Genomic DNA, 56,724 nt, shown 5'->3' with positions numbered 1-56,724 from the left:
GATGTCCTCGTCGCGAAAGTGGATCTGCCCCGAGACCACGCGCGCCGGCGGCATCGGATTGAGTTGCAGAAGGCTGCGCGCCAGCACCGATTTGCCGCAGCCGGTCTCGCCGACAATGCCGAGCGTCTCGCCAGCGGACAGCGTCAGGTCGATGCCGTCCAGCACCTGCGCGGTGCCGTCGAAGGTGTCGAAGGCGAGGCGATAGTCGCGGATCTCGAGCAAGGCGCTCATCCGCGATTGCTCCGCGGGTCGAGGATGTCGCGCAGCCCGTCGCCCAGCAGGTTGAAGCCGAGCACGGCGAGGTAGATGAACACCCCCGGCGCCACGGCGTACCACCACCAATCGGGCATGTAGCCGCGGGCGATGGAGATCATCGCGCCCCATTCGGGTGTCGGCGGCTTGGCGCCGAGGCCGATGAAGCCGAGCGAGGCGACGGCGAGGATCGCCTGGCCGATGTCCATGCTCATCTTCACGATCAGCGGCGAGATGCTGTTGGGCAGCACGTGGCGACGCAGGATGCGCGCACGGGAGGCGCCGGCGACGCGGGCGGCTTCGATATAGGCTTCGTCACGGATCGACAGCGCCTTGGCTTCCGCCAGCCGCACATAGCCGGGCCACCAGACGAGGATCAGTGCGATCATGGCGTTGACAATGCCGGGGCCGAGGGCGGCGACCAGCGCGATGGCCAGCACCAGGCCGGGGACGGAGAGGAACAGATCGGTGAAGCGCATAATCACTTCGCGTAGGCGCCCGCCGGCGAGGCCGGCGAGGATGCCAAGCGGCACGCCGATGATTGCGGCGGCGACGGTGATGCCGATGCCCACCAGCAGCGAGATGCGCGCGCCGATGATGACGCGGGTGAGGATGTCGTTGCCGACTTCGTCCGTGCCGAGCCAATGGGCGAAGGATGGCGGCTGCAGCTTGTTGGCGAGATTGATGCCGCCCTGCACGTCGTCGGGATAGGGCACGATCCAGGGGCCGAGCAGCGCCAGCGCGACGATCGCCGTCACCAGGAACAGGCCGAGCATGGAGGAGAAGGAGCGCGTGAGCAGCCAGAGGGCGAGACGCAGGCGGCGGCGTGGCGGGGCGGCGACAGTTTCCTCGGCGATGGCGGACATCACGCCCGCCGCAGGCGTGGGTCGAGCACGCCGTAGAGGAGATCAACGATCAGGTTCGCCACCATGAAGTTGAGGCCGACGATCAGCGTCACGCCCATCACCGGCTTGAAGTCACCGGCGATGGCGGAGGAGACAGCGTAGAGGCCGATGCCCGGCCAGTCGAACACCGTTTCGACCAGCACGGTGCTGCTCATCATCCAGCCCCAGCGCAGGCCGATGATGGCGAGGGTGGGCAGCATCGCGTTCTTCAGCGCATGCACCATGACGATGCGCCAGGGTGTCACACCATGCGCGCGAGCGGCGACGACGTAGTCCATGCGCAGCGCCTCGACCATCTCGGAACGGTTCACGCGCAGAATGGAGGCGAGACAGGGCAACGACAGCACGATCGCCGGCAGGATGATGTAGGACAGCGCCTCGCGAAACAGTGGCCATTGGCCGCGCAGGGTGTTGTCGAGCAGCAGCAGGCCGGTGATCGGGTCGGGCGGTTCGGTGAAGACGGAGATGCGACCGCTGGTCGGCAGCAGCCCCAGCCAGGTCGCGAAGGCGAGTTGCAGCAGCAGGCCGAACCAGAAGGGCGGCAGCGCGATGCCGGAGACGGCGAAGATGCGCGTCACATGATCGACCGGGCCATCCTTGCGCAGGGCGGAGACCACGCCGAGCGGCACGCCAAGCAAGACGCCCAGCAGCATGGCCAGGATCACCAATTCCAGCGTCGCGGGGAAGTAGCGCGCGAGGTCGGTGCCGACCGAGCGGCCCGTCGCGATGGAGCGGCCAAAATTGCCCTGCGCCAGGTCGGTGACGTAGCGCAGGAATTGTTCGGGCAGCGGCTTGTCGAGACCGTATTCGCGGCGCGCCTGTTCGATCTGCGACCGGCCCGCATCCGGGCCGGCCGCGAGCGCCGCCGGGTCCGACGGCGCCACATTGGCGATGACGAAGGTCAGGCAGACCAGCCCGAACAGCATCAGCCCCGCAAGGCCGATGCGGCGAAGGATGTAGCCCGCCACCCGGGATTCAGCCCGCCACCCAGAGCGGGTAGAGGTCGATCTCGCCGGTGAAGCGCACCGGGGAGAAGCTGAAACCGTTCACATAGTCGCGCCGCGCCCAGATGCGGTTGGCCACCATGCCGAAGATCTCCGGCTGGTCGGCGACGATCTGCGTCTGGATACGCGCGTACAGCGCCATGCGCTTGGCGTTGTCAGTCTCGGCGCGCGCCTCGTCGATCCAGCGTGAGACCTCGGGGTTGTCGTAATGGGCGGTGCCGTAATAGAGGCCCCAGGAGGCGCGGTGGTATTGGTAGGCGACGGTGTCGGGGTCGGTGCCGACGGGCGTGACATAGATCGACATCATGTTGGGCGCGGTGTCGGGCTTCGAGCCGCGGCTGGTCATCGTCGTCCAAGGCTGGCCGACGATGTTCACCTTGATGTCCAATGCGCGCAGGCTGTCGAGCAGCACGAGGCCGACCCGCCGCGCCTCTTCGAGCCCCTGGACATGGACGTATTCCAGCTCGAGCCCGCCATTCGGCGTGCCGGATCGCTTGAGGAAGTCGCGCGCCTTGTCGACGTCCTTGCGCGGGATGCCGGGGACATCGATGTGGCCGGCCATCGAGGCCGGGAAAGGGCTCGTCATCAGCGCGGCAAAGCCGTTGGTGATGGCGAGCAGCGCGTCATAGTCGAAGGCGTAGGCGATCGCCTTGCGCAGGTTGATGTCGGCGGTCGGCCCCTGCTGGCAGTTGAACTTGATGCCGAAGGTGGTCGAGCCCTTGTGATTTTCGATCGCGACGCCGGGCACACGGGCGAGTTGTTCGATATCGTCCGGCGTGATGTTAGTGATGATGTCGGCCTCGCGCCGCTGCAGCGCGGCCTTGCGCGGCGCCGCCTCGCGGATGATGCGGTAGATGATGCCGGACGGACGCGCCGCCTCCGCCATCGGCCAGCCCTTCCAATAGTCGGGCACGTTCTCCAGATGCATCAGCGTATTGGCGTCGAAGCGGCGCAACTTGAACGGACCGGAGCCGGCGTCGTTCTCGGTCATCCACTTGCGGCCGAGGTCGTCGCCTTCCTGGTTCGCCATCACCTGCTTCGGGTTCACGATGTACCACCAGGGCACGTAGGAAATGAACGGCGCGAAGGGGCGTTCCAGCGTGAAGGTGACGGTGCGCGGGTCGACCGCGACGATCTTCTCGGGCTTGAGGAAGTCCTTCAGCATCCAGGCGATGCCGGCATTCAGCTTCAGGCCGCGCTCGAAGGAAAAGCGCACGGCTTCCGCATCGACAGGGTCGCCATTGTGGAACTTCGCGTTGCCGACGAGGTGGAAGGTGTAGGTCAGGCCGTTGGGCGAGACTTCATGCCGCTCCGCCAGCCAGGGCACGATGCGTGGCGGGTCGCCCTCATACTTCAGCAGCGCGTCGTACACGCCTTGCTGGATCATGCGCGTCGACCAGTCGTAGCGGATATGCGGGTCGAGCACCGGCACCGCCTGGTTGCCCGAGAAGACGAGCACCTTGCGGTTGCCGTCGCGTTCGAAGGCCCAGGAGACGCCAGGCGCGCTCGCCGCGAGGAGTGCGGCGCCGCCCAGCAGGCCGCGTCGAGAAAGTTGATCGTTCATGTTGAACCCCCGGTCGTTGCCGCCATGTCCCTGTCCGCGCCGTCTTGCTGTGCAGCCCGTCGCCGCGCGGTCGCGACGGGGTCGATGCGTCCATCGGCCCCGAGCACGACACCATAGTCCCGCGCGGCACCGTCAGGGGTGATGTAATCGTCGTCGATGTCGGCCTGCACCGCTTCGATCGGGCGCGCCCAGGGCTCGCCGAAGCCGGAGCCGCCGGCGATGCGGCCTTCGATCTCGGTGGCCGGATCGAACAGGGCGACCATTTCGCCGGTGCCGACATCGCGCGGCGTCGCGTCATCGGGCCCTTTCACCGCGCCGCGCCCCGGCGCGCCGGGCCGGCCGCCGAACAGGCCCTCCGGCTTCAGGCCAACGCCTTCGGGATAGAGGCCGACCATGATCGGCTCCGTGCCGCCCAGCAGACGCCGCGCGCGCATGCGCTGGCCCAGGCCGCCACGCTGGCGCCCGGGCCCGCCGGTATCGGCGACCAGGCCCTTTTCCATGACCAGCACGGGCATGCGGGATTCCAGCAATTCGACGGGCGTATTCGCCGCGCTGGTGGGGAACAGCAGCCCGGACTTGCCATCGGCTTTCGACGAAGCACCCTGCCCGCCGCCCATGAAGAAGTGGTCGGAGGCGACGCGACCCTGCTTGTTGCGGCCGTAGAAGCCGAAGGATTTCGGCAGGCCGGTGAAGGCCTGCACCTTGTCGGGAATGGCCGGCGCCAGGGCGCGATAGAGGTTCGGCCCGATGAACCAGGACAGCCGCGTGCGATAGGCCACCGCGGCCGGTGGCTGGCAGTTCAGCGCGGAGCCTTCCGGCGCCACCACGCTGATCGGCGCGTAGCAGCCGGCATTGCCGCGCACGCTCGGCGTCAGCATGCATTTCAGCGGGTAAGAGGAATGCGCGGCCGTGACATTCATCGTGCAGTTGAGACCGCCGCGCGGCAGGGTCGGCGGCGCCTCCACATGTTCGACATGGATGGTCTCGCCCTGCTTGTAGACGCGCACGCGGTAGCGCAGCGTTTCGCCGAGCGGGCGGTTCTCGATCTCGCTTTCATAGACGCCATCGGGCACGGCGCGGATCGCGGCACGCGTCGCGGCTTCGCTGCGGCCCTGCACCACGGCGGCCAGGGCGGCGAGGTCCTGCAGCCCGTATTCCTCCATGAAGGCGACGAGGCGCTGCGCGCCGAGCGCATTGGCCGTCACCATGGATTCGACGTCGCCCAGCACCTGGTCACTGTTGCGGATGTTCTGCGCCATCAGGCGAAACAGCGAGCGGTCCGGCACGCCCGCCGCGTAGAGCTTCATCGGCGGGATCTGGAAGCCTTCGTCGTAGATCTCGCGCGCCGCCAGCGGGTCCTTCACGCCGCCGATGTCGCTGACATGGCCGACCGTGCCCATCAGCGCAACGACGCGGCCCTCGTGGAACACCGGCGTGACCAGCGCGATATCGAACAGGTGGCCCGCGCAGAGCCAGGGGTCGTTGGTGACCAGCACATCGCCCGGCTTCAGCGTCTCGGCCGGGAAGTGCTCCAGCAGCGCCTTCACGCAGCGCGTCAGGGTCAGGTTGAACAGCGGCATGGCGCGCGGTGAATGCGCCAGCGGGTTGCCTTGCGGGTCGAGGATTTCGTTCGCGAAATCCTGCGCCTCGGCGATGATCAGCGAATAGGCGGTGCGGCAGACGGTCTGCCACATCTCCTCGACGATGGAGATCAGGCGCGACCACATGATCTCGAGCCCGATCGGGTCGGCCTCGATGCGCGCCTTGGCGACGTCGAGCGCCATGCCGGGGGTGACCAGCGCCTCGGCCTTGGCGGTGGCACCGACGGTGATGCGCAGGTTCATCACCGCATCGACGGCGAGCGTGTCGCCCGGCGCGATGATAGTGGTGGCCTCGCGTTCCTCGATGATGGCGGGGCCTGGCACGCTGTCGCCAGGCTTGAGGCGGTAGCGGTCATAGACCGGCGCGTCATGGAAAGCGCCGTCGAACCAGGCGCGGCGGCTGCCCTTCAAGGCTTCGCCCTCGCCCACCGCGGTGCCGACGGCGCCGGAGACGGTGATGGAAGGTTCGGGACCGAGCACGCGGACGCGCAGGGAGAGCAGCTCGATCTCGGCGCCTTCGACGACGCGGGTGTAGAGGCGCTGGTAGGTTTCGACGAAGGCGGCGCGGATCTCCGGCAGGCGCGCGGCGTCGATGCTGCCGTCGGGCAGCGGCACGGTGATCTGGTGGAGCTGGCCGATCAGGCGCATCTCGGCGCTGCGTTCGACGCGCATCGCGGTATCGGCGACGCCGGCCTTGCGCAGGGTTGCGCGTGCTTCGGCTTCCAGGCTCGCCAGCGATGCGGCGATGGCGGCGAAATCAGCGTCGGCGCCGAGCGGCGCGATCAGGCTGCGCGAGATTTCGAAAGCGAGTGGCGCGGCCAGGAAGCCCAGCGCCGAGGCCGCGCCCGAGGCGGGCGGCACCAGCACCTCGCGGATGCCGAGGATGCGCGCGACGCGCACCGCATGCGCCGGGCCTGCGCCGCCGAAGGCGACCATGGCGTAGCGGCGCGGGTCGCGGCCCTTCTCGACCAGATGCACGCGCGCGGCACCGGCCATCGCTTCGCAGACCACCGCATGCACACCCCAGGCGGCGTCCATCGCCGTCAGGCCGAGTTGCGCGCCGAGCCGGCCGAGCGCGGCTTCCGCGGCCGGCAGGTCCAGCGACATGGCGCCGCCGAGGAAGAAGCCGGGATCGTAGTAGCCGAGCAGGAGGTTGGCGTCGGTGACCGTCGCCTTCTGGCCGCCGCGGCCGTAGCAGGCGGGGCCGGGATCGGCGCCGGCGGAATGCGGGCCGACCTTGATCAACCCGGTCTCGTCGACGCCGGCGATGGAGCCGCCGCCGGCGCCGATCTCGATCATGTCGACGACCGGCGCGCGGATCGGCAGGCCGGAGCCGCGCTTGAAGCGGTGCACGCGCGCGGCTTCCATCATGGGCGCGACTTCGGCGCGGCCATTCTCGATCAGGCAGGCCTTGGCGGTGGTGCCGCCCATGTCGAAGGCGAGCGCATCGGGCAGCCCCGCCGCGCGGGCGAACAGCACCGTCGCCAGCGCGCCGCCGGCCGGGCCAGATTCCAGCAGGCGGATCGGCAGGGCGCGCGCCACCTCGGGCGCGCAGAGGCCGCCATCGGATTGCATCAGCCGCAGGGTGCCGGTGAAGCCCAATGCATCGAATTCGTGCAGCAGCTTGCCGAGATAGCGGTCCATCAGCGGTTGGACGAAGGCATTGGCGCAGGTGGTGACGCTGCGTTCGTATTCGCGGATTTCGGGGGCGACTTCGCTCGACAGGCTGATGGCGAGTTGCGGAAAGGCCTCGCGCAGCACGGCGGCCGCGGCCTGTTCATGGGCGGGGTTGGCATAGGCATGCAGGAAGCAGATGGCGATGGCGGTGCAGCCTTCGGCCAGCAGCTTGGCGCCGGCGGCACGCACTTCCGCGAGGTCGAGCGGGGCGACGACCTGGCCATCATGCGTCACGCGTTCGGTGACCTCAATGCGGCGGCGGCGCGGTACGATCGGGTCGGGGAATTTCAGGAACAGGTCGTAGATATCGTAGCGCTGCTCGATGCCGAGCTCGAGCACGTCGCGGAAGCCGTGCGTCGTCAACAGACCGGTCGTCGCCCCGCGTCGTTCGATCAGCGCGTTGGTGACGAGCGTCGTGCCATGCAGCACTTCCGACAAATCGGCCACCGCGATGCCGGCCTGTTCGGTGATGGCGCGGATGCCGGTGAGCGCGCCTTCCGCCGGATCGGCCGGCGTGGTCAGGCATTTGTACAGCGTGATGCCGCCGGTCGCGGCGTCCAGCAGCACGAAATCGGTGAAGGTGCCGCCGATGTCGAAACCGAGCCGGTAGCGAGCGGATGAAAGCGCCACGATGAAACCCCGCTGCGATGCTGCGTGCGGAGGCTATCGGCGCTGTCGCCATGCAGCAAGTCCGGCGCGGGCGCCCGCGAAGAAGGCAGGTATTGCCCGCGCCGGGTGCGGGTCATGCATCAATGCGCCACCGGGCCGATGCCAGCGGTGGACATGCGCGCGCGGGCGCATGTCCAACCAGGGTTCAGGCCGGCGGCATGCTCTGCGCCATCGGCGGCATCGCCACCACGCGCTCATACCACGCCGCAAGCTTCGGGTGGCCCGGACGCCAGGGTTCATGCGGGTAGCGGAAATCGAGGTAGCCGAGCGCGCAGGCCACGGTGATGTCGCCGATCGTCTCGAGGTCGCCGAGGGTCTCGGCTTCAAGCGCGGCCAGGGCGCGGGTAACCTTGCCCTGCTGCGTCGCGATGTATTCCTTGCGGCCATCGTCCTGCGGCAGCGCGACTTCGCGCCGACGCGGCTGCGTCGCGTCCAGGATGCCGTCGCCGAGCGCTTCGAGCGTCAGCGCCTTCCACCGCGCCGGGCTGGCGGGCGGGATGCAAGGCGGCGCATCGCCCAGGCTGTCGATGTATTCGCAGATCACCGGGCTGTCGTAGAGCACCTGGCCTTCATCGGTGACGAAGGTCGGGATCTTCGACAGCGGGTTCACCGCGGCGAGCTCGGGAGCGGTGGTGCCCACCTTCCACAGCTCGATGCGACTGTCCACGCCACGCTTGATGGCGAGCGCCCAGCATTTGCGGACATAGGGGCTGGCGGGCGAATAGGCGAGCTTCATGCGGCATTCCCTCCGTGGCGGATGGCCGACTGTCCCCCGCCCATCGCCATTCGTCCAGACGGGGGCTAGCCTGCCGGCACAACGCGGCGGGGGAACGACCATGATCGAGAGCATCGAGGACATCGCGACGCGCGACGGCGCGATGGAGACCTTCATCGTCCGGCCCGAACGCGGCGGCCCCTGTCCCGCCGTGCTGATGCTGATGGACGCGCCGGGCATCCGCGAGGAGTTGCATGACATGGCCCGGCGCCTCGCGACCGTCGGCTACTGCGTGCTGTTGCCGAACCTGTATTACCGCGCCGGGCGGAACACCACGTTCGGCCCCGGCGTGCTGGTGATGGGCGACCCGGAACGCGACCGCATGCGCGCCATCCGCACGAAGATGACCATCCCGCCGGTGATGGGCGATGTCGCCGACATGATCGCGTATCTCGACCGCAGCGGCATCGCCGCGCCCGGCCCGATCGGCGTGCACGGGTACTGCATGAGCGGGCCCTTCGCGCTGGCCGCCGCGGCGCGGTATCCGGGGCGCGTTGCCGCCGCGGCGTCGTTCTACGGCACCTGGCTGGTCAGCGAGGCCGAGGAAAGCCCGCATCTGACGCTCGGCCAGGGCCATGCCGAGCTGTACATTTCCTGCGCCGAACATGACGAGCTTGCACCGTTGCCGATGGTCGCCGAATTGCGCGCGTTGTTCGAGGCCTCGGGCGCGGCGGGCGAGTTGGAAATCCACCCGGCGGTGCATCACGGCTTCGCCTTCCCGCAGCGGCATTGCTACGATAAGCCGGCCGCCGAACGGCATTGGGAACGACTTATCTCGCTGTATCGGCGTCGGCTGGACGGGGGCTGAGGCACGATCGTGCCGACACTGCCCTGGGCGCTGCTCGCGGCCGCCTGCCTTGGCATGTTCGCCGCGTCGTCCTCGGGCACCACGCGCGCGCCGTTCCTCATCGAGATGGCGCGCGACCTGTCGGCCAGCCTGCCGATGGTGGCGAACCTGATGGCGGCGACGTCGATCTCCTGGGGCGTGTCATCGGTCTTCGCCGGCACGGCGTCGGATCGCTGGGGGCGGCGGCCCTTCCTGGTCGGCGGGCCGCTCGGGCTGGCGGCCTGCCTCGTCTGCCTGTCGCTGGCGCAGAGCTTTCTTGGCGTGGCGTTCTGGGCGACGGTGGCGGGTGCCTTTGCCGGCGGCTTCACCGGCGTGATCATGACCGAAGCCTCGGCGCGCACGGCCGATCGTCAGCGCGGGCGGGCGCTCGGTTGGGTGATGGCGGGGCAGTCGCTCGCCCTGCTGGTCGGCGTGCCGCTGGCGGCCTGGATCGGGTCCTCCATTGGCTGGCGCGGCGTCAACCGCGTGGTGGCCAGCGTCGCGGTGCTCGCCGCGATCGGGTTGTTCGTGACCACGCTGCGGCCGCCGGCGGGCAGCGCCTCGGGGGCACAGCCCGCGCGGCCCAGCATGCGCAGCGCTATGACGGGGCCGGTGCTGCGGCTTCTCTCGATGGGTGTGGCGGAACGTGTCTGCTACGGCCTTACCGTGGTCTATTTCGCGACCTTCCTGCAGGCGACCTATGGGCTGACGCCGGCGGGGGTGGCGATCCCGCTGGGGTTGGTGGCGCTGGGGAATATCCTCGGCACCATCATCGGCGGCCAGGCGGCGGATCGCTTCGCGGACCGGTCGCACACCTTCGCCATGGCGATGATCGGCTCGGGCGGCGCGGCGCTGGTGCTGTTCAGCTGGACGCCGGGCCTCGCCGGCACGGTGGCGCTCGGCTTCGCCTACGCCACCTTCAGCGCGATGTCGCGGCCGAGCCTCATGGCAGCCCTCGCCAATGTGCCCGACGAGGTGCGCGGCACGGTTCTGGGGCTGAATGTGACAGCGGCGAGTCTCGGCTGGCTTGGGGCCGCCACGCTGGGCGGCTGGATCATGGCCGAGATCGGTTTCATCGGCTTCGGCCCCTTCGCCATGGCCGTGGCGCTGCTCGGCGCCGTATTGGCGCTGACGGGGCGCAACCATCGCGCGGGCTGACGCGTCTTACGGCACAGGGGCACGACGTTGCCCGCCGTAATGGCAGAGACGTCGGGCCGACATGGATGGACAGCCAAAATTCCGGTTGAGCCGCTGGCCCTGTGATACGGTGACCGGGTCACTAGCCGATGCGCCTTGACGATGGGTGTCCATCTCCCGGCCAATGACCACGAAGGATCTTTCATGCATATCAGTGCCGGCTGCCAGATCATCTACGACTGTCCGCAGCCGACGCCTATGCTGCTGACCATCAGCCCGCATCCGTCGCGGCTGCCTGACCTGATCGGGCCGCATCGGATCAGCTTCGATCCGCCGCTGCCGTTCCTCGACTACACGGACGGCTTCGGCAATCGCTGCACGCGCATCGTGGCACCGCTCGGGCGGACGACCATTTCCACGAAGCTGGTGGTGCAGGATTCCGGCCAGCCGGACCGGCTGGTGCCGACGGCCTGGCAGCGCCCGGTCGAGCAATTACCCGATGAGATCCTCGTCTACCTTCTCGGCAGCCGGTATTGCGATACCGACAAGCTGACCGAGGTCGCCTGGCAGATGTTCGGCCACGGCCCGACCGGCTGGGCGCGGGTGCAGGCGATCTGCGACTTCGTCCACAACCACATTGAGTTCGGCTACGAACATGCCAGCGCAACGCGGTCGGCCTCGGAGGCCTTCGCGGTTCGCCGCGGCGTCTGCCGCGACTACGCGCATCTGGCAATCACGCTGTGCCGCTGTGTCAATATCCCTGCGCGATACTGCACCGGGTATCTCGGCGATATCGGCATGCCGCCGCCCTATGGCGTGATGGATTTCGCCGCCTGGTTCGAAGTGTATCTTGACGATCGCTGGCATATCTTCGATGCGCGCAACAACGAACCGCGCATCGGGCGCATCCTGATGGCGCGTGGGCGCGACGCGACGGATGTGGCGATCGTGACGACGTTCGGGCCATGCACGCTGGCGGGATTCACGGTGTTTACGGATGAGCTGGTGGGGTGACCCGGACGGAGAGGGGCCCTGCCCCTCTCCGAACCTCACCCCGCCAAGGGCCTTAGGGACCATCCGAGAAGAGGTTGAATCTGTTGAATCGGATGTGATTCGCTGTCGCTACGTTCGATTCGCGGGGGCGGGCTGACATGGACAGCGGAACATCGACGAGCAGCGGACCGGCGCGGGCTGCGCTAGCCATCTGACCTGACCGACGACAATGGGCGTTGGTGGAGCCGCTGATCCGCCCTGCGAAGCGCGGTGGCAGGCGGCGTAGCTTGGATGTGCGCGAGGTGCTGAACGCGATGTTCTATGTGCTCTCCACCGGCTGCCAGTGGCAGGCGCTGCCCAAGGACCTGCCGCCGAAGAGTACGGCGTGGGGCTATTTTTCCTGACGGGAATGGGAAGGAACCATCGAACGCATCCATCATGTCCTCTATGTCCAGTGCGCGAGCAAGCGGGACGTGAGGCGAGCCCGACAACGGCCATCATCGACAGTCAGACGGCGAAGGGTGCGCAAAAGGGGGGCTCTACGCTTGACCCGTCGGGCTACGACGCAGGCAAGATGGTCGTCGGGCGCAAGCGCCATCTCCTGACCGACACCATCGGGATGCTGCTCGCTGTCATCGTGCATCCCGCCAGCGTGCAGGATTGCGGCGGGGCTGAACCGCTAGTGCGTCAGGCGCGCAGGCTGTTCCCCTTGGTCAAGCGCATCATCGGCGATGCCGGCTATCAGGGCCCGAAGATGGCGGCCTGTGCCGCACGCACCGGCACATGGAAGATCGAGATCGTGCGCCGTTGCGACCGCCATCGCTTCGTCGTGCTGCCCAAGCGCTGGATCGTCGAGCGCACCATCGGCCTCGAAGCAGTGTTTCGAGCAACCGAAACCGCTGCCTCGCGCGGGACTTCGAGCGACACTGCCGCATCGCTGCAGCGTTCGTCCGCTTGGCCATGATCCGCATCATGCTCCGCCGTCTCGCAGCAATCCCTCAGCATGAAGTAGAACTTCACGGAGGGGCTCGAAGATTCGATCCTGCCCTATTCACGAAGCACAGGCCCGCCCGAAGCGTAATCTCTGGCATCAATATTGTTTATAATGAACGACTACATAGATTTAATATTTCCGCGTGTCTCCTGTATCATGCTCTGTCCTATTTTCTGCAATGCTGACTTATGAATTCGGATGACCGTCACCGTTTCGAGCACATCGCGACTCTGCGTGTTGCAACGCCAGGAATCGCAATACCCATGTTTCGTACTCTTCCGCGAATATATTGGGGGGGGCAAGAGCCGCACGCATGATGGGAGCTGCCGTGTCAGACGGATCGCGCATAAGCCCCGCAGCGTGTGCGGAGTTGTCCGGCCTTGAAGGATGCGTGTTTGGTCTATAATTACCCTAGGTATTGACTTCACGACGCTGATGGCGACGACTGACGGCTGTATTGAGCGTTCGGCATCATCTCAGCAGTCGCCAGCCAGGAACCACCTTCTCAGCGTCGCGCCGTTGCGGCGCCAGGAACAGCGCCAACCTGCGCCAGAGAATCGCTTCGCAAACCATGAGGACCCATGTCCGACATTGATCGCGTCTTCTCCCGATTTGGCGGGAAGAAGCCTGAGTCGAGCGACAAGCGTGAATTGCTGAACATCCCCCGGAAGGGTAGCGCCATGGGAAGCCGTGTCGTCGAGGTCGTGCATGTGCGATCAGGCGGCATGTCATCCAGCAAAGGGCAGCCGCGGCGATTGACCTTGAGCGACCGTTCCGAGACTTGGGAACAGGGCTTTCCCGCAAGGCCGCCGGTCTTGCTTCCCGCCCCTGCCGAAGCGGAATCGCCGGCCGTCGCGAAACCGGTCACCCATGTCATGCCAATGTGGGAGCCGACGGCCATTTCGGTTGATGCACCGACTACGTCAGTCGAAGACCCGCCCCCCGTGGCAAGCCGTGCCGCCGATTCGCCACACCACGTGTCGAAGCGCAAACCGGCCAGACGCGTCGCTGACCCGTTTGACGCTGACGACGATGCCGCGAACTGCATGCGCTGTGGCTATGCCGTCGAGTCGGCAAGAGACAAGCGCGGGCTGATGACCTGCGCGGCGTGCGGATAGGGCTGGCCTGTCACGGCCCTTTGATGCCGGGAACTTCGCGGCTGTATGATCGCGGCCCGACGACCGCACAGACAACTGCGATGACGACGCCCACGCTGACGGAGCAATGCCGCGCAGGCTGTCCATCGGCGCGACGCAACCCTGTCTCCCTTGCGACCGCGGGCTCCGGTGGCGCGCAGATGTCACTGACATCGGGGTCTCGAATCGCATACCAGAGCAGCCCGCCCAATCGGATCCAGGCCACCCCCGCCTTAGATGCGCCGGAGCCTCTGAGCAGCCTCACCTTCTTTCTTCAATATTGAGGCGATGAGCAGCTCGGCATCCGAGGCATAGCCACCCGGCGTGACCTTGACCTGAACCGCGTACCGTTTCCGGAAGGCTCCAGCGATGCCTTCGGGGGCCCGGCCGACTGGGCAGAGCCCCACGCCAGACAGCAGCCCGCGAACCTGGCCCGTCGAGAAGGGTATAAATCGCACCATCAATGCTCTCTCTTCACGCATTTTGCCGACATTTGCCTCATTCACAGTGGCCTCATGGCATGTTGAGCTATTTTTTGTGCATTTCCTTTGTTGCTACCATGCCTCCTTCGGCTACGCTGCGGTGCAACAAGCTTTGCGAGGAACACGTCCGACACGCCGGCCCATTCCGCCGGTTCGCCGCGCAAGGAGCTGCCATGATGAAGCGTTTGACCTTCTGTCTGGGCGCCGTCGCCGTGCTTGCCACCGTCTCCACGCCGCCGGCTCTCGCACAGCCCGAAACCGTGTTGCGCGTTGCGATGACCGCCGGCGACATCCCGCTGACCGCCGGCATGCCTGACCAAGGCTTCGAAGGCTGGCGCTTCGTCGGCTACAATCTCTATGACTCTCTGGTGTTGTGGGACCTGTCGCGCGACGACCGGATTGCCGACATCAAGCCCGGTCTCGCGACATCCTGGACGATCGACCCGAACAACACCCGGCGCTGGATCTTCAATATCCGCCAGGGCGTCACCTTCCATGACGGCTCGCCGCTCACCGCCGCCGACATCGCCTGGAATTTCGAGCGGCTGACCCGCGAAGGCGCACCGCAATTCAATGCGCGGCAATTCGCCTTCGCCCGTGCCTATCTCGGCAATTTCGACTCGCTCGAAGTGGTGGACGACCACACCGTCGCCTTCATCACCAAGCAGCCCGACAGCCTGTTCCCCTACAGCCTCAGCTTCCTGATGATGGTCAGCCCGCGCCGCTCGGCCGAGGTGAACAACGACGCCGACGCCTTCGCGCGCAATCCGTCGGGCACCGGCCCCTATCGCTTCTCGCGCATGGTGCCTGGCGAGCGTCTCGAGCTGGTGCGCAACCCCACCTATTGGGACACGGCGCGGGTGCCCAAGCATGACCGCCTGGTCCTGTTGCCGATGCCCGAGGCCTCGACCCGCACCGCCGCGCTGCTGTCCGGCCAGGTGGACTGGATCGAGGCGCCGGCACCCGATGCCATCCCGCGGCTGCGCTCCTCGCGCATGCAGATCGTCACCAACCCCTATCCGCACAACTGGGCCTACCAGCTCAACTTCGTCGATGGTCCGTTCGCCGACGTCCGGGTCCGCCGCGCCGCCAACTACGCGCTGAACCGCCCGGACTTCCGCGAGATGCTCGGCGGCGTCGCGCTCGAATCCTACGCCAACATGCCGCCGTCGAGCCCGTATTACGGCAACCCGGTGCGCTACGAGTACGATCCTGCCCGCGCTCGCGCCCTGCTGCGGGAAGCCAACTGCCTGCCCTGCCGCGTCACCTTCGCCATCTCCACTTCAGGCTCGGGGCAGATGCAGCCGCTGCCGATGAACGAGCTGGTGAAGTCGCAGCTCGAAGCCGCCGGCTTCCAGGTCACCTTCCAGGTGATGGACTGGAACGCGCTGCTGCAAGTCGGCCGCGAAGGACGCGAACGGCACCAGGACGTGCACGGCATCAACATCAGCCGCGCGTTGCAGGACCCGTTCAACGCCCTGATGCGCTTCACCTGGACGCCGCAATTCACGCCGCGCGGTTCCAACTGGGGCCATTATTCGAGCCCCCAGATGGATGCGCTGATCGACCGCGCGCTGGCGACCTTCGACCCGGCTGAACGGCTGACGGTCCTGACCCAGATGCACGAGAGGATGAGTGAGGACGCCGTCATGCTCTGGGTGGTGCATGACCTGAACCCACGCGCCCTGTCGCCCCGCGTGCGCGGCTTCGTGCAGGCGCAGAGCTGGTTCCAGGATCTCACGCCGATCACCATCGCGCCGCGCTGAAGCGAGGCCGCGATGTTCGGCTATGTGGTGCGCCGGCTGCTGTCGGCGGTCCCGATCGCCCTCGGCGTCTCGATGGTCTGCTTTGCGCTGGTCTATCTGGCGCCGGGCGACCCGGTGCAGACCTTGCTGCCACCCGACGCGGATGCCGAGACGGTTGACCGGCTGAAGGCGCTCTACGGCCTCGATCGCCCACTGCCGATCCAGTATCTCGACTGGCTGTGGCGGGTGGCGCATGGCGATCTCGGCCGTTCGATCGCGACCGGACGCGAAGTCTCCAACGAGATCGCCCGCTCGCTCGGCAACACCGTGCTGCTGGCAGCGCTCTCGGTGTTGATCGCCTTCTCCATTGCCTTCGTGATGGGCACCATCGCCGGCCGGCGCGTCGGCACCGTGGTGGATCGGCTGGTGACCGGCGTCGCGGTGCTTGGCGTCTCGATCCCGAACTACTGGCTGGGCATCGTGCTCGTCATCATCTTCGCCGTGGAGCTGATGGCGCTGCCCGCCTCCGGCATGGCCAGCGACCACTTCGATCCCACCAGCTGGGATCACCTGCAATACCTGGTGCTGCCCGTCTTCACCCTGTCAATGATCCCGGTCGGCATCATCGCGCGCACCACGCGCGCCGCGGTGTCGGAGATGATGAACCAGGAATTCATCGTCACGCTGCGGGCCAATGGCGTGCCGGAATGGCGCGTCCTGCGCCACGCGCTGAAGAACGCGCTGCCGCCGATCCTGGCGGTGATGGGGCTGCAGTTCGGCACGCTGATGGGCGGCTCGATCCTGGTCGAGACGGTCTTCAGCTGGCCCGGCAGCGGCTATCTGCTGAGCAAGGCGATCCTGACCCGCGACATCCCCGTCCTGCAGGGCACCATCCTGGTGCTCGCGTTGATCTTCGTCGCGACCAACCTGCTCGTCGATCTTCTGCAATCCTCGCTCGACCCGCGCATCCGGCGCGCGTGAGGCAGAACGCCATGTCCACCACCACCGCCACCGCCTCACCCCCCGCCACCATCAACGCGACGCCACCCAGGCAGCGTGGCTATTGGGGCAATGTCGGCTACCGGTTGCGCTATGACCCGGTAACGCTGCTCTTCGGGACAGTGCTGCTGCTGATCATCCTGTGTGCGATCTTCGCACCGCTGATCGCGCCCTTCGATCCGTATCAGGAAAGCATCATCCGCCGTCTCAAGCCTCCGGGCTACCGCGGCCACATTCTCGGCACCGACGAGCTGGGACGCGACGTGCTCTCGCGCATCCTGTTCGGCGGGCGGATCACCCTCACCATGGGTATCCTGCCGGTGATGGTCGCGACGCTGATCGGCGGCGGCCTCGGCGTGCTGGCGGGTTTCGCCGGCGGGCTCATCAATGCGCTGATCATGCGCGTGATGGATGTGTTCTACGCCTTTCCCTCCGTGCTGCTGGCGGTCGCCATCTCCGGCGCGATGGGCGGCGGTGCCGTCAATGGCATGATCGCGCTGACCCTGGTGTTCATCCCACCGCTCTGCCGCGTCGCCGAGACGGCGACGACGCAGGTGCGCAACCTAGACTTCGTCGATGCTGCAAAGGCGACCGGCGCACCGCTGCGCCTCGTGCTCTGGCACCATGTGTTGGGCAATATCCTCGGGCCGGTGCTCATCTATGCGTCCAGCCTGGTGTCCGTCAGCATCATCCTCGCTTCGGGCCTGTCCTTCCTCGGCCTCGGCGTCACGCCGCCCGAACCGGATTGGGGGTTGATGCTCAATGCACTGCGCCAGGCGATCTATATCAGCCCCCTGGTCGCAGCCATGCCGGGTATCGCGATCCTCATCACCTCGATCAGCATGAACATGGTGAGTGACGGCCTGCGCTCGGCCATGGACGTCAGGAGCTGATGCCGATGGATACCAGCACCACCCTCGCGCCCATCGATGCGCGCGACCGCGGCGGCCCGCGCCAGCCGCTGCTCATCGTGCGCAACCTGCGCAAGCATTTCCCGATCCGCAGCGGCGTGCTGGGGCGCGTCTCCGCCCATGTCCGCGCCGTCGACGGCGTCTCCTTCACCGTGATGAAGGGGGAGACGCTCGGCATCGTCGGTGAATCCGGCTGCGGCAAATCCACCGTCGCCCGGCTTCTGATGCGGCTGCTCAAGCCCGATGGTGGCGAGCACATCTTCGACGGTGAGGCGGTCGGCGAGGCCGGCGGTATCAGCGTCGCCGAGATGCGCCGGCAGGTGCAGATGGTGTTCCAGGATTCCGCCTCCTCGCTCAATCCGCGCATGCCGGTGCAGGGTTCGGTGGCCTTCGGGCCGATCGCCTTCGGCACGCCGCGCGACCGGGCCTTGGCGCAGGCGCGTCAGTTGCTCGCCAAGGTCGGGCTCGACCCGGTGTTGTATGGCGGGCGATATCCGCACGAACTCTCCGGCGGGCAGAAGCAGCGGGTGAATGTCGCCCGCGCCCTGGCGCTCGACCCGCGCATGGTGATCCTGGACGAAGCGGTCTCGGCACTCGACAAAAGCATCGAGGCCCAGGTGCTGAACCTGTTGCAGGCGCTGCGGCGCGAATTGCAGCTCACCTACGTCTTCATCAGCCACGACCTCAGCGTGGTGCGCTGGATCAGCGACCGGGTGATGGTGATGTATCTCGGCGAGGTGGTGGAGATCGGGCCCTCGAACGCTATCTACGAGACCCCGAAGCACCCCTACACGCGCGCCCTGCTGGCGTCGCGCCCCGCCCTCGACCCCGACAACCGGCGATTGGAAGCGCCAGTCAGCGGCGACCCGCCGAGCCCGATCAACCCGCCCTCCGGCTGCCGCTTCCACACCCGTTGCCCCTTTGCCGAACCGGTCTGCAGCGCCCGGGCGCCGGCCCTGGGGGAGGGTGATGTCATGGCGCATCTGGCCGCCTGCCACATGCAGGATGCGGCCTCCGGCCACAGCAAGGCCGTGCGGGAGATCCGGCATTGAACGCATCCGGCAAGACCGGCCCGCTGGTCGAGGTCGAGGATCTCTCGGTCAACTTCGTGACCCGCGAGAGCAATGTGCGCGCCGTCAACGGCGTCACCTTCACCATGATGCCCGGCGAGGTGCTGTGCGTGCTCGGCGAGAGCGGCAGCGGCAAGAGCGTGACGATGCGCGCGCTGATGCGCCTGCTGCCGCCGAAACGCAGTGTCATCACCGGCAAGATCCGCGTGGCCGGGGAAGATGTGCTGGCGATGAGCGAAGCCGCGCTGCGGCGCATGCGCGGCGCCACCGTCTCGATGATCTTCCAGGAGCCGATGACCGCCTTCGACCCGGTGACGCGCGTCGGCGACCAGATCACCGAGGTGATCCGCCTGCATCGCGGCGTCAACCAGGCCGCGGCCCGCCAGCGTGCACTCGACCTGTTCGAGCTGGTGCGCATCCCCTCCGCGCAGCAGCGCCTCGACGCCTATCCGCATGAATTGTCGGGCGGCTTGCGGCAACGCGCGATGATCGCCCTGGCGTTGTCCTGCGAACCAAAGCTGTTGCTGGCCGACGAGCCCACCACCGCGCTCGATGCGACGGTGCAGATCCAGGTACTGATCCTGCTGCGGCGCCTGCAACAGGAACTCGGCATGTCGGTGATCTTCGTGACGCACGACCTCGGCGTGGCCGCCGAGATCGCCGACCGCGTCGCCGTCATGTATGCCGGTCGCGTGGTCGAAAGCGGCCCGGTGCGGGACGTGCTGCGCTCCCCACTGCATCCCTATACCGCCGGCCTGCTCGCTTCGACCGTGCATGACCAGCCACCCGGGCGCGACCTGGAAACCATCCCCGGCGCGCCACCCGACATGCGCAACCTGCCTCCGGGATGCAGCTTCGCCCCGCGCTGCAGCCTGGCCGGCGACGATTGTCGCACGACCACACCGCCGGCGATCGAAGCGGCACCGGGACGGATCGCGCGCTGCCTGCGCGTGCATGCGCCCGAGGCGGCGCTGGTCTGATGGCGCATCGCGTCAACATTCCCGACAGCGTCGTCGAACGCGTCGTGCGGCGCTGCGGCACCGCGCATCCCTTCGCGCGGCTCGATGCCGCACGCACCGCGCTCGTCGTCATCGACATGCAGAACGGGTACATGCGCGCTGATGTCGGGCATTCCTGCGTGCCGACCGCGTCGCTCATCGTCCCGACCATCAACCGCCTGGCAACGAGCCTGCGCGACGCCGGCGGGTCGGTGTTCTGGGTGCAGAACGCCTCCGATGAACGCTCGCGCGAGGAGTGGTCTGTGCTCGAGGAACAGGCGAGCCCCGCTCGGCGCGCCGCGCGCATCCGATCGATGACGCCTGGCAGCCCCGGCCATGCCTTCTGGCCGGAACTCGATATCCGCGATGGCGACGCCATCGTCCCGAAGCATCGCTACAGCGCCTTCATCGCCGGCGCATCGGACCTCGAGGCGCGGCTCCGGGCGCAGGGGATCGACACTGTGCTGATCGCCGGCACGCTGACGAATGTCTGCTGCGAATCCTCGGCGCGCGACGCGATGATGCTGAACTTCCGCACCGTGATGGTCGCCGATGCGAATGCCGCGATGACGGATGCCGAGCACAATGCCTCGCTGATCAACTTCTACCTCTCCTTTGGCGATGTCCTCGACACCGCCGAGATCGAAGCGGGTCTCGTGCCCCAGGCACCCACCCGCGCGCCCTGAACTGACAGGAACTGCCATGAACGACGAACAAGAACCCGAACTCGACCTGGTGCTGAAGCGCGCCGGAATCACGCTGCCGCCGGGCCGTCGCCGCGGAATGCTTGCGACCTATCGCGACCTGCAAGCAATGCTGCCGGTGCTGCGCGGCCCGCGCACCGCCGCCGCCGAGCCGGCTGGAACCTATGTAATCGACACCATCACGCGGGAGCGCACGTCGTGACGGCGCTGGACGAACTCCCGATCGCCGAGGCGGGCCGCCGGCTGCGCGACGGCAGCCTGACGTCGACGGCGTTGACGCAACACAGCCTCGAGCGCATCGCCGCACTCGATAGCGCGCTGCACAGCTTCGTCCTGGTCACCGAGGCTCGCGCGCTGGCCGACGCCGCGCGCGCCGATGCCGAACTGGCGGCCGGGCACGACCGCGGGCCGATGCACGGGATCCCCTATGCCCTGAAGGACATCTACGACACTGCCGGCATCCGCACGACCTGCCACTCGAAGCTGCGGATCGACAACGTTCCGGAATTCGACAGCGTCGTCGCGCGCAAGTTCACGGCCGCTGGCGGTGTGCTGCTCGGCAAGCTCGCGACGCATGAATTCGCGCTGGGTGGTCCGAGCTTCGACCTCCCATTTCCCCCGGCGCGCAACCCGTGGAACCTCGACCATGTGACGGGCGGCTCCTCCTCCGGTTCGGGCGCAGCTGTCGCGGCGGGGTTGGTGCGGACCGCGATGGGCTCCGATACGGGCGGTTCCATCCGCGGACCCGCCGCCTATTGCGGCACGGTGGGGCTGAAGCCGACCTATGGGCTGGTGAGCCGGCGGGGCGTCTTCCCGCTTTCCTACACGCTCGACCATTGCGGCCCTCTGTCGGCCAGCGTGGAGGACGCTGCGATCACCACGCAGGTCATCGCCGGCTACGATCCCAACGACCCGGCCAGCGCCGATCGGGCCGCGCCGGACCTGCTCTCCGGGCTTGAAGGCGGTGTGGCCGGGCTGCGCGTCGGCCTGCCGCGCAATCTCTGGCGCGATGCCACGGGGCTGACTGAGGAGACGGCAGCGGCCCTCGATCGCCTGGCCGATGCGCTGCGCGATGCCGGCGCCATCGTCGAGGACGTCACGTTGCCCGACTACGAACTCTTCAACGCCTGCGGCCGCGTCATCCTGCTCGCGGAGGCCTTCGCGATCCACGAGGCTGACCTGCGCAGCCGCCCGCAGGATTATGGCGAGCTGTTCTTCATGCGCGTCTCCGTCGCGGCATCGATCAGCGCGGCGGACTACATGCAAGCGCAGCGCCTGCGCCGCGAATTGGCGGAGGCGGTGAATCGCGATGCGCTCTCCCGCTACGATGTGCTGCTGACGGCCTGCGCGCTCGGCCCGGCGCCGCCCTTCTCGGCCTTCCCGTCGGACATGCCGGGGCCGATGCACATCCAGACGATGCCCTTCAACGTCACCGGCAATCCCGCACTGTCCATGCCGGCGGGGCTCAGCGCCACCGGCCTGCCGCTTTCCGCCCAACTCGTGGGCCGCCCGTTCGACGAAGCCCTGCTGCTGCGGGTCGGTCGCGAGGTGGAGAAGATCGCCGCCGCCTGGGGCGACCCGCTGCGCCCCGCCATGGCTGCCCGCTAGATGGGCCGGTTGCGCGCCTGCGTGGCGCCTGCAATTTGGCGCTTGGCGGATCACGGAATTCAGCGCCATGATCACGACGGAGCGAACGTCCCTGCACGTCGTGAAGCATGCGGGAGAGATTAATGAGATTGCATCGCCGTTCCGTGCTGTCCGCCACCGCGGCTGCCCTCGGGTCATTCGCGATCGGCCGCCTGGCCAATGCCGCAGATCCCGTCTTCGTCGGCGTCAGCGGTCCGCTGACCGGCCCGAATGCACAATACGGCGCGCAGTGGAAGGACAGTTTCGACCTCGCGCTCGATGAGCTGAACCCGACGGCGGCGCACCCCGTTCGCTACATCTTCGAGGACAGCCAGTCGGATCCGCGGCAATCCGTCGCCATCGCGCAGAAATTCGTCAACGATCCGCGTATCATCATGGAACTTGGCGACTTCTCCTCCCCGGCCTCGATGGCCGCATCGCCGATCTATCAACGGGCACGGCTCGTGCAGTTCGGCTTCACCAATTCGCACCCGGACTTCACCAAGGGCGGCGACTACATGTGGAGCAGCTCGATCAGCCAGGCGGAGGAACAGCCGCAACTCGCCGAATACGCCATCACTGGGCTCGGCAAGCGACGACTCGGTGTGATTCACCTCAATACCGACTGGGGCGTGACCAGCAAGAATCTATTCGTCGCAGCGGCGCAGGCCAAAGGTGCCGCGGTTACCGCAGCAGAAGGCTTCCTGCCGAACGAACGCGACTTCCGCTCCACCCTGGTGCGTATTCGCGACAGCAACCCCGATTGCATCGTCCTCATCGCGTACTACGCCGATGCGGCCACCATCGTGCGGCAGATCCGCACCATGGCCTTGCCGCAGGCGATCGTGGCAGTCAGCTCCGTCTACTCGCCGAAGCTGATTGAGCTTGGCGGCGAGGCGGTGAACGGCGTGCATTGCAGCACCACCTTCTTCCCCGGCGAACAACGCGCCGAGGTGCAGCGCTTCGTCACCGCCTTCAAGGCGAAATTCAATCGCGACCCCGACACCTTCAACGCCACCGCCTATGACACGATGGTGCTGGTCTCCACCCTGGTGAACCGCTACGGCACGACGCGCCCTGCAATCCGCCAGGGCATCGCCGAGGTGCGTGGCGTGCCGAGCGTGATCTTCGGCACCATCCAGTTCGATCCCGAGACACGCCGCGTCGCCGGCGCCCGCTACAAGCGGCTGGTGGTGCGCGACGGGCAGTTCCAGTTGTTCGAGGGCGGGACGCCATCCTGAGCCGGCCGGTGATCGGAATGCGCCGCGCGTGAACGCCTGGTTCGACTACACCGTCAACGGCTTCGTCATCGGCAACATCTACGCGCTCCTCGCTGTGGGTCTCGCGCTGATCTACGGCGTCGCCAATCTGGTGAATTTCGCGCACGGCTCGGTCTATGTGGTCGGCGCCTATGTGGGGTGGGCGGCGATCACCTATCTCGGCACGCCGCTGCCGCTGACCATCCTGTGCGTCGTGATCGTCTCGGCGCTCGTTGGCGTCGGGATCGAACGCATCGGGCTGCGGCCGCTGCATGGTTCCTCGCGAATCGCGCCGCTGCTCGCCACCATCGGCATCACACTGGTGCTCGACCAGATCGTGCAACTGATCTTCTCGCCGGATCCGCGGGCGGTGCCGATGCAGGTGCCGGAATGGCGCATCCCGCTCGGCGGCGGCACGATCGGCGCACTCGACCTGCTGATCGCCGGCATCGGGCTCGTCTCGGCGGTGGTGCTGTATGGCTTCCTGCGCTTCACCAAACTGGGCTGGGCGGTGCGCGCGACGGCGCAGGATTCCGACGCGGCGCTGCAGATGGGCGTCGACATCAACAAGGTGAACATGGCGGTCTTCGCCATCGCCTCGGCGCTCGGCGGCCTCAGTGGGTTGCTGGTCGGGATGTACTACAACCAGATCAGCCCGGCGATGAGCTTCGAGGCCACGCTCAAGGGCATCGTCGCGTTGATCATCGGCGGGCTCGGCAATGTGCCCGGCGCGATCGCCGGTTCGCTGATCCTCGGCCTGACCGAAAGCTACGGCATCGCGCTGTTCGGCACCTCCTACCGCAACCTGTTCGCCTTCGTGGTGCTGATCGCGATGCTGGTGTGGCGGCCGAACGGCCTGTTCGCCGGGCGCCGTTCGCTGCCGCCGGAGCCGATGACCGGCACCTTCATCACCCGCTCGCGGCCACTCAAGGTGCCGCGTTGGGCAGTGGTGGCGATCATCGTCGTGGCAGCGCTTCTGCCCCTCACCGGGCATCCCTACCTGCTGCAGATCGGCGCGAATTCACTGCTCTACGCGATGTTGGCGCTGAGCCTGACACTCGTCGCCGGAACGGTGGGGCAGATCTCCCTCGGCCATGCGGCGCTGCTGGCGATCGGCGGCTATGCCTCGGGCCTGCTGGCGCTCGATGGCGGCTGGCCGGTCGCGCTGGCGATGCCGGCCGCCGGGCTGATCACCGCCGCCCTCGGCACGGCGCTGGTCTTCCCGGCCTTCCGGCTGACCGGACATTACGTCTCGATCGCCACGCTGGGGATCGGCGAGATCGTCTCTCTCGTCATCCTCAACTGGACCGGGCTGACGCATGGCGCCATCGGCCTCGGCGGCATCCCGCCGCTGGAGATCTTCGGCTACGATTTCGGCTCGGTGGAGAGCACTTATTGGTTGTCACTCGTCGTGCTGGTGCTGCTCGCGCTGCTGCAGGTTCGTTTGCTGAACTCGCATCTCGGGCGCAGCTGGCGCGCCATCCGCGACGACAGCGTCGCGGCGCGCTCCTATGGCGTGGTCGGCGACCGCTACAAGGCGCTGGCCTTCGGCTATGGTGGCTTCGCCGCCGGCATCAGCGGCGCCATCACCGCCCACATCTATTCCTACATCAATCACGAGACCTTCAGCGCCTCGATCTCCATCCTGGCGCTGACCATGGTGATCCTCGGCGGGCTGGGGAATGTGCTCGGCGCCGTGCTCGGCGCGACGCTGCTGATCGCGCTGCCGGAGGCGTTCCGCGACCTCGCAGAATACCGCATCCTGATCTACGGCGTCGTGCTGTTGCTGTTGATCCGCTTCCGCCCGCAGGGCCTGTTGGGGACGGTGTGATGGCGGCGTTCCTCGAAGTGCGCGGCCTGCAGAAGCATTTCGGCGGCGTCACCGCCGTCGCCGACGCGCTGTTCGACCTGCGCGAAGGCGAATTGCTGAGCATCATCGGCCCGAACGGCGCCGGCAAGACAACGCTGTTCAACCTGATCAGTGGCCTCGATGCGCCCGATGCCGGCAGCGTGCACTTTCTCGGCCAGGACATCACCCGCGCCGCGCCGGAGCGCCTGGCCAGGCTCGGCATGGCGCGGACCTTCCAGCATGGCCGCGTCTTCGGCAATCTCAGCGTGCTCGACAACGTTCTGGTCGGTGCGCATACGCGCCTGCGCGCCGTGAAGCCCGCGGTGCCGGTGGTCGGCCCACTGCTGGAATTCGCCCTCGCCGCCGTCCGCCCCGCCGCCGTGAAGGCTGAGGAAGCCGCCCTGCGTGACGACGCCATGCGCATCCTCTCCCTGTTCGGCGAACGCCTGCTGCCACGGCTGGACCATCCCGCCTTCAGCCTGTCCTACGCCAATCGACGCCGCGTCGAGATCGCCCGCGCCCTGGCCCTGCATCCCAAGCTGCTGCTGCTCGACGAGCCAACCGCCGGCATGAACCCGACCGAGACGGCGGAGATGCAGGAGGTGGTGCACGATCTCAAGCGCAGCGGCCTTACCATCCTGCTGATCGAGCACAAGCTCGAGATGGTGATGCGCCTGTCGGACCGCATCATCGTCATGGATGACGGCCGGCGCATCGCCGAGGGCTTGCCGCAGGCGGTGCGCAACGATCCCGCGGTGATCGAGGCCTATCTCGGTCACCGCGAGACGGGCGGGGCGCAGCAGGAGGCCGTGCCATGAGCGCAACCGAGGCCGCGCTGCTGCGGCTCGACCGCATCAATTCCTTCTACGGCCCTGTCCAGGTGCATTTCGACCTGAGCATGGAGGTGCGTGCCGGGCAGATCGTCTGTCTTCTCGGCGGCAATGCCAGCGGCAAATCCACCACGATGAAGACCATCCTCGGCCTCCAGCGGCCGCGCTCGGGCCAGGTCTGGTTCGATGGTGCCGAGATCACCGGCCTGCCGACACCGGCCATCATCCGCCGCGGCATCGGCTCGGTGCCGGAGGCGCGCCGCCTGTTCGGCGCCATGACGGTGCGCGAGAACCTGCTGATGGGCGCCTATACGCGCAGCGACCGCGCCGCCATCGCGCAGGATGAGGAACGCGTGCTCGCGCTGTTCCCCCGCCTGCGCGAGCGGCTGAAGCAGAAGGCCGGCACCATGTCCGGCGGCGAGCAGCAAATGCTCGCCATGGCCCGCGCGCTGATGGGGCGCCCCAAGCTCATTGTGATGGATGAGCCGACCATGGGCCTTTCGCCCCTCTTCGTGGATCGCGTCCTGGCGTTGATCGAGACGATCAACCGAGAGGGCGTGACGATCTTCATGGTCGAACAGAATGCCAGCCTGGCGCTGGGCATCGCCCATTACGGCTACGTATTGCAGACCGGCCAGATCGCGCTCGACGGCCCGGCTGCCGCATTGCTGCGCGACCCGCGCATCCGCGACGCCTATCTCGGCGGAACAACGGCGGCCTGACCGCGTCGGCCTGCCGGCCCCCAAGATCACGCGCATCGTGGGGACGATCTGCCAGAACCGCACAACGGGCTGGCGACGTGGCGACGAAATGCGTTGCGCTGCCGTCGCTCCGCACCGAAAGATGCGTCTTGGCCTTCGCCAACCGATCGCGGAAGCATGTCACCAATGACCCCATCGGCGCCGTCGTGGATCGGGCTGTTCGACCTGTTCAGGATCGGCATCGGTCCGTCGAGTTCCCACACGGTAGGCCCCATGCTGGCCGCCGCGCATTTCGCCGCCGAGGCCGAGCGCCATGGGTCGCCCGAGACCGTGACCGTCGAGCTCTTCGGCTCCCTCGCCTTGACGGGAAAGGGGCATGGCACGGATGCTGCCGTCATCCTCGGCCTCACCGGCGCTCAACCGGAGACGGTTGATCCGGATGATGCCGCAACCCTTGTCGACGAGGTCCGGCGGCTGCGCCGGCTGGTGCTGCCATCCGGCCGACGCATCGCCTTCGATCCAGCGGCCGACATCATCTTCCGGCCCCGCGACATGTTGCCGTTTCATCCCAATGCTTTGCGACTGACGGCGGGCGCAGATGAGCAGGCCGATGTCGCTCGAATCTATTATTCGGTCGGTGGTGGCTTCGTCGTCGACGAGCAAGGCGAGCCCTTAATGGGCACAGGGCAAGGTGGGGCACCGACCATACCCCACCCCTTCGCGGATGCCGTGGAACTGATCGAACGTGCCGATGCGGAAGGCCTGTCGATCGCCGGCCTCATGCGGGCGAATGAGGTGAGCCTGCGCGGCGCGACCGCGCTTGCCGACGGCATCGCGCACATTCGTGCCGCGATGAAAGCCTGCATCGCCCGCGGCCTGCGCGGGGAGGGCGAATTGCCCGGCGGCCTGCGCGTGCGACGTCGCGCCCCAGCTCTGCTGCGCCGGCTTGAGGCACGGGCGCAGCGCAACGAGGCCGACCCGCTGGAGGCGATGGATTGGGTCAATCTCTGGGCCCTGGCGGTGAATGAGGAGAATGCCGCCGGCGGCCGCGTGGTGACAGCGCCGACCAACGGCGCCGCCGGCATCGTCCCGGCCGTGCTGGAATACTACGAACGCTTCGTCCCCGAGGCGCATGTCGCCGGGGTGGAGACCTTCCTGCTCACGGCCGCGGCGATCGGCGCGATCATCAAGCGCAACGCCTCGATCTCGGGCGCGGAGGTCGGTTGCCAGGGCGAGGTCGGCTCCGCCTGCGCCATGGCGGCGGCAGGGCTCGCCGCGGCCATGGGCGGCAGCAACGCCCAGGTGGAGAACGCCGCCGAGATCGGGCTGGAACACAATCTGGGCCTGACCTGCGACCCTGTGGGCGGCCTGGTCCAGGTGCCCTGCATCGAACGCAACGCGATCGGCGCGGTGAAGGCGATCAATGCCGCGCGTCTCTCCCTGCATGGCGACGGCCAGCACCTGGTGAGTCTCGATCAGGCGGTGGCGACGATGCGACAGACTGGCTTCGACATGTCGCACAAATACAAGGAGACATCGCTCGGTGGCCTGGCAGTGAACGTCATCGCCTGCTGAGGCGGGCGCGACGACGCCCGCCCCATCAAAGATAGCCGAGAGCCACCAGCCCCTTATAGACGACATAGAGCCCGACGATCGCGACGATGGCCGCGAAGACCTGCGACAGCAGCTGCTTCTTCCCCGCCAGGAACCCGGCAAGCCTGCCGCCGAACACGCCGCCGACCAGGCCGCCCGCGATGAACAGCCCGACCAGCGGCCAATCGACGAAGCCCGACAACGCGTAATTCGCCGCCGTCGTCACGCCGAAGGCGGTGACCGCGACCAGCGACGACCCGATCGCGTAGAGCAAGGGCATGCCGGTCGCCGCTACCAGTCCCGGCACGATCAGGAAGCCGCCGCCGATGCCGAAGAAACCCGCCATCATCCCCGCACCAAAGCCGATGCCGACGAGCCTGGGCAGCAGATGCCGCGAACTCTCCCAGGTCAGTGCCACCGACGGGTCACCCAGGTTCCTTTTCGGGCGCAACATCAGCATGGCGATCGCCACCATCAGCACGCCGAACAGCACGATTAGCTTCTGCCCATCGAGCTGCTTGCCCAGGCTGGAACCGAGCGCGGCACCGGCAACCCCGCTGGCCGCGAAGACGAGGGAACAGGGCCATTTCACATTGCCCGCGCGCGCATGGCCGATGACATTGCCGAAGGCGCTCGCGGCCACCGCCACGGCGCTGGTGCCGATCGCCACATGCGGCGAACTGACGCCCACCACGTACATCAGCAACGGCACGGCGAGGATCGAGCCACCGCCGCCGATCAGGCCGAGCACGAACCCCACCAGCCCGCCCGAGCCGGTGGCGAGCGTCGCGATTTGAAAGGTCATTGCACCAATTCCGGCTTGGCCATCCATTCCTTGCCGCGCAGCATGGCCTTCCAATAGATCGGCGGCAGCATCCGTTCCTTGAGCAGCCAGGCGAGATGGCTGGGCTGCGTATCGTCGATCAGCCAGGACGGGAAGCTCGGCAACCGCTTGCCGCCATAGCCGAATTCGGCGAGCACGATCTTGCCGCGCTCGACTGTCAGCGGGCAGGAACCATAGCCGTCATAGACCGCGTCGCCGCCCATGATGGCGCCGATATCCTTCAGCAGATTATGCGCGACGACCGGTGCCTGCTTGCGGGCCGCCGCCGCGGTTTTCGCATTGGGCGCGTTGGTCGCATCGCCAAGGCCATAGACGCCGGGCAGCGTCTTGTGGCGCAGCGTCGCCTGGTCGACATCGACCCAGCCCGCCGCATCGGCGAGTGGCGAGACGCGAATGAAATCCGGCGCGATCTGCGGTGGGACGACATGCAGCATGTCGAACGCGGTCTCGACCTTGGTCTTCGCGCCATCGGCATCGGTGCGGGTGAACCAGGCACGCCGCGCCGGTCCGTCCACGCGTGTCAGATTATGCTGGAAATGCAGCTGCGCGTGATAGCGCTCGATGTAGCGCATCAGCGCCGGCACGTATTCCTTCACGCCGAACAGGACGGCGCCAGCGTTGTAGAAATCGACACTGATGTCGCCGAGCCGCCCTGTCCGCAGCCAATGATCAGCGGACAGGTACAGCGCCTTCTGCGGCGCGCCGGCACATTTGATCGGCATCGGCGGCTGGGTGAAGACCGCGCGACCCGCCTTCAGCCCTTGCACGCAATCCCAAGTATAGGGCGCGAGGTCGTAGCGGTAGTTCGACGTCACGCCATGGCGGCCGAGCGTCTCGGTCAGCCCCTCGATCCCCGCCCAGTTCAGCTTCAGCCCCGGAGCGACCACCAGCGAGGTGTATTTCACCACGCGGCAGCCATCGAGGATGACGGCGTTCTTGTCCGGTTCGAAGGCGGCCACCGCGGCCTTGATCCAGCGCACGCCGGACGGGATCAGCGAGGCCATCGTCCGCGCCGTGGTCGCCGGGTCAAAGACGCCCGCGCCAACCATCGTCCAGCCAGGCTGGTAGTAGTGGATCTCCGCTGGATCGATCACCGCGATGTCGAGGTCAGGCTTGCGCGCCTTGAGGCTGGACGCCACCGCGATCCCCGCCGCGCCGCCGCCGATGATCACCACCTGGTGCGTCGCATCGGCGATGTCCGTCGGCGTGCGCCCGCCATTGGCGATGCGTCGCGCGACACCGCCCATGTCATACCCCGCCGCCTTGGTGGCGCCGAGAATCTCCGGCAGCGGCCGGCCGCGTGCCGCCTCGGACAGCGACCACAGCGTCGCCGAGCGCGTGCCGGACCGGCAATAGGCCAGCACCGGCTTGGGCAGGGCCGCGAAATGCGCGCCGAACTGCGCGGCATCGCCATCCTGCACCTTGCCGGAGACGACCGGCTGATAGACGGCCTGCAACCCGGCCTGCGTCGCCGCGGCCTCGATCTCGGCGAAGACGGGCTGGTCGGCGCCCTCGCCATCGGGACGGTTGCACAGGATCGACCGGAAGCCGGCCGCGGCGATCGCGGCGACATCCTCGATCGAGACCTGCGGCGACACCGAGAGTGTCGCGTCGATCATCTTGGGCTGCATGGCGTTTCTGTCCTGGTCTTGGGGCGCGCGGCCCACGGTCACAGCGCGTTGACGGGCACCTTGAGGAAGACGCGGCCATTCGGCTCCGCCGGCGGCAGCGCACCGGCGCGCATGTTCACCTGCAGCGATGGTAGGATCAGCCGCGGCATGCCGAGCGTCTTGTCGCGCGCCTCGCGCATCGCGACGAACTCATCCTCGCTGATGCCGTCCTTGACGTGGATGTTGTGCGCGCGCTCCTCAGCGACCGTGGTCTCCCACTTGATGTCGCGGCCGTTGGGCCCGTAGTCGTGGCACATGAACAGCCGCGTCTCCGGCGGCAGTTCCAGCACGCGATGGATCGAGCGGAACAGGATGCGCGCATCGCCGCCTGGGAAGTCGGCGCGCGCCGAGCCACCATCGGGCATGAACAGCGTGTCGCCAACGAAGGCGGCATCGCCGACCACATGCGTCATGCAGGCCGGCGTGTGGCCTGGCGTATGCAGCGCGAAGGCAGTCATGCCGCCGATGTTGTAGGTGTCGCCATCCTTGAACAGACGGTCGAACTGGCTGCCGTCACGACGGAACTCGGTTCCCTCGTTGAACACCTTGCCGAAGACGTCCTGCACGACGGTTATCTTCTCGCCGATGCCAATGCGGCCGCCGAGCTTTCCCTGGATGTACGGTGCGGCCGAAAGGTGATCGGCATGCACATGCGTCTCGATCAGCCATTCGAGATGCAGGTCATGCTCCTTGATGAAACCGATGATCGCATCAGCGGAGTCATGGGTGATACGGCCGGCGGCGTAGTCGATGTCCATCACGGAATCGATCACCGCGCAGGCGTTGGAACCCGGGTCCTTCACGACATAACTGATGGTGTTGGTCGGCGCATCGAAGAAGGCTGTCACCTCCGGCTTCACCAGCAGGTCGACGCGATGGGGGATGGTGTTCACGGACAGTCTCCTTTCGTTGTTGTCAGGCGCGCGGTGCGACGGGAAGCGACGCTGCGGGGCGGTTGGCGAGCCAGCGCGCCGCGCCCATGCCAACCATCATCGCGGCGACGAAGATCAGCGCCGGGTTGCCGCCCACGGTCAGCGCGGTGAAGGCCGGCCCCGGGCAGAAGCCCGCCAGGCCCCAGCCGATGCCAAAGATCGCCGGACCCGCGATGATCCGCGCATCGATATCGGTGGAAGTCGGCAGATGGAACGTCCCACCGAAGATCGGCTGCGACCGGCGCAGCACGAGGCGGTATCCGACGAAGGTGACGGCGATGCCGCCGGCCATGACGAAGGCGAGGCTCGGGTCCCAGCCGCCGCTCGGGATGGCGCCGAGGTCAAGGAAGTTCAGCACCTTGGCGGGGTTCGACATGCCGGCGACCACGAGGCCGAGCCCGAACACCAGACCGATGGCGAATTGCACCAGGACAGACATGGTGGGCCTCACAGCACGTGTCGTGTCAGGAAGACGGTGGCGATCGCGGTTGCCATGAAGACGCCGGTCGCCACCAGGGACCGCACCGACAGCCGGGACAAGCCGCAGACGCCGTGGCCCGAGGTGCAGCCATTGCCCCAGACCGCGCCGAAGCCGACCAACAGCCCGGCCAGGGCAAGCAGTGCCGGCCCGGTCTCGATCGTCGGTACCGGCGCCGTGCCGGTGACCAGCAGGACGGCCAGCGGTGCCATCACGATGCCGAGGATGAAGGCGATCCGCCCGGCGAGTTCACTGTCGGCATAAGGCGGCAGCAGCCGCACGGCGATGCCGCTGACGCCGGCAATGCGGCCCTTGGCGGCCAAGAGCATCACCGCCGCCGCGCCGATCAGCGCGCCGCCGAGGAGTGAGGCGACCGGGGTGAAGTCGGTGGCCGCCATGTCAGGCCCCCGGCCGCGAGCAGGTGCGGATGCCGAATAGCATATAGGCCGGGCAGATGCGGAAGGCGGCGGTGGCCAGCAGCACGGCACCGGCGGCAATTACCGCGTAGCGCCACTCGCCAAGCGGCGCGAACGTCACCGGGGCGATGAACGGGGCCACGAACAGCACCACACCCAGGATGAAGCGAAGGATGCGATCGAACGAACCGACATTGACCATGACGAGAGCCTCCACTGGTTTCGTGCTGGCCTTATATCTACGAAGATGCTAATATGTCAAGATGATAATAGATATTGAACATGCCGCTTTGACTGCGATGGAAGCCAAGGCCGAGGAAGCGGCCCGGATGCTCGCCACCCTTGCCAACGCGAAGCGCCTGATGGCGCTGTGCCATTTGCTGCAAGGCGAGAAATCGGTCGGGCAATTGGCGGATCTGGTCGGTCTCGCGCCCGCCGCCTTGTCGCAGCACCTGGCGCGAATGCGCGACCTGCGCCTCGTCGAGACGCGGCGCGACGGCCAGACCATTTACTACCGCCTGGCGAGTGCGGAGGTTGGCGCAATCCTCGAGACGCTCTACCGGCTCTACTGTGCGCCTGCCGAAGCGGGTTGCGCCTGATCGGCGCCCGTCAGCCGCTCCAGCAGTGCGTCGCGGTTGAAGGCGATATCGGCGATGGTCAGGTCGTCCAGCACGGAAAGGAAAGCCCGCAGCGCCCGCTGCAGCCCGCGCGACAGGTGGCACACACCGAGCAGCCGGCAGGTGTTGGTCTCCGCATTGAAGCACTCCACCAGCTCGAGCGGCGCCTCGGTCCAGCGGATGATTTCGCCAACGGTGATCTCATCCGCCGGCCGCGCCAGTCGCATGCCACCATGGCGACCGCGGATGGTTTCGATGTAGCCGCGGCGTGACAGTTCGGCGGCAATCTTGACCAGATGCGCCTTGGAGATGCGATGCGCCCGCGCGACGTCATCGACGGTCACGATTGCCGGTGCGCGCATCGCAACCATTTGCAAAGTCCGCAGTGCGAAGTTGGAGTACTGCGTCAGACGCAAGGGCTCTCTTCCCTAAAAATCTACACCTAATATGTTGATTTAACCACCCGCCCGCAATACCCTTCACCACGCGACGCTTTTGCGAGGACAGCTCATGGACGGCTTCGACGCGCTCACCCTGGCGCGGATGCAATTCGCCTTCACGGTCAGCGCGCACATCATCTTCCCCGCCTTCACCATCGGGTTGGCGAGCTACCTCGCGGTGCTGAACGGGCTGCGGCTGTGGACCGGGCGGGAGGTGTTCCTCGACCTGTTCAACTACTGGAAGAAGATCTTCGCCGTCACCTTCGGCATGGGCGTCGTCTCCGGCATCGTCATGAGCTACCAGTTCGGCACCAACTGGTCGGTGTTCTCCGACAAGGTCGGCCCGGTGATCGGCCCGCTGATGGGCTATGAGGTGCTGTCGGCCTTCTTCCTCGAAGCCGGCTTCCTCGGCGTCATGCTGTTCGGCCGCGAACGGGTCGGCCCGGTGCTGCATTTCCTCGCCTGCCTGATGGTGGCGCTCGGCACCTTCATGTCCGCCTTCTGGATCCTGGCGGTGAACAGCTGGATGCAGACACCCTCGGGCCACGGCGTGAACGAGGCCGGCCAGTTCATCGTCAATGACTGGTGGGCGGTCATCTTCACCGCCTCCTTCCCCTATCGCCTCGTGCACATGGTGCTCGCGGCGTATCTGACCACGGCCTTCGTCGTCGGCGCGGTCGGCGCGCTGCACCTGTTGCGCGACAAGTCGAACGAGGCCGCGCGCATCATGTTCTCGATGGCGATGTGGATGGCGGCGATCGTCGCGCCCATCCAGATCCTCGCCGGCGACCAGCACGGCCTCAACACCCTGGCCCACCAGCCGGCCAAGATCGCCGCCATCGAAGGCCATTTCGAAACCGTCTCCGCCGCGCCGCTGATCCTCTTCGGCATCCCCGACGCCGCGAACAGCCGCATCGATTACAGCGTCTCGATCCCCTATCTCGGTTCGCTGATCCTCACACACACCCTGGACGGCACCATCCGCGGCCTCGACACATGGCCGGCGGATGAACGCCCACCCGTCGGCATCATCTTCTGGAGTTTCCGCGTCATGGTCGGCATCGGCATGCTGATGCTCGGCCTGGGGATGTGGAGCCTGTGGCTGCGCTGGCGCGGCGCGCTGTACGACACGCCCCTGATGCATCGCGCGGCGCTGCTGATGGGCCCTGCCGGCTTCGCCGCGGTGCTGGCCGGCTGGATCACCACCGAGGTCGGCCGCCAGCCCTGGACCGTCTATGGCCTACTGCGCACGGCGGATTCCGTCTCGCCGGTCGACGCGGCGGCGGTCGGTGCCTCGCTGATCGCCTTCATCGTCGTCTATTTCGCGCTGTTCGGCAGTGGCACCTTCTACATCCTGCGGCTGATGAACAAGGCGCCGGAACGCCATGAAGCCGGGCTGCCACATGACGAACCGATCCGCGCCGGGGGCATCATGCCCGCCCCGGTGCTGCCGACCCCGCCGGCCGGCGAATAGGGAGACGCGCCATGTCCCTCGACCTTCCGATGATCTGGGCCGCGCTGATCGCCTTCGCGGTGCTGGCCTATGTCGTGCTCGACGGCTTCGACCTCGGCGTCGGCATCCTGTTTCCCTTCATGCGCGGCGAAGCCGCCCGCGACGAGGCGATGAACTCCGTTGCCCCCGTCTGGGACGGCAACGAGACTTGGCTGGTGCTGGGTGGCGGCGGCCTGCTCGCCGTCTTTCCGCTGGCTTATTCCATCATCATGTCGGCGCTCTACGCACCGATCATCGTCATGCTGCTGGCGCTGGCGTTCCGTGGCGTCGCCTTCGAATTTCGCTGGAAGACCAAGCGCGGCAAGTTCCTGTGGGACTGGGCCTTCGCCTTCGGCTCGACCATGGCCGGCTTCGCCCAGGGCGTCGCGCTCGGCGCGCTGGTGCAGGGCATCCCGGTCGCCAACCGCGCCTATGCCGGCGGCTGGTGGGACTGGCTGACGCCCTTCACCCTGCTGACCGGCGTGGCGTTGGTGATCGGCTATGCGCTGCTCGGCTCCACTTGGCTGATCTGGAAGGCCGAAGGCCAGGTGCAGCGCCGCGCCTATGACATCGCCTTCTGGGCGGCGCCGGCAACGCTGCTGCTGATCGGCGTCGTCAGCCTCTGGACGCCCTTCCTCGGCCCGATCTACGCACAGCGCTGGTTCGCTTGGCCGCAGATCCTGCTCGTGGTGCCGGTGCCGCTGGCGGTGCTCGGCATGGGCTTCCTGCTGCTGAAGGGGCTGACGGCGCGGCGCGAAGTGTCGCCCTTCCTCGCCTCGCTCAGTCTCTTCGTGCTGTGCTTCATCGGGCTGGGGATCAGCTTCTTCCCCTATATGGTGCCCCATTCGGTCACCATCCGCGACGCCGCCGCGCCCGACAACAGTCTCGGCTTCCTGCTGATCGGCGCCTCGGTGCTGGTGCCGATCATCCTCGCCTACACCGTCTATGCCTATTGGGTGTTCCGCGGGAAGGTGAACTCGGTCGGCGGCTACCATTGATGGCCGGCGCCGGCACACGCCCGCTGGCGGCACGCATCGGCTGGTTCGTGCTGATCTGGGTGGGCAGCGTGCTCGCCCTCGGCGTCGTCGGCTACGGCATCAAGCTCATGCTGCGCTGACGCCCATTAAGCCTGTCTCGACCCTCGGCACCAGCCCGGTGCCGAGGGATCAAGCCGCCCCTCAGCGCGGCGCCATCTCGATCAGCAACTCGTCGCGCCCGAGGCTCAGTGTCCCGCCAATCTGCGTCCCGCGCAGATGCATGATCACGCCCGACGAATTCTGCAGCCACAGGTCGCTGCGCGTGCTCGTGTCGATCCCGCGCTGCCCGGTGCCTTGCGTATAGATGCCGGCGAAATCCTCGACCTTGGTCAGGCCATAGATATTGCCCGAGGCTTGGATGCGCGCCGCCCCGCCCGGCCCGACCACCGTGCCGGCCAGCCGGAATGGATAGTTCTGCCCACGGAAATGCAGCGTCCCATTGCCGGCCCCGGCACCGCCGAGGAAGTTCTCCGCGATCGTCACCGTCCCGCTCGGCGCGCGCCCGGCGATGCTCTGCGCCGTCGGCACGGCGGGCGCCACTGAGGAACACGCAGCGAGGGCAGTCAGGCTGCCGAAGGCCGCAGCCGAACAGAACGCGCGACGATGCATGAGGTGCTGCCCTTGATGGAGATCGAGCCGCAGACTCATCCGCTTCGGGATCACCGTCAACGGCCCGCGGCGCCGAAATCCGGCAACAGCCCGCCGCCCGCCACGCTGCGGAACGGCAACCCATAGGCATCCTGCAACAGTCCGGGTTCAAGCGCCTCCGCCACCCCACCCAGCACCGCCAGCCGCCCGTCGATCAGCATCGCCACGCGGTCCGCCACGAAGGCGGCCTCGTTCAAGTCATGCAGCACGACGAGCACCGCGACGCCCTGCGCCGCCAGTCGCCGCAGCAGCCGCAGCAACTGCCCGCGATGCCCAGCATCGAGGCTCGCGGTCGGCTCATCCAGCAACAACGCCGCCGGCGCCGCCGCGCCATCGAGCTGCGCCAGCGCTCGTGCCACTTGCACCCGCTGCCGCTCGCCCCCCGACAGCGTGCGATAGGCGCGGCCGGCGAGATGCGCGACGCCCGCTTGCTCCATTGCCAGCGCGATCGCCGCCGCGTCCCGCCCCGCCTGCGCCGTGGTGTGCCAGGGAAGCCGCGCCAGCGCCACCACTTCCGCCGCGCGCATCGGGAAGCCGAGCGCCACCTGCTGGCTCACCACCGCGCGCCGCCGCGCCAGCTCACCCGGCCGCCAAGCGCGCAGCGCGCGGCCTTCCACCCGCACCTGCCCCGCCGCCACCGCCTGGTCGCCCGCCAACGCCCGCAGCAAGGTGGATTTGCCGGCCCCATTCGGCCCGACCACGGCGAGCACCTCGCCCGGCCGCAACGCCAGGCTCACGCCCTCCAGCAGCGCCCGTCCGCCGGCGCGCACGGTGATGCCATCGGCCTCGATCATGCCGCCCCCGCCCGGCTGCGCAGCAGCCACAGGAAAAACGGCGCGCCAAGCAACGCCGTCACCACCCCCACCGGCAACTCGGCTGGCGCCGCCAGACTGCGCGCCAACAAATCCGCCAACACCAGCAACGTGCCACCGAGCAGCGCCGCCCCCGGCATCACCAGCCGATGATCCGCCCCGAAGCCCAGCCGCACCAGATGCGGCACCACCAGCCCGACGAAACCAATCAACCCGGTGAAGGCGACCCCCGACGCCACCGCGACCGCCGCCAGCACCAGCGCGACGCGCTTCACCACCTCGACGCGGATGCCGAGATGGAAGGCCTCCGCCTCACCCAGCAGCAACGCGTTCAGCGGCCGCGCCAGTGCACACAGCGCCAGCGTCGGCAGCCCCACCAGCACCGCCACCACCGGCAACTGCGCCCAGCGCGACCCCGCCAGGCTGCCCAGCGTCCAGAAGGTGATGTCGCGCACCTGCCGGTCATCCGCCATGAACACCAGCAAGCCGGTCAGCGCGCCGGCCAGCGCATTCACCGCCACGCCGGCCAGCAGCAGCGTCGCCACCCCCGCGACCCCCTGCACCGTGCCGAGCCGCGCCATCAGCGCCGTCGCCCCCAACCCGCCGACAAACGCCGCCGCCGGCAACAGCCACAGCCCCATCACGCCCGCCGCCGCGCCGAACAGGCTGCCGCTCAACACGATGGCGCCGACCGCCGCCAGCGCCGCCCCGCCCGACACGCCGATCAGCCCCGGATCGGCCAGCGGATTGCGGAACAACCCCTGCATCGCCGCCCCCGCCGCGCCGAGCCCGGCGCCGACCAGCGCCGCCATCAACACGCGCGGCGCGCGCACCACGCCGAGCACTGCGGCATCGCGCACGTGCTCCGCCGGCAGCGGTGCGATGCCGAGCGCATCGAGAATACTCGCCCACAGCCCCGCCGCGCTGACATGCGCCGGCCCGAGCAACACCCCCGCCAGCATCGCCGCCGCCAGCAGCGCGACCCCCAGCGGCAGCACCGCGACCCGTGCCCGCGCGCGCGGCAGCACGGCCGTCAGGGCGACGCTCACGTCCAGGCCCGCGCCGGCAAGTCGGGCAACGTCGCATCCGGGTGCAACAGCCGCGTCAGGTCCCGTCGCGCCTGCGCCGCGCGCGGCCCGAAGCTGAGCACATAGGATCCGTCGATCGGCAGGACGCGCCGCGACCGCGCCACCGGCGTCACCGCCAGCGCCGGGATGCCGAGCAGCGCATCGACGCCACCCAGCTCGGCAAGGACATGGTCCATGATGACGACCGCCTCCGGCGCCAACCGCGCCGCCGCCTCGGCTGAGAGCGGCCGGTAGCCGTTGAAGCCGGTGACGGCGTTCTCCGCGCCGCAGGCGCCCAGCATCGCCGCCGCCTGGGTATGCCCGCCGGAGACCACCGGCGCCCCGCGCGCCGCCGACAGCACGAAGATGGCACGCACCGGCCGCAGCGCCGCGACCCGCGCATCCAGCGCCCGCCAATCGGCCAGCACCGCCTCGGCCACCGCCGCGCCATCGACGTCGAGCGCGGCGGCGACGGCGCGGATCTTGGCCGCGACGCCCTCGCCGGTCGGCACTTCCGGGATGGCACGGATCGGCGCCCCGGCCGCGCGCAGCACGGCGACCGCCTGGGGCGGCCCGGCTTCCTCCGACAGCAGCAGCAGGTCGGGATGCAGCGCGATCAGCCCCTCCGGCGCCAGCGCGCGCATGTAGCCGATCTGCGGCAATGCGCGCGCCGCCGCCGGGAAGCGGCTGGTGCTGTCCACCGCGATGACGTGCCCGCCGGCGCCGAGCGCGAAGGCGCATTCGGTCACCGCGCCACCCACCGCGACGATGCGCGCCGGCATCGCCGCCCGTAGCGGTCCCGCCAGCGCCGCCGCACCACCGCCCAGCAGCAGCCGGCGGCCGATCACGCCGCGTGCTCCGCCGGCACCGCCAGGCGTTCCACGGCCAGGGCGGCGATCTCGCGCCAATCCTCGCGCTCGCGCTCACCCGGCTTGCGGGCGCCGAACAGCAGCGCGACCACCTCGCCCGTCGCGTCGAGCAATTCGATCGAAGTGACGGCACCATCCTCGGTCGGCTTCACCACGCGCCAGGCATTGGCCACGCCGGCCTCGCGCAGATGCAGGTTGAAGTCGGGGTCGAGCACGTTGAACCAGCCGGGGATATCGACCAGCCGCTCGACCGGCCCGGTATGGATCTGGATGGCGGCGCGATTGCCGACGAACACCATCACCGGCACCCCCCGCGCCGCCGCCAGGCGCAGCACCTCGGCACCCGCCTGCGGCGCCAGCTTCAGCGCGAGGTCCTGCCCGGCGAGGACGAAGGCCTGGCGCCGCGACGCGCGATGGCGCCTCAGCATCGGGAAGAAGTCATGGGTGTCGCGCAGGGCGAGCCAATCCTGGCGCAGGGCGCTGGCATCGACGACGCCTTCATCCGCCGCCCCGGTCGGGCCGGGGGGTGCGGCGGGCGGCTCGGCGGCGGCCTCGATGGCGAAGGCCGCGAGGATGCGCGCCCAGCCGTCGCGGTCCGTCGCCTCGGTCGCGAAAATCTTGTGCGCGGCGACGCCGTCCTTGTCGAAGACCTGGATCGAGGGCCGCTCGCCGCCCAGCGCATAGGCATGCGCCCAGTGGCGCGGGAACAGCCGCAAATCGATATCCGGCCCGAGCACCAGGATATGGCCAGGCCCCGAGGAGACATCGACAAACTGCCCATGGCGCTCATGCACCGCATGCTCGTTGCGGGTCAGTGCCATGATCCGCCCGGCCTGCGGCATGGCGCCGATCAGCGCCGCCCAGTCCGGCCGCAGTGGCGTCGCCGGGCCGGTGGCGCCCGAGGCGACCAGCGCGGCCTCGGTGGTGCCCAGCCGTACGGCGGCGTCGCGGGCGCGGATCGGCTTGCCGGCCTCCTCGATCAGGCTGGCGTGACGGTCTGCGAGTGTGGTCATGGCAATCGTCCTCATGGTCAGTTCAGGCGGAAATGGACGGGGACCTCGACCCAGGCGGGCACGGCTCGGTCACCATGGCGCGCGGGTTCGAAGGCCCAGCGGCGCACCGCGGCGATCGCCGCGGCATCGAGCAGCGGGTAGCCGGAGGAACGCCACAGGCGCGTCTCCTGCGTGTCGCCATCGGGCGAGACCAGGGCGCGCACCGTCACCGTGCCGGTCATGCCGAGGTCGAGCGCGCGGGCCGGGTATTGCGGCGGGTTCGGCGGCCGCCGGTAGCGCGGCGCATGGATGACGATCGGGCCGCCGCCGGCATTGTCTGGCGGGGCGACAGCCGCGCCGGCTGCCGGCGCCATCGATGGCCCGCGCGCGGCCACCTGGTGCGCGGCGTCGGGCGTGCCGCGCCGGGGGCGCTGCGCGGCTGATGCGTTGGGTGCCGGTCGCGGCGCGGGCGCGGACGGGGCCGGCTGCGCCACCGGTGTCGCCGAGGCGACCTGCTGCGATGGTGGCGGCGGTGCCGGTGGCGGGGCGGGCAGGGGTTCCGCCCGCTCGGCCTGCTCCGTCTGTTCCATCACGGGCGCCGGCGGCGGCACCGCCGCCACGGGTTCAGCCTCGGCCAACGCGCTCGGATCGGGCGGGGCCGCTTGTGGCGGTTCGGGCGCGACGACCGGCGGCGCCGGCGCGGGCATCGGCATCGGGACGACGGGCGGCGGCGGGACATCCGGCACCAGCGGCGGCGCGGGCGGCGCCGGCGCGGCGGCGGCGGTCAGGTCAGGCGCGGGTGCTGCCGCAGCCTCGGCGGTGGGTTCCCCGGCGCCATCGGGCTCGCCCTGCGACGGCGCCCATTCCACCACCAGCGCCGCGTCCGGCGTGCCACCCCCCGTCTCCGGCAGGCCGCGCCAATCCATCACAAGCCAGGCGGCGATCGCCGCATGCAGCGCGAGCGACGCGGCGGTCGCGCGACGCCAAGGCCCGCCGGCGAGAAAGGCCGGCGGGCTGCACAGGCGCGATGGGGGGAAGGCCGCGCCCGACACGGTTCAGAAGGTCAGCGTCATCGCCGCGCGGAAGTTCCGGCCCGTCTCGTAGAAGTTCGGCGGCGGGTTGGAATTCCAGGTCGAGCGCCGGTAGGCGTGGTCGAAGGCGTTGTCGAGCCCGACATCGAAGCGCAGGTTCGGCGCGAAGCTCGGCCGCCAGGTCGCATACAGGTCGAGCAACCCGTAGCCCGAGGTCTCCTCCGCCAGGCCGGGCACGTTGTCCGGGTTGCGGTCCTGCGTCGCCACCAGCTGCCAGCGCGCGCCGACCACCACGCCGGCTTCGAGGAAGCGGTAACCGCCCGACAGCGTCATGCGGTTCGCCGGCACCGAGGCGAGCGGCTGGTCGTCGGTCAGATTGTCGCCCTGCAGCGCGCTGGCCGAGACGGCGCCGAACCAGGTGCCGGTGTCGTATTGCAGCTCCGCCTCGACACCCTGGATGCGCGCCGAGGCGACATTCCGCGACACGGTATAGGTGGCATAGACGAGCTGCTCGATGAAGTTGTCGATCTCATTGCGGAAGGCAGTGATCCGCATGCGCAGCCGGTCGCCGTCGCGCAGCACGTCGCTGAAGCGGACATTCACGCCCGCCTCGATGTTGTGCGAGGTCTCCGGCTTCAGGTCGGGGTTCGGGATGAACAGATTGCCCGGGAAGTGCTGGCCGGAAACGTACAGTTCGGTCAGCGAGGGCGCGCGGAACGCCTCGGCATAGGAGATGTAGGGCTGCAACCAGGGCGTCACCTGGTAGGCCAGGCTGACCTTGGGCGAGAGCCGGTCGACATTGGTGTCGTTGTTGGCGTCGTCGGCGCTCTGGCTGAAGGCGTCGTAGCGCAGCGCACCGACCAGGGTGAAGTCGCCCATTGCGATCTGGTCCTGCCCGTAGATGCCGAGCACATCCTGCGAGGCGGACGGGAACTGCGTGCGGCGGCGGCCATTCTGCGTGCCTTCCTGGTCGTCGCGATAGAACTCCGTGCCGAGGGTAACGATGTGGTTGTCCCAGCCGAACAGGCTGAAGCGGCTGTTGTTCTGCGCATCGATGCCGTTGGTCGTCTGGTCCGTGGTGTCGCGCGCGCGGGTGCCGGTGCGGCGCTGTTCCTGCAGCAGGACATGGTTGTGGTAGACAACGACCTGCGGGTTCAGCAGCGGCATCGACGGGTCGGCGTAGTTCCAGCGCAGCGTATAGACCTGCTGTTCCGTGATGCGGTCGGAGATGCTCTGCTCAGTGGCGGTGTTGGCGGCGATCGGCAGGACGTTCGAATCGCGGAACATCATGCCGGAGAGGTCGAACTGATGGTTGCCCGGCCGCCATTGCAACCGCGCCAGCCCGTTCGCCACGGAGTCGGCAGTATAGGGGATGGTGTTGCCGGCGCCGTCGGTGAAGTTCGAGTTGTTGAAGCCGGAAATCGCGCCCAGCACGGCGAAGTCACCGGCCCGTGCCGCACCGGCGGCCAGGCCGCGCCACATGCTGCCCTGCGACTGGTAGCCACCACGGAAGAAGCCGCCGACCGGCAGGTCGGAATCCGGCTGGATGATGTCGTCAGGCTCGATCGTGCGCATGTTGATGACGCCGCCGATCGCACCCGAGCCATAGAGCGCCGAACCCGGCCCGCGCATCACGTCGATCTGGCGCAGCAATTCCGGGTCGATGAAGATCCGCCCGCGATGGCCGGCGTTGAAGTTGTTCCTGGCGCCATCGATGCGGAAGACGATGCGGTCATCGCCCAGGCCGCGAATCAGCGGCTGCAGCGCCGTGGTGCGCCCCACGCCGGACAGCTCGACACCCGGCACGTCGCGGATCGTCTCGGAGACCGAACGCGCATCGCGTTCGAGGATTTCCTCGCGGCTCAGCACGCTGACCGGCACGGCGCTGTCGCCCGAGATGGTGGGCGTGCGCGTGCCCGTCGCCGTCACCGCATCGAGTGGCGTGGCGACGACGGCCGGCGGCGGGTCCGCCTGCTGCGCGGCGAGCGGGCCGGCAGCGCAGATGGCGGCAAGAGTTGCGCAAAGCCCGATGGGGCGACGGGAAGCCATGCGAGGACACTCCGAGGGATAGGTTCGGGGCCTGGCTGGCTGGCGGAGGACGCGCGGTCCCTGGCGTGCTGGCTGGGCAGTAAATGCGGGCGGGCTATTTGGTCAGAATGAGCTTGTCGTGCCGCGTCAATTTGAGGCGGTAGATCTCGCTGCCATGCCGGATGATGACCTCGCGTGCCTCGCCGAGCAGCGAGCGGCTTTCCAGCACGCTGGGCGCCGCGCCAGGCGTCGGGGGAGGCGGCGCGTCGCGCATCATCGGCGGCCGGCCCCGGACGATGCGGCGGAAGCCATGCGTGAGACGCGCCAGACCAGATGCAGATAGGCGACCGACATCACCACGATGCCCGCTTCGGTCCAACTCGCCACGCGCCAAGCCCCTTCCTTACCGCCGGTGCCCGGTGGGTTTGCCCACCGGATTGCCGGTGATCGGGTTATAACGATATTGCGAATCATTCGCAACAATGATTCGCAAAATGTCACGCCTGCTGCCCTATACTCGGCCCATGAAGCTCGCCGTCATCGCCGACATCCATGGCAATCTCCTCGCCCTCGAGGCGGTCCTCGCCGATATCGACCGACGCGGGCTTCAGCAGGTCATCAACCTCGGCGACGTCGCCTCCGGTCCGCTCTGGCCGCGCGAGACAGTGGAACTGGTCCAATCCCGCGCCATCGCCACGCTGCGCGGCAACCATGACCGCTGGATCGGCGAGGGCGGGGAAGGCCACTCCGACAGCTTCGCCCGTGACCAGATGGATGGCGGCCAGGTGGCTTGGTTGTGGGGCCTGCCGCCGAGGCTGGAACCCGCCCCCGGCGTGCTGGCCTTCCATGCCAGGCCGGACGACGACAGCGCCTATCTGCTCGAGGAAGTTGCATCGGGACGCCTGATCCCCTCCGTCGCGGCGGAGGTGGCCGCCCGCCTCGGCCCGACAGAGGCAACCCTGCTGCTATGCGCCCATAGCCACCTCGCCGGCATGCTGCTGCTGGAAGACGGCCGGCTGGTGCTCAACCCCGGCAGCGTCGGCTGCCCGGCCTATGCGGACCCCACGCCGCCGCCGCATGTCTCCGAAGCCGGGTCCCCCTTCGCCCGCTATGCGGTGCTGGAGGTCGAGGCAGGCCGGCTGCTCGGCTGCGAGATGATCGCGCTGGCCTATCACCACGAAGCGGCGGCGGCGCGGGCGGAATCGCTCGGCCGGGCCGGCTGGGCGCATGCGCTGCGCACGGGGCTGATGCCATTCGGCGGCTGACGTCGCACGCGCGCGGTTGACGGCGCGGCCCGGGACGTGGTCTCGGGCGGCTCCCGCGGCGTGAGCGCCGCCTTCCTGCCTCCCCCGGGACCCCATGATCCGCCTCGACAGCATCAGCAAGCAGAACGGCCAGCAGCTTCTATTCATCGAGGCCTCCGCGGCGCTCCAGAAGGGCGAGCGCATCGGCCTCGTCGGCCCCAACGGCGCCGGCAAATCGACGCTGTTCCGCATGATCACTGGCCGCGACGAGCCCGATGAAGGCCAGGTGCTGGTCGATCGCGGCATCAGCATCGGCTTCTTCAGCCAGGATGTCGGCGAGATGTCCGGCCGCAGCGCGGTGTCGGAGGTGATGGACGGCGCCGGCAATGTCAGCGAAGTCGCCGCCGAATTGCAGGAACTGGAGGCTGCCCTCGCCGACCCCGACCGCGCCGACGAGATGGAGCAGATCCTCGAACGCTTCGGCGAGGTGCAGGCACGCTTCGAGGAGCTCGGCGGCTATGCGCTGGAGAGCAAGGCGCGCGAGGTGCTCGACGGCCTCGGCTTCAGCCAGGAGATGATGGACGGCGATGTCGGCGCGCTGTCCGGCGGCTGGAAGATGCGCGTCGCCCTCGCCCGCATCCTGCTGATGCGCCCTGACGTGATGCTGCTCGACGAACCGAGCAACCACCTCGACCTCGAAAGCCTGATCTGGCTGGAGCAGTTCCTCACCGGCTATGACGGTGCGTTGTTGATGACCTCGCACGACCGCGAATTCATGAACCGCATCATCAACAAGGTGATCGAGATCGATGGCGGCACGCTGACCTCCTTCGCCGGCGACTACGAATTCTACGAAGCGCAGCGCGCGATGAACGAGCAGCAGCAGCAGGCACAGTTCGAGCGCCAGCAGGCGATGCTTGCCAAGGAGATCAAGTTCATCGAGCGCTTCAAGGCGCGCGCCTCGCACGCCGCCCAGGTGCAGTCGCGCGTGAAGAAGCTCGAGAAGATCGACCGCGTCGAGCCGCCCAGGCGCCGCCAGACCGTCACCTTCGACTTCCCGCCAGCGCCGCGCTCGGGCGACGACGTCGTCAATCTGCGCGGCGTGCACAAGCGCTACGGCAGCAAGGTGATCTATGACGGACTCGACCTGCTGGTGCGCCGGCGCGAACGCTGCTGCGTGCTCGGCGTCAACGGCGCCGGCAAATCCACCCTGCTGAAGCTGGTGACGGGCACGACGACGCCGGATGAAGGCAGCGTCGCGGTCGGTGGCAGCGTGAAGATGGGGTATTTCGCGCAGCACGCGATGGAATTGCTCGACCCCGAGCGGTCGGTTTTCCAGTCGCTGGAGGATACCTTCCCGCAGGCCGGCCAGGGCTCGCTGCGCGCGCTCGCCGGCTGCTTTGGCTTCTCCGGCGACGATGTCGAGAAGAAGTGCCGCGTGCTGTCAGGCGGCGAGAAGGCGCGGCTGGTGATGGCACGCATGCTCTACGATCCGCCGAATTTCCTGGTGCTCGACGAACCCACCAACCACCTGGACATGGCGACCAAGGAAATGCTGATCACCGCGCTCGCAGGCTATGAGGGGACGATGCTGTTCGTCTCGCATGACCGGCATTTCCTCGCCGCGCTGTCGAACCGCGTCCTGGAACTGACCACGGAGGGCATCCACCAGTACGATGGCGGCTATACCGAATATGTCGCGCGGACCGGGCATGAGGCGCCGGGCCTGCACGGCTGAGGCCCCTCGCGCCGCGGAAAGAGCTGGAGAGGCGGCGCCGCTCGCTACGACAAGACCGCCCGCAACATCCTCGCCGTCGTCACCATCGCCCTATGGCTCAGGCAGTTCTCCACGGAGCCCAGAGCAGATCGCGCCTGACTGGCAACAGTCAAGCGCGTGAAGATGCCCGATCAAACACTGGCTTGGAGCGGTCTGCGTGAGCGCAGTCGAACGCAAGCCGCTCTAAAGCCCGAGCAATTTGTCCAGCTTCGCCATCTCGTCGAATGGTTCCGCCCCATGGGCCGCGAGCACGTCGCGCGGTGTCTCCCGCGCGAAGCCCAGCACGCGGCAGCCCGCGGCGATGCCGGCGCGCACGCCGGGAACGCTGTCCTCGATCACCACGCAATCCTGTGGCGCCGCGCCGCAAGCCGCCGCCGCGGCCAGGTAGATGTCGGGATAAGGCTTCGGCCGCTCGACATCCTCGAAGGAGAAGACGCGCTCGGCGAAGACCGTAGCGAGCCCGAGCGAGCGCATTTTCGCCATCAGCTCGGCGCGCGCGGAATTCGACGCGACGGCGACCGGGATGCCCGCGCCGGCGACGCGGCGCACGGCCTCGGCGGCGCCGGGCATGGCAGGGGTGCGCTCGGTCATCTCAAGGGCGATGAGGTGAGAAATATCCTCCGCCCAACCCGGCGGCAGGGGCCCGACCCGCGCCTCGATGCGCGGCACCATGTCGGGCAGGGCGAGGCCGAGGAAGGTCTCGCGCGACTGGACGGCGGTCATCGGCCAGCCCAGCGCGGTGAGTTGGTCGGCGACCAGCGCGTTCACCACCATTTCGCTATCCGCGAGCACGCCGTCGCAGTCGAACAGGACAGCGCGCGGGATCATGCCGCGGCCTGCGACGGGGCGCGCGCCCTGGCATGCGGGCAGTCGCCATGCTGCTTCGGGCATTGCCGCGCGCCGGCGAAGGAACACAACGACCGGCCCGAGGCCAGCGCCGCCCGCGTCAGATCCGCCAAGGCGGCGATGAAGGCAGGATCGCTGTTCTGCGCCGGCACGCGGAAATAGCCGGGCACGCCAAGCTTTTCCGCGACGTCGCGGTATTCAACGTCGAGTTCAACCAGGGTTTCCGAATGTTCGGAGACGAAGGCGATCGGGCAGACCAGCAGCGCGACCTTGTCATGCGCCGCGCGTTCGATCTCCGCCTCGGTCGAGGGCCCGATCCACTTCTGCGGCGTCACGCGCGACTGGTAGCAGACCGTGTGGTCCAGCCCGGCAATGTCGCCCAACTGCCCGACCACGGCGGCGACGGTCTGTTCGACCTGCCACTGATAGGGGTCGCCGGCCTTGATGATGCTCTCGGGCAGCCCGTGGGCGGAAAACAGGACGCGCAGAGGCACATCGGCGGGCAGCGCGGCGCGGGCGCGGGCATGGGCGTCTCGCACCAGCGCCGCCGTCGCCGCGGTGAAGCCGCCATGCGAATGCCAGCAGCACAGCGTAGTGGTCGGCACCGACAGGCCGATGGCTTGGCACGCCTCGTCCCAGGCGGTGACGGAGCTGCCCGTCGTGGTGGTGGAATATTGCGGATAGAGCGGCAGCAGCAGCACCTCATCGGGCTGCCAGGCCTGCACCTCGCGCGCGACGGCGTCGCTCATCGGGTGCCAGTAGCGCATCGCGACGAAGCAGCGCGCCTCGATCGCCGGGTCGTCGGCCAGCGCGGCGCCGAGCGCGCGGCCCTGTTCCTCCGTCAGTTCCAGCAGGGGGGAACGGCCGCCGATGATGGCGTAGTTCGCCAACGCCGGCCTGGTGCGACGCCAGGCGATCAGCCGCGCGAGCCAGCGCCGCACGAAACCCGGCACCCGCAGGATGGCGGGGTCGGAGAACAGGTTGGTCAGGAAGGGCTGGACGCTTTCCGGGCGGTCGGGACCGCCCAGGTTGAACAGCACGATGGCAACGCGGCGCTTTGTCATGATGTCGCCCCAGATGACGCGGGACCGGCCCGCGTCAAGGTTCGGGCGTGTGTCAGGCGTTCGCCACGGGCATCGCGGAGCCCTGCCCGCGGCGCGACTGCCACAGCTGCACGAAGTCGATCGGCGCCAGCAGCACCGGCGGGAAGCCGCCGTCGCGCGTCACATCCGCGAGGATGTTGCGGGCGAAGGGGAACAGCAGGCGCGGGCATTCGACCAGCAGCACCGGCTCCAGCATCTCCTGTGGAACGCCGTTCAGGGTGAAGATGCCGCAATAGACCAGCTCGGCGATGAAGGCGGTCTTGTCTTCGGCGGTCTTGGCGTCGCAGCGGATCTGCAGCGAGATCTCGTAGGTCTCCTGCCCTTCCTGCAGCCGGCGGGCCTGGACATCGAGGGCGATGTCGATCCGCGGCGCGTCGCGCATGGACAGGTAGATCTCGGGCGCGCCCGGCACTTCGAAGGACAGGTCCTTGGTGAACTGCAGGTTCAGCACCACGGGGCCGGTAGCGGGGTTGGCACTGCCATTGGCGCCGTTGGGCGGGATCGGCTGGTCGGACATGTCGGGGCCTCTCGGATCGGGCGCGCCGGGGCGCGCCGGAAGGGTGGCGGCGCGGTTAGCACGCGGGGCCGGGGGCGGCAAACGGATGCAAATCATCTCGCGCACCATGCGACGCTCGTCCTAGGCTTTGGCCCAACCCGCCGCATGACGGCGGCCAGGAGGAACACGCATGCCGTCATTCACGCTGGACCGTCGCGCCCTGTTTGGCACCGCCGCCGCCCTGCTCGCCGCGCCGCGCCTCGCCGCCGCGCAGGATGCCTGGCCCAACCGGCCGGTCCGCTACATCAACCCCTATGCCGCGGGCGGGCCGACCGACACGCTGTCGCGCCAGCTCTGCCAGAAGATGTCGGAGATGTCGGGCCAGCAATTCGTGGTGGAGAACCGCACCGGCTCGGGCGGGCTGGTCGGCAACCAGATGATCGCGCAATCCGCGCCGGATGGGTACACGCTTGGCCTTGGCGGCATCGCCTCGCACGCCATCTCGCCGACGCTCTACGCGCATATGCCCTTCGACGCGCAGAAGGACTTCACCTTGGTCACCGGCATGTGGCGCCTGCCGAACCTGCTGGTGGTGAACAACGACATCCCGGCGCGCACCGTGCCGGAACTCATCGCCTTCCTGAAGGCGCATCCGGGCCAGTACGCCTATGCATCGGCCGGGGCGGGCACCACGCTGCACATCTCGGGCGCCATGTTCTGCACCATGGCGGGGGTCGAGATGACGCATGTGCCCTATCGCGGCAGCGCGGCGGCCTATCCGGACATCATCGCCGGCCGGGTGCACATGATCTTCGACAACATCCCGGGTGCCCTGGCCCAGGCGAAGGAAAACCGGGTACGGCCACTCGGCGTCACATCGTCCGACCGCAGCCCGGTGGTGCCGGATGCGCCCTCCATCGCCGAGACGCTGCCGGGCTACGACATGGCGTCCTGGACGTGCCTGTGCGGCCCGGCGGGCCTGCCGCCGGCGATGGTGCAGCGCATGTCGGCGCTGTCGCGCCGCGCCCTGGAGACGGAGGAGCTGAAGCGCCAATACCTCGACCAGGGCGCAACCGCCTGGTGGACGACGCCGGAACAGATCGCCGATTTCCGCGCTTCGGAGGAACGGCGTCTGGCACCGCTCATCCGGGCGTCCGGCGCGCGGGTGGAATGACCGCGTGCTGGTGAGGGGTGGATGGGTGGCCGCCCTTCAGGACGGACCGCGCACCATCCACGTCCACAGGAACGGCGTGGCGACGAGCCCGTCGCGACGATCCGGCGTGCAGAGGCGGGGCGCATCCCAGCATTGGTTGCCATGGCGCGGCACATGAATCGGGATGCCTGCCAGCTCCCCGCGCGGCTCGACGGTGACCTCCGGCAAGGTTACCGGCACGGGGTCGAACAGCCGGCGTGGGGGATTCCCGGCCAGCGAGGCCAGGGTCGCGACGCCCAGGGCCAGCGCGACGCCGGTGCGGAACCGGGGCCGCGCCATCGTCGCGAAAGCCCCGGCGGCGCGGCTGGAGCGCCAGCCGACCGGCGCGACTTGCGCGATCAACAGCAGCAACGGCAGCACCAGCCAGCTCTGGCCATAACGGACCAGCGGCGCGGAGATGAACCAGAAGGCGATGCCGGCGCCGGCGATCGCCATCAGCACCAGCATGTCCCGCCGTGCGGCGCCCGGCAGCGTATCCGCCACGACCACCAGCCGCTGCCCCAGCAGTAGCCTTGCCGCCAGCAACACCGCGACGAGGCCGCCCAGCACTAGGAAGGTCGGTCGCGACGGCTCGATGGCCAGGCGGCCGACCCAGTCGGGCAGCCAGGACCAGTCGGCCAGCACCGTCTCGGGTGACGCGTCCGGCCGGCGGGCCCAGGACCGCATCCAGTCGACATCCGATTGGGCGACGGCGGCGTTGATCCGCCACGGCACCGGCAGGCAGCTCGATGGCTGCGGATAGGCCAGGCAGCCCGAGGTGGCGACGCCGCGCGCCAGCCAGGGCAGGCCGATCGCCAGCGCCGCCCCGGCCCCGAGCGCGATGTCCCGGCCGGCAAGCCAGCCACGCCGCCAGGCCAGTGCCGGGATCGCCATCAACAGCACCACCGGCAGCGCCGAGAGCTTGAGCGTGACCGCCAGCGCCGCCACCACCGCCAGCATTGCCGCGGTGCCGGCGCGTTCGGGCGCCGCCGAAGCGATGCCGCCCAGATCCGACAGGCGCAGCGCCAGGTGGAAGCCGTACAGCACCATCAGCGCACTCGGGACGTCCGAATTCGGCGACCCCATCCAGACGCGTAGGATCAACAGCGGGGTGAACAGCGCCAGCCCCACAACCAACAGGCCGAACAGCGAGGAGCGCAGCCCGATGGCACCGGCGCGCGACAGGGCGCGCTGCGTCACGGCGAGGATAACGAACACCATCAGCAGCGCATTGGTGGTGAGCGCGCCGAGCAGCCCCGGCAGGCCGCCCGACAGCAGCGCGGCAGTCGGAAAGACCGCCGAGTTGTAGCCGAAGCGCATATGGATGTTGGCGCTGCCGAGGATGAGCGGAAACTCCATCACCAGCCGCACGGCCTGCAGGTGATAGAGCCCGGTATCGAAATGCCCGCGCGTCGAGGCGGGAATCATGGCGCCGAGGCGCAGGCAGGCAGCCAGGAGCAGCAGCAGCGTCGCCGCCATGCCCCAACCGAAGGCATCGGTCTGCCGGGCGAGGCCTCGCCATTGCCCCAGCAGCAGCCCGATGCCGAGAAGGCAGACCGCAGCCGCCGGCAGCCCGCCAAGTGGCACGAAGACGTGGCCCATGGTCGCCACCAGCCCAAGCACGACATAGCCCAGGATGCCAAGATCCCCGACCGTGACGCCGCGCGCCACGCCGGGGTTCAGCCGCTCGGCCAGGCGCAGCGCCAGCAGGCCGTAGCCGAGGCAGGTCATGGCGCCCAGCAGCACGACAACACCGGCCATCAGCATGGGGCAGACCCTCCAGCGGCCGGTGCGACCGGCGCGGTCAGTCCGCCCCGTCGATCAGCGCGCCGGTGCTGCGCCCGCGGCCTGGTTCAAGCGTTTTCGTGTAATACAGCCCGGCCACCGTCTGGCCGCCGACCCGGGCATAGAAGGGATGCGTGCCCCAATGCTGGTAGCCGAGCGCCTGGAACAAAGCGATGGCGGTCGCCTGCGTTTCGCGCACATCGAGGTTGATGACGCGGTGGCCCAGCGCGGCGGCGCGTTCCTCCGCCTTGGTCACCATCAGGCGCGCCAGGCCGAAGCCACGGGCATAGGGGGCGACATAGGCGTGGGTGAGCGTCGCGGCGAAAGCCTGCGCCTCATTGTTGCGCGGCGGGCGGACCAGCAGGGCCGAACCGACGGCGTGGCCATCCAGCCGGGCGACGAACAGTTCGCGTTCCGGCACCAGCAACACGCCGCGGAAATGGCGCTCCAACGCGGCGCGACCCTGGGGTTCGACCCAGCCGAAGCCGCCGCCTTCGATGATGGCGGCATCCGTCGCCTCGGCCAGGTCGGCGAGGTCGGCGTCGGACAGGCGCTCGACCCGCTCGACGCCGATCTGCCGGGGGGGTTGCACGGCAACGGAAGCGTTCAAGGTTCCCACCGCATGAAATTGGCGAGCATGGCAAGCCCGATCGGGCCGCTTTTCTCGACATGGAATTGAAGCCCGGCGAGATTGCCGCGCGCAATGATCGCGGTCACGGGGCCGCCGTAATCGGTAGTGGCGATGACGTCCTCGGGATCCTCCGCCTCAAAGGCGAAGGAATGGACGAAATAGACCTGGTCGCCCGGCTTCACCCCATCGAGCACCGGGTGGAAGCCTTCCTCGAAGGACAGGGCGTTCCAGCCCATCTGCGGCAGCGGCAGCGGCGCGTTGTCCATGCCGCGCGGGTCCATCGGCGCGACCTCTCCGGGGATCCAGCCCAGGCCGAGCGTCACGCCATGTTCGAGACCACGCGTGGCCATCAGTTGCATGCCGACGCAAATGCCAAGGAACGGCACGCCATGGCCGCGCACGCGTTCCTCCAACGCCTCGACCACGCCGGGCAGCGCGTCGAGGCCCCGTCGGCAGGCGGCGAAGGCGCCCTGGCCGGGCAGCACGATGCGGTCGGCGAGGCGCAGGTCGGCGGCGGCGGTGACCACCTTCACCACCGCGTCGATGTCATGGTCCTCGGCGGATTTCTCGAAGGCGCGAACCACCGAGGCGAGGTTGCCCGACCCCGGATCGACCACCGCGATGCGCTGCGTCATGCCCCGCCCCTTCAGACCGCCACATGGGCGAGATCGGGCCGCCAGGCCGCGAGTTGCAGAAAGGCCGCGTCGGCATCGCGGCCCATCACCACCGCCTCGGTCCGCCAGCCGCGCAGGCCGAGCCACCAGGCTTGCAGGTTGCGCGCCTCGAAGCCGATGAAGACCTGCAGGCCGAGGCTCAGGGCGATCGCCGGTTCCGCCGGCAGGGCGGCGCCGAGCACCAGAACGGCGGCCAGGTAAAACGCCGCCAATGCGAACAGCCGGTGCGCCAGGAACCACAACAGCGGGGCGACCAGCGCCCACAGGGCGAAGCCGTCACGCAGCAGCACGGCCCGCGGCGGCTTGCCCGCCACCGGCGGTCTGAGATGGACGGTCCACACCCGCATGGTCAGGCCTCCAGCACGCCTTTGGTGGAGGGTATCACACCGGCGGCCCGGGGGTCGGGCTCGGTGGCCTGCCGGAGGGCGCGCGCAGCGGCCTTGAAGCAGGCCTCGGCGACATGGTGGGCGTTGGTGCCCGCCTTCAAGGTCATGTGCATGGTGATGCCGGCATTGAAGGCCAGGGCGCGGAAGAATTCCTCGAACAGCTCGGTGTCCATCTCGCCGACCTTGTCGCGCGCGAAGGGCACCGACCAGGCGAGGAAGGGCCGGCCGGAGATGTCGATGGCGCATTCGGCCAGCGCCTCGTCCATCGGCAGCAGCGCGGCGCCATAGCGGCGGATGCCGCGCTTGTCGCCAAGTGCCTTCTTCAGGCATTGGCCGATGACGATGCCGACATCCTCGGCGGTGTGGTGGAAGTCGATATGCAGGTCGCCCTTGGCGGCCACGCCCATGTCGAACATCGCGTGGCGGGCCAGCGCGGTCAGCATGTGGTCGAGGAAGCCGATGCCGGTGGCGACCTCGGCCCGGCCGGACCCGTCGAGGTCCAGCGCGACGCGGATCGCGGTTTCAGCGGTTTCACGCGAGATCTCGGCGCGGCGCGGCGGGGAGACAATTCCATCCATGGGGCGCTTCCTACGCCCCCCGGGGCTGGTCCCGCAATCATGGCGTCAGGAAGGTCCGTCGCGGACCAACGTCAGGATGTGGCGTGCACCCATGCCGGGCGGATCGTCAGGCCGCCAGCGCCTGGCCCGCCCCGCTCATCATGTGGCGGATGGCCAGCCGCGCCTCGGATGACAGCGCCGTGAAGGCGACGTGGATGCGGTCCTCGCCGACCGCGACGACGCGCATCGGCATCAGGTTGGTGCCGAAAACCAGGGCGCCCGCCATGCCCACCGCCGCCCTGGTCTCGGTCGCGTCCAGCGCGGCGCCGCCTTCGGACAGGTCGAGCAGATTCACCGCGACGGCACGGCGGCCGGCTAGTTCCAGCATGGCGCCGCGGCGCAGCGGCACGCGGATGCTGGCGCGGCGCTGGATCTCGGCTTCGGGACCGGCGGCGATGCGGCCGAACAACTCGCGCCGTTCGGCCACCGATTCATGCGCCTCCCGGGTGGCGCGGGCCATGGCCTCGGCGGCCTCGGCGCTGCCATACAGGTCGCCGGTGACGCCATCTCTGCGGCCTTGCACGGCGCGGAAGGCACCAGTGGCGCCATCCACGGCGCGGGCGATATGCTCCGCAAGCGCGGTGGCCGGACGCACGGGGTGGCCGGACGGCGATGCGGCGCGGTCGCGGATCAGGGCGATGGCTGCGGCCATGGCGCCGATGTCATCCGCGCGGCCGAGGCCCGGAATGGCGACAAGCCGCTCGCCGCGGGCCACGGCACCCAGGGAATCGGCCAGTTGCGCGAGCGGGATGGTGACACGCGCCGCCAGCACCCACCCGGCGCCGAGCGCGGCGAGGCTCGCGGCCAGCATGACGAGGCCGACCGCTGGGTCCTGCCCGGGGTTGGCCAGGAGATGGGCGGCGACGCCCGCGTTGGTTAGGCCAATGGCGGCCAAAAGGCCAAACGGCAGCGGGGCTATCCTGGCGTGCATCGCGGTCCACCATCGGCTCGAATGTTGTCGGCCAATGAAGGGAAGCACGCCAAACCCTTACCAATCGTAACCAACGGGCCCGCGCCGCCCCCCGGTTGAGTCGCGGCGGGGTCGCGCCCACATTCGGCGCACCATGACCTCCACACAACATGATCCCCTCGGGTGGCACGGCACCACCATCCTTTGCGTGCGCAAGGACGGCCGCGTCGCCATGGCCGGCGACGGCCAGGTCTCGCTTGGCCAGACGGTGGTGAAGGGCAATGCGCGCAAGGTGCGCCGCATCGCCCAGGGCCGCGTCCTGTGCGGCTTCGCCGGAGCCACCGCCGATGCCTTCACCCTTCTCGAACGGCTGGAGGCGAAGCTCGAACGCTTCCCCGACCAGCTGGAACGCGCCTGCGTCGAACTGGCCAAGGACTGGCGCACCGACCGTTACCTGCGCCGCCTCGAAGCCTTGCTGGCAGTGGCGGACAACAAGCGCAGCCTGCTGCTGACCGGCCAGGGCGACGTGCTGGAACCCGAAGACGCCATCATCGGCATCGGCTCGGGCGGCAATTATGCCTTGTCGGCCGCCCGCGCCCTGCTGCCGGTGGAAGGCATCGACGCGGAGGAGATCTGCCGCCGCTCGATGAAGATCGCCGCCGACATCTGCGTCTACACCAATGGCAACATCGTGCTCGAAAGCCTGGAGGCGTGAGCGCGACCCAACCCGTCATCATCACCCCACGGATCGCGGCCTGCCGCGATCCGCGAGCGCACAACGCGACCGCGCCCAGACCACCCGTAGCCGCCGACGCGCCAGTGCTCGGCGCGAAGCCAAGCCGCGCGGATGCGCGGCGCCTCACGCCGACGGCGTGCTTTCGGCACGACGCGTTTGAAGGCTGAAAAAAATGTCTGAATCCATCAATCTGAGCCCGCGCGAGATCGTCTCCGAGCTAGACCGCCACATCGTCGGCCAGCAGGACGCCAAGCGGGCCGTCGCCATCGCCCTGCGCAATCGCTGGCGCCGCCAGCAACTGCCCGAAGGCATCCGCGAGGAAGTGGTGCCGAAGAACATCCTGATGATCGGCCCGACCGGCGTCGGCAAGACGGAGATCGCGCGGCGTCTCGCCAAGCTTGCCAATGCGCCCTTCCTGAAGGTGGAAGCGACGAAGTTCACCGAGGTCGGCTATGTCGGCCGCGACGTGGAATCAATCGTCCGCGACCTGGTCGAATCCGCCATTACGATGGCGCGCGAACAGGCGCGGCGCGGCGTGCAGGCCAAGGCGGAACTCGCCGCCGAGGAGCGCCTGCTGACCTCGCTGGTCGGCGAGGGAGCCTCGGGCGAAACCCGCATGAAGTTCCGCCGCATGCTGCGCGCCGGCGAACTGGA

General features: G+C 68.5%; 56 protein-coding genes and 1 pseudogene (2 of these 57 only partly in view). 27 read left to right on the top strand and 30 right to left on the bottom strand.

The window, feature by feature from the left end; translation table 11 throughout:
- From IEY36_RS18885 to IEY36_RS18860, 6 genes are all read right to left on the bottom strand, one after another.
- On the bottom strand, positions 1-231 hold the 5' portion of the coding sequence (locus IEY36_RS18885) for an ABC transporter ATP-binding protein (RefSeq protein WP_188969577.1). It extends 756 nt beyond the left edge of the window; 231 of the gene's 987 nt are visible here — the first part of the coding sequence; the start codon lies at positions 229-231; the stop codon falls past the left edge of the window.
- Complete coding sequence (locus IEY36_RS18880; protein WP_188969575.1) at positions 228-1,118, bottom strand: ABC transporter permease; 891 nt, start codon at positions 1,116-1,118, stop codon at positions 228-230. The genes IEY36_RS18885 and IEY36_RS18880 overlap by 4 nt, the downstream gene beginning before the upstream one ends.
- Positions 1,118-2,125 carry an ABC transporter permease gene (locus IEY36_RS18875; RefSeq protein ID WP_229681426.1) on the bottom strand — a complete coding sequence of 336 codons (1,008 nt, stop codon included), beginning with the start codon at positions 2,123-2,125 and terminating at the stop codon, positions 1,118-1,120. The genes IEY36_RS18880 and IEY36_RS18875 overlap by 1 nt, the downstream gene beginning before the upstream one ends.
- A gap of 7 nt (positions 2,126-2,132) precedes the next feature.
- A complete protein-coding gene (locus IEY36_RS18870) occupies positions 2,133-3,725 on the bottom strand; it encodes an ABC transporter substrate-binding protein (protein WP_188969573.1) in 1,593 nt (530 codons plus the stop codon).
- Positions 3,722-7,633, bottom strand: coding sequence for a hydantoinase B/oxoprolinase family protein (locus IEY36_RS18865; protein ID WP_188969571.1), 3,912 nt, complete (start codon positions 7,631-7,633; stop codon positions 3,722-3,724). Before IEY36_RS18865 ends, IEY36_RS18870 begins: the two co-directional genes overlap by 4 nt.
- A gap of 184 nt (positions 7,634-7,817) precedes the next feature.
- Positions 7,818-8,408, bottom strand: coding sequence for a glutathione S-transferase N-terminal domain-containing protein (locus IEY36_RS18860; RefSeq protein WP_188969569.1), 591 nt, complete (start codon positions 8,406-8,408; stop codon positions 7,818-7,820).
- 100 nt (positions 8,409-8,508) lie between these two features.
- On the opposite strand from IEY36_RS18860, the gene IEY36_RS18855 reads away from it, so the two are divergent.
- From IEY36_RS18855 to IEY36_RS18770, 18 genes and pseudogenes are all read left to right on the top strand, one after another.
- A complete protein-coding gene (locus IEY36_RS18855) occupies positions 8,509-9,255 on the top strand; it encodes a dienelactone hydrolase family protein (RefSeq protein WP_188969567.1) in 747 nt (248 codons plus the stop codon).
- A 9-nt stretch (positions 9,256-9,264) separates the two neighbouring features.
- On the top strand, positions 9,265-10,431 hold the full coding sequence (locus IEY36_RS18850) for an MFS transporter (protein ID WP_188969565.1): 1,167 nt from the start codon (positions 9,265-9,267) through the stop codon (positions 10,429-10,431).
- A gap of 183 nt (positions 10,432-10,614) precedes the next feature.
- Entirely contained in the window at positions 10,615-11,424 is an 810-nt protein-coding gene (locus tag IEY36_RS18845) for a transglutaminase-like domain-containing protein (RefSeq protein ID WP_188969563.1), read from the top strand.
- A 195-nt stretch (positions 11,425-11,619) separates the two neighbouring features.
- Positions 11,620-12,399 (top strand): annotated as a pseudogene (locus tag IEY36_RS18840) (IS5 family transposase); the annotation flags it as partial.
- 579 nt (positions 12,400-12,978) lie between these two features.
- Positions 12,979-13,515 carry a hypothetical protein gene (locus IEY36_RS18835; protein WP_188969562.1) on the top strand — a complete coding sequence of 179 codons (537 nt, stop codon included), beginning with the start codon at positions 12,979-12,981 and terminating at the stop codon, positions 13,513-13,515.
- A 673-nt stretch (positions 13,516-14,188) separates the two neighbouring features.
- Positions 14,189-15,781, top strand: a complete 1,593-nt coding sequence (locus IEY36_RS18830) for an ABC transporter substrate-binding protein (RefSeq protein WP_188969559.1) — start codon at positions 14,189-14,191, stop codon at positions 15,779-15,781.
- Between the two features lie 12 nt (positions 15,782-15,793).
- Positions 15,794-16,741 (top strand): ABC transporter permease, encoded by a 948-nt coding sequence (locus IEY36_RS18825; RefSeq protein ID WP_188969557.1) that lies wholly within the window; start codon positions 15,794-15,796, stop codon positions 16,739-16,741.
- Positions 16,742-16,752: 11 nt separating this feature from the next.
- Positions 16,753-17,652, top strand: coding sequence for an ABC transporter permease (locus IEY36_RS18820; RefSeq protein WP_188969555.1), 900 nt, complete (start codon positions 16,753-16,755; stop codon positions 17,650-17,652).
- Positions 17,653-17,657: 5 nt separating this feature from the next.
- Entirely contained in the window at positions 17,658-18,722 is a 1,065-nt protein-coding gene (locus IEY36_RS18815) for an ABC transporter ATP-binding protein (RefSeq protein WP_229681425.1), read from the top strand.
- Positions 18,719-19,720: an ABC transporter ATP-binding protein gene (locus tag IEY36_RS18810; RefSeq protein WP_188969551.1), complete on the top strand. Its 1,002-nt coding sequence runs from the start codon at positions 18,719-18,721 to the stop codon at positions 19,718-19,720. The genes IEY36_RS18815 and IEY36_RS18810 overlap by 4 nt, the downstream gene beginning before the upstream one ends.
- Positions 19,720-20,424, top strand: coding sequence for an isochorismatase family protein (locus IEY36_RS18805; RefSeq protein WP_188969549.1), 705 nt, complete (start codon positions 19,720-19,722; stop codon positions 20,422-20,424). The genes IEY36_RS18810 and IEY36_RS18805 overlap by 1 nt, the downstream gene beginning before the upstream one ends.
- Positions 20,425-20,440: 16 nt before the next feature.
- Entirely contained in the window at positions 20,441-20,644 is a 204-nt protein-coding gene (locus IEY36_RS18800; RefSeq protein WP_188969547.1) for a hypothetical protein, read from the top strand.
- Positions 20,641-22,050 (top strand): amidase, encoded by a 1,410-nt coding sequence (locus IEY36_RS18795; protein ID WP_188969545.1) that lies wholly within the window; start codon positions 20,641-20,643, stop codon positions 22,048-22,050. Before IEY36_RS18800 ends, IEY36_RS18795 begins: the two co-directional genes overlap by 4 nt.
- A gap of 122 nt (positions 22,051-22,172) precedes the next feature.
- Positions 22,173-23,309, top strand: a complete 1,137-nt coding sequence (locus IEY36_RS18790; RefSeq protein WP_229681424.1) for an ABC transporter substrate-binding protein — start codon at positions 22,173-22,175, stop codon at positions 23,307-23,309.
- 28 nt (positions 23,310-23,337) lie between these two features.
- Positions 23,338-25,158, top strand: a complete 1,821-nt coding sequence (locus IEY36_RS18785; protein ID WP_188969541.1) for an ABC transporter permease — start codon at positions 23,338-23,340, stop codon at positions 25,156-25,158.
- Positions 25,158-25,994, top strand: coding sequence for an ABC transporter ATP-binding protein (locus IEY36_RS18780; RefSeq protein WP_188969539.1), 837 nt, complete (start codon positions 25,158-25,160; stop codon positions 25,992-25,994). The genes IEY36_RS18785 and IEY36_RS18780 overlap by 1 nt, the downstream gene beginning before the upstream one ends.
- Complete coding sequence (locus IEY36_RS18775) at positions 25,991-26,728, top strand: ABC transporter ATP-binding protein (RefSeq protein WP_188969536.1); 738 nt, start codon at positions 25,991-25,993, stop codon at positions 26,726-26,728. Before IEY36_RS18780 ends, IEY36_RS18775 begins: the two co-directional genes overlap by 4 nt.
- 165 nt (positions 26,729-26,893) lie before the next feature.
- Entirely contained in the window at positions 26,894-28,282 is a 1,389-nt protein-coding gene (locus tag IEY36_RS18770) for an L-serine ammonia-lyase (RefSeq protein WP_188969534.1), read from the top strand.
- A gap of 25 nt (positions 28,283-28,307) precedes the next feature.
- Here the strand turns inward: IEY36_RS18770 and IEY36_RS18765 are convergent, their stop codons facing one another.
- From IEY36_RS18765 to IEY36_RS18740, 6 genes are read right to left on the bottom strand one after another with little or no spacing between them, the layout of a single operon-like run.
- Entirely contained in the window at positions 28,308-29,105 is a 798-nt protein-coding gene (locus IEY36_RS18765) for a sulfite exporter TauE/SafE family protein (protein WP_188969532.1), read from the bottom strand.
- Positions 29,102-30,775 (bottom strand): bifunctional protein tyrosine phosphatase family protein/NAD(P)/FAD-dependent oxidoreductase, encoded by a 1,674-nt coding sequence (locus IEY36_RS18760; protein WP_188969530.1) that lies wholly within the window; start codon positions 30,773-30,775, stop codon positions 29,102-29,104. Before IEY36_RS18760 ends, IEY36_RS18765 begins: the two co-directional genes overlap by 4 nt.
- A gap of 38 nt (positions 30,776-30,813) precedes the next feature.
- Positions 30,814-31,707: an MBL fold metallo-hydrolase gene (locus IEY36_RS18755; protein WP_188969523.1), complete on the bottom strand. Its 894-nt coding sequence runs from the start codon at positions 31,705-31,707 to the stop codon at positions 30,814-30,816.
- Between the two features lie 22 nt (positions 31,708-31,729).
- Positions 31,730-32,185, bottom strand: a complete 456-nt coding sequence (locus tag IEY36_RS18750; protein ID WP_188969521.1) for a DUF6691 family protein — start codon at positions 32,183-32,185, stop codon at positions 31,730-31,732.
- An 8-nt stretch (positions 32,186-32,193) separates the two neighbouring features.
- Positions 32,194-32,622 carry a YeeE/YedE family protein gene (locus IEY36_RS18745; RefSeq protein WP_188969519.1) on the bottom strand — a complete coding sequence of 143 codons (429 nt, stop codon included), beginning with the start codon at positions 32,620-32,622 and terminating at the stop codon, positions 32,194-32,196.
- A gap of 1 nt (position 32,623) precedes the next feature.
- Entirely contained in the window at positions 32,624-32,842 is a 219-nt protein-coding gene (locus IEY36_RS18740) for a YgaP family membrane protein (RefSeq protein WP_188969517.1), read from the bottom strand.
- A 97-nt stretch (positions 32,843-32,939) separates the two neighbouring features.
- Here IEY36_RS18740 and IEY36_RS18735 point away from each other — a divergent pair, with 97 nt between their 5' ends.
- Positions 32,940-33,239 carry an ArsR/SmtB family transcription factor gene (locus IEY36_RS18735; RefSeq protein ID WP_229681423.1) on the top strand — a complete coding sequence of 100 codons (300 nt, stop codon included), beginning with the start codon at positions 32,940-32,942 and terminating at the stop codon, positions 33,237-33,239.
- Here the strand turns inward: IEY36_RS18735 and IEY36_RS18730 are convergent.
- Complete coding sequence (locus IEY36_RS18730) at positions 33,206-33,673, bottom strand: RrF2 family transcriptional regulator (protein ID WP_188969513.1); 468 nt, start codon at positions 33,671-33,673, stop codon at positions 33,206-33,208. The two genes, IEY36_RS18735 and IEY36_RS18730, sit on opposite strands and share 34 nt — an antisense overlap.
- A 94-nt stretch (positions 33,674-33,767) precedes the next feature.
- Here IEY36_RS18730 and IEY36_RS18725 point away from each other — a divergent pair, with 94 nt between their 5' ends.
- Genes IEY36_RS18725 through IEY36_RS18715 form a run of 3 tightly spaced genes read left to right on the top strand, consistent with a single transcriptional unit; the run spans position 33,768 to position 36,306 of the window.
- Entirely contained in the window at positions 33,768-35,171 is a 1,404-nt protein-coding gene (locus IEY36_RS18725) for a cytochrome ubiquinol oxidase subunit I (RefSeq protein WP_188969512.1), read from the top strand.
- Between the two features lie 11 nt (positions 35,172-35,182).
- Positions 35,183-36,187, top strand: coding sequence for a cytochrome d ubiquinol oxidase subunit II (cydB, locus tag IEY36_RS18720; protein WP_188969510.1), 1,005 nt, complete (start codon positions 35,183-35,185; stop codon positions 36,185-36,187).
- On the top strand, positions 36,187-36,306 hold the full coding sequence (locus IEY36_RS18715; protein WP_188969508.1) for a DUF2474 family protein: 120 nt from the start codon (positions 36,187-36,189) through the stop codon (positions 36,304-36,306). The genes cydB and IEY36_RS18715 overlap by 1 nt, the downstream gene beginning before the upstream one ends.
- Positions 36,307-36,367: 61 nt before the next feature.
- Here IEY36_RS18715 and IEY36_RS18710 read toward each other — a convergent pair whose 3' ends face one another.
- From IEY36_RS18710 to hemP, 8 genes are all read right to left on the bottom strand, one after another.
- A complete protein-coding gene (locus IEY36_RS18710) occupies positions 36,368-36,835 on the bottom strand; it encodes a hypothetical protein (RefSeq protein WP_188969506.1) in 468 nt (155 codons plus the stop codon).
- Positions 36,836-36,891: 56 nt separating this feature from the next.
- Entirely contained in the window at positions 36,892-37,668 is a 777-nt protein-coding gene (locus IEY36_RS18705; protein WP_188969504.1) for a heme ABC transporter ATP-binding protein, read from the bottom strand.
- The gene (locus IEY36_RS18700; protein WP_229681421.1) at positions 37,665-38,735 is read right to left on the bottom strand and encodes a FecCD family ABC transporter permease; all 1,071 of its coding nucleotides are present in this window, start codon (positions 38,733-38,735) and stop codon (positions 37,665-37,667) included. The genes IEY36_RS18705 and IEY36_RS18700 overlap by 4 nt, the downstream gene beginning before the upstream one ends.
- A complete protein-coding gene (locus tag IEY36_RS18695) occupies positions 38,732-39,601 on the bottom strand; it encodes a heme/hemin ABC transporter substrate-binding protein (RefSeq protein ID WP_188969502.1) in 870 nt (289 codons plus the stop codon). The genes IEY36_RS18700 and IEY36_RS18695 overlap by 4 nt, the downstream gene beginning before the upstream one ends.
- Positions 39,598-40,635, bottom strand: a complete 1,038-nt coding sequence (locus IEY36_RS18690; protein WP_229681420.1) for a hemin-degrading factor — start codon at positions 40,633-40,635, stop codon at positions 39,598-39,600. The genes IEY36_RS18695 and IEY36_RS18690 overlap by 4 nt, the downstream gene beginning before the upstream one ends.
- A 17-nt stretch (positions 40,636-40,652) precedes the next feature.
- The gene (locus IEY36_RS18685; RefSeq protein WP_188969498.1) at positions 40,653-41,666 is read right to left on the bottom strand and encodes an energy transducer TonB; all 1,014 of its coding nucleotides are present in this window, start codon (positions 41,664-41,666) and stop codon (positions 40,653-40,655) included.
- Between the two features lie 3 nt (positions 41,667-41,669).
- The gene (locus IEY36_RS18680; RefSeq protein ID WP_188969496.1) at positions 41,670-43,694 is read right to left on the bottom strand and encodes a TonB-dependent hemoglobin/transferrin/lactoferrin family receptor; all 2,025 of its coding nucleotides are present in this window, start codon (positions 43,692-43,694) and stop codon (positions 41,670-41,672) included.
- A gap of 94 nt (positions 43,695-43,788) precedes the next feature.
- Entirely contained in the window at positions 43,789-43,950 is a 162-nt protein-coding gene (gene hemP, locus IEY36_RS18675) for a hemin uptake protein HemP (RefSeq protein WP_188969494.1), read from the bottom strand.
- Positions 43,951-44,167: 217 nt separating this feature from the next.
- Between hemP and IEY36_RS18670 the strand changes: the two genes are divergently transcribed.
- Both IEY36_RS18670 and IEY36_RS18665 read left to right on the top strand, forming a co-directional pair.
- Positions 44,168-44,938: a metallophosphoesterase family protein gene (locus IEY36_RS18670; protein ID WP_229681419.1), complete on the top strand. Its 771-nt coding sequence runs from the start codon at positions 44,168-44,170 to the stop codon at positions 44,936-44,938.
- 94 nt (positions 44,939-45,032) lie between these two features.
- A complete protein-coding gene (locus IEY36_RS18665) occupies positions 45,033-46,655 on the top strand; it encodes an ABC-F family ATP-binding cassette domain-containing protein (RefSeq protein WP_188969492.1) in 1,623 nt (540 codons plus the stop codon).
- A 222-nt stretch (positions 46,656-46,877) separates the two neighbouring features.
- Here IEY36_RS18665 and IEY36_RS18660 read toward each other — a convergent pair whose 3' ends face one another.
- The 3 genes from IEY36_RS18660 to secB are packed head-to-tail and all read right to left on the bottom strand — an operon-like array spanning position 46,878 to position 49,160.
- On the bottom strand, positions 46,878-47,522 hold the full coding sequence (locus tag IEY36_RS18660; protein ID WP_188969490.1) for an HAD family hydrolase: 645 nt from the start codon (positions 47,520-47,522) through the stop codon (positions 46,878-46,880).
- Positions 47,519-48,604: a ferrochelatase gene (hemH, locus tag IEY36_RS18655; protein ID WP_188969488.1), complete on the bottom strand. Its 1,086-nt coding sequence runs from the start codon at positions 48,602-48,604 to the stop codon at positions 47,519-47,521. The genes IEY36_RS18660 and hemH overlap by 4 nt, the downstream gene beginning before the upstream one ends.
- Positions 48,605-48,656: 52 nt before the next feature.
- Entirely contained in the window at positions 48,657-49,160 is a 504-nt protein-coding gene (gene secB / locus IEY36_RS18650) for a protein-export chaperone SecB (protein ID WP_188969486.1), read from the bottom strand.
- Between the two features lie 169 nt (positions 49,161-49,329).
- Between secB and IEY36_RS18645 the strand changes: the two genes are divergently transcribed.
- Positions 49,330-50,313, top strand: a complete 984-nt coding sequence (locus IEY36_RS18645; protein ID WP_188969484.1) for a Bug family tripartite tricarboxylate transporter substrate binding protein — start codon at positions 49,330-49,332, stop codon at positions 50,311-50,313.
- A gap of 36 nt (positions 50,314-50,349) precedes the next feature.
- Here IEY36_RS18645 and IEY36_RS18640 read toward each other — a convergent pair whose 3' ends face one another.
- From IEY36_RS18640 to IEY36_RS18615, 6 genes are all read right to left on the bottom strand, one after another.
- Entirely contained in the window at positions 50,350-52,098 is a 1,749-nt protein-coding gene (locus IEY36_RS18640; protein ID WP_188969482.1) for an LIC_10190 family membrane protein, read from the bottom strand.
- A gap of 37 nt (positions 52,099-52,135) precedes the next feature.
- Positions 52,136-52,726 (bottom strand): GNAT family N-acetyltransferase, encoded by a 591-nt coding sequence (locus tag IEY36_RS18635; RefSeq protein ID WP_229681418.1) that lies wholly within the window; start codon positions 52,724-52,726, stop codon positions 52,136-52,138.
- The gene (gene hisH, locus IEY36_RS18630) at positions 52,723-53,382 is read right to left on the bottom strand and encodes an imidazole glycerol phosphate synthase subunit HisH (protein WP_188969480.1); all 660 of its coding nucleotides are present in this window, start codon (positions 53,380-53,382) and stop codon (positions 52,723-52,725) included. The genes IEY36_RS18635 and hisH overlap by 4 nt, the downstream gene beginning before the upstream one ends.
- An 11-nt stretch (positions 53,383-53,393) precedes the next feature.
- Entirely contained in the window at positions 53,394-53,768 is a 375-nt protein-coding gene (locus tag IEY36_RS18625) for a DUF2628 domain-containing protein (protein WP_188969478.1), read from the bottom strand.
- A gap of 2 nt (positions 53,769-53,770) precedes the next feature.
- Complete coding sequence (gene hisB / locus IEY36_RS18620; RefSeq protein ID WP_188969476.1) at positions 53,771-54,385, bottom strand: imidazoleglycerol-phosphate dehydratase HisB; 615 nt, start codon at positions 54,383-54,385, stop codon at positions 53,771-53,773.
- A 106-nt stretch (positions 54,386-54,491) separates the two neighbouring features.
- A complete protein-coding gene (locus tag IEY36_RS18615; protein ID WP_188969474.1) occupies positions 54,492-55,355 on the bottom strand; it encodes a PilZ domain-containing protein in 864 nt (287 codons plus the stop codon).
- Between the two features lie 133 nt (positions 55,356-55,488).
- Here IEY36_RS18615 and hslV point away from each other — a divergent pair, with 133 nt between their 5' ends.
- Both hslV and hslU read left to right on the top strand, forming a co-directional pair.
- A complete protein-coding gene (gene hslV / locus IEY36_RS18610) occupies positions 55,489-56,049 on the top strand; it encodes an ATP-dependent protease subunit HslV (RefSeq protein WP_188969472.1) in 561 nt (186 codons plus the stop codon).
- Between the two features lie 193 nt (positions 56,050-56,242).
- On the top strand, positions 56,243-56,724 hold the 5' end (the start) of the coding sequence (gene hslU, locus IEY36_RS18605; RefSeq protein WP_188969470.1) for an ATP-dependent protease ATPase subunit HslU. 844 nt of this gene lie beyond the right edge of the window; only the first 482 of its 1,326 coding nucleotides appear in the window; it begins with the start codon at positions 56,243-56,245; the stop codon falls past the right edge of the window.

Source organism: Neoroseomonas lacus (assembly GCF_014644535.1).
Lineage (GTDB): Bacteria > Pseudomonadota > Alphaproteobacteria > Acetobacterales > Acetobacteraceae > Neoroseomonas > Neoroseomonas lacus.
This window is presented reverse-complemented; position numbering and strand designations above follow the sequence as displayed.

Bases quoted from the DNA above. Each gene is read 5' to 3' on its own strand.
- IEY36_RS18855 (WP_188969567.1), top strand. From the start codon at position 8,509: ATGATCGAGAGCATCGAGGACATCGCGACGCGCGACGGCGCGATGGAG.
- IEY36_RS18765 (WP_188969532.1), bottom strand. From the start codon at position 29,105: ATGACCTTTCAAATCGCGACGCTCGCCACCGGCTCGGGCGGGCTGGTG.
- IEY36_RS18660 (WP_188969490.1), bottom strand. From the start codon at position 47,522: ATGATCCCGCGCGCTGTCCTGTTCGACTGCGACGGCGTGCTCGCGGAT.
- IEY36_RS18805 (WP_188969549.1), top strand. From the start codon at position 19,720: ATGGCGCATCGCGTCAACATTCCCGACAGCGTCGTCGAACGCGTCGTG.
- IEY36_RS18665 (WP_188969492.1), top strand. From the start codon at position 45,033: ATGATCCGCCTCGACAGCATCAGCAAGCAGAACGGCCAGCAGCTTCTA.
- IEY36_RS18825 (WP_188969557.1), top strand. From the start codon at position 15,794: ATGTTCGGCTATGTGGTGCGCCGGCTGCTGTCGGCGGTCCCGATCGCC.
- IEY36_RS18750 (WP_188969521.1), bottom strand. From the start codon at position 32,185: ATGTCTGTCCTGGTGCAATTCGCCATCGGTCTGGTGTTCGGGCTCGGC.
- IEY36_RS18775 (WP_188969536.1), top strand. From the start codon at position 25,991: ATGAGCGCAACCGAGGCCGCGCTGCTGCGGCTCGACCGCATCAATTCC.
- IEY36_RS18670 (WP_229681419.1), top strand. From the start codon at position 44,168: ATGTCACGCCTGCTGCCCTATACTCGGCCCATGAAGCTCGCCGTCATC.
- IEY36_RS18790 (WP_229681424.1), top strand. From the start codon at position 22,173: ATGAGATTGCATCGCCGTTCCGTGCTGTCCGCCACCGCGGCTGCCCTC.
- IEY36_RS18710 (WP_188969506.1), bottom strand. From the start codon at position 36,835: ATGCATCGTCGCGCGTTCTGTTCGGCTGCGGCCTTCGGCAGCCTGACT.
- IEY36_RS18680 (WP_188969496.1), bottom strand. From the start codon at position 43,694: ATGGCTTCCCGTCGCCCCATCGGGCTTTGCGCAACTCTTGCCGCCATC.
- IEY36_RS18830 (WP_188969559.1), top strand. From the start codon at position 14,189: ATGATGAAGCGTTTGACCTTCTGTCTGGGCGCCGTCGCCGTGCTTGCC.
- IEY36_RS18645 (WP_188969484.1), top strand. From the start codon at position 49,330: ATGCCGTCATTCACGCTGGACCGTCGCGCCCTGTTTGGCACCGCCGCC.
- IEY36_RS18740 (WP_188969517.1), bottom strand. From the start codon at position 32,842: ATGGTCAATGTCGGTTCGTTCGATCGCATCCTTCGCTTCATCCTGGGT.
- IEY36_RS18705 (WP_188969504.1), bottom strand. From the start codon at position 37,668: ATGATCGAGGCCGATGGCATCACCGTGCGCGCCGGCGGACGGGCGCTG.
- hemP (WP_188969494.1), bottom strand. From the start codon at position 43,950: ATGATGCGCGACGCGCCGCCTCCCCCGACGCCTGGCGCGGCGCCCAGC.
- IEY36_RS18820 (WP_188969555.1), top strand. From the start codon at position 16,753: ATGTCCACCACCACCGCCACCGCCTCACCCCCCGCCACCATCAACGCG.
- IEY36_RS18690 (WP_229681420.1), bottom strand. From the start codon at position 40,635: ATGACCACACTCGCAGACCGTCACGCCAGCCTGATCGAGGAGGCCGGC.
- IEY36_RS18815 (WP_229681425.1), top strand. From the start codon at position 17,658: ATGGATACCAGCACCACCCTCGCGCCCATCGATGCGCGCGACCGCGGC.
- IEY36_RS18845 (WP_188969563.1), top strand. From the start codon at position 10,615: ATGCATATCAGTGCCGGCTGCCAGATCATCTACGACTGTCCGCAGCCG.
- IEY36_RS18625 (WP_188969478.1), bottom strand. From the start codon at position 53,768: ATGCGGGTGTGGACCGTCCATCTCAGACCGCCGGTGGCGGGCAAGCCG.
- IEY36_RS18860 (WP_188969569.1), bottom strand. From the start codon at position 8,408: ATGAAGCTCGCCTATTCGCCCGCCAGCCCCTATGTCCGCAAATGCTGG.
- IEY36_RS18615 (WP_188969474.1), bottom strand. From the start codon at position 55,355: ATGCACGCCAGGATAGCCCCGCTGCCGTTTGGCCTTTTGGCCGCCATT.
- IEY36_RS18745 (WP_188969519.1), bottom strand. From the start codon at position 32,622: ATGGCGGCCACCGACTTCACCCCGGTCGCCTCACTCCTCGGCGGCGCG.
- hslV (WP_188969472.1), top strand. From the start codon at position 55,489: ATGACCTCCACACAACATGATCCCCTCGGGTGGCACGGCACCACCATC.
- hemH (WP_188969488.1), bottom strand. From the start codon at position 48,604: ATGACAAAGCGCCGCGTTGCCATCGTGCTGTTCAACCTGGGCGGTCCC.
- IEY36_RS18770 (WP_188969534.1), top strand. From the start codon at position 26,894: ATGACCCCATCGGCGCCGTCGTGGATCGGGCTGTTCGACCTGTTCAGG.
- hisH (WP_188969480.1), bottom strand. From the start codon at position 53,382: ATGACGCAGCGCATCGCGGTGGTCGATCCGGGGTCGGGCAACCTCGCC.
- IEY36_RS18780 (WP_188969539.1), top strand. From the start codon at position 25,158: ATGGCGGCGTTCCTCGAAGTGCGCGGCCTGCAGAAGCATTTCGGCGGC.
- IEY36_RS18880 (WP_188969575.1), bottom strand. From the start codon at position 1,118: ATGTCCGCCATCGCCGAGGAAACTGTCGCCGCCCCGCCACGCCGCCGC.
- hisB (WP_188969476.1), bottom strand. From the start codon at position 54,385: ATGGATGGAATTGTCTCCCCGCCGCGCCGCGCCGAGATCTCGCGTGAA.
- IEY36_RS18735 (WP_229681423.1), top strand. From the start codon at position 32,940: ATGGAAGCCAAGGCCGAGGAAGCGGCCCGGATGCTCGCCACCCTTGCC.
- IEY36_RS18725 (WP_188969512.1), top strand. From the start codon at position 33,768: ATGGACGGCTTCGACGCGCTCACCCTGGCGCGGATGCAATTCGCCTTC.
- cydB (WP_188969510.1), top strand. From the start codon at position 35,183: ATGTCCCTCGACCTTCCGATGATCTGGGCCGCGCTGATCGCCTTCGCG.
- IEY36_RS18715 (WP_188969508.1), top strand. From the start codon at position 36,187: ATGGCCGGCGCCGGCACACGCCCGCTGGCGGCACGCATCGGCTGGTTC.
- IEY36_RS18870 (WP_188969573.1), bottom strand. From the start codon at position 3,725: ATGAACGATCAACTTTCTCGACGCGGCCTGCTGGGCGGCGCCGCACTC.
- IEY36_RS18835 (WP_188969562.1), top strand. From the start codon at position 12,979: ATGTCCGACATTGATCGCGTCTTCTCCCGATTTGGCGGGAAGAAGCCT.
- IEY36_RS18640 (WP_188969482.1), bottom strand. From the start codon at position 52,098: ATGCTGATGGCCGGTGTTGTCGTGCTGCTGGGCGCCATGACCTGCCTC.
- secB (WP_188969486.1), bottom strand. From the start codon at position 49,160: ATGTCCGACCAGCCGATCCCGCCCAACGGCGCCAATGGCAGTGCCAAC.
- IEY36_RS18800 (WP_188969547.1), top strand. From the start codon at position 20,441: ATGAACGACGAACAAGAACCCGAACTCGACCTGGTGCTGAAGCGCGCC.
- IEY36_RS18760 (WP_188969530.1), bottom strand. From the start codon at position 30,775: ATGCAGCCCAAGATGATCGACGCGACACTCTCGGTGTCGCCGCAGGTC.